The 57,671-nt window shown below is 64.5% G+C and carries 51 protein-coding genes and 2 pseudogenes (1 of these 53 running past the window's edge); 24 read left to right on the forward strand and 29 right to left on the reverse strand.

Translation table 11 applies throughout. The features are described from left to right. Window positions 1–92: 92 nt before the first annotated feature. The gene (locus AC4ELS_RS17255) at window positions 93–1,658 is read left to right on the forward strand and encodes an HNH endonuclease signature motif containing protein (RefSeq protein ID WP_499048337.1); all 1,566 of its coding nucleotides are present in this window, start codon (window positions 93–95) and stop codon (window positions 1,656–1,658) included. Here the strand turns inward: AC4ELS_RS17255 and AC4ELS_RS17260 are convergent. The 6 genes from AC4ELS_RS17260 to AC4ELS_RS17285 form a co-directional block, all read right to left on the reverse strand. Beyond that, window positions 1,655–2,053, reverse strand: a complete 399-nt coding sequence (locus tag AC4ELS_RS17260; protein ID WP_064887702.1) for a DUF6632 domain-containing protein — start codon at window positions 2,051–2,053, stop codon at window positions 1,655–1,657. The two genes, AC4ELS_RS17255 and AC4ELS_RS17260, sit on opposite strands and share 4 nt — an antisense overlap. A 37-nt stretch (window positions 2,054–2,090) precedes the next feature. Next, entirely contained in the window at window positions 2,091–3,350 is a 1,260-nt protein-coding gene (locus AC4ELS_RS17265; RefSeq protein WP_498886871.1) for a glucarate dehydratase family protein, read from the reverse strand. Continuing rightward, window positions 3,350–4,276: a 5-dehydro-4-deoxyglucarate dehydratase gene (locus tag AC4ELS_RS17270; RefSeq protein ID WP_499048340.1), complete on the reverse strand. Its 927-nt coding sequence runs from the start codon at window positions 4,274–4,276 to the stop codon at window positions 3,350–3,352. Before AC4ELS_RS17270 ends, AC4ELS_RS17265 begins: the two co-directional genes overlap by 1 nt. Before the next feature lie 25 nt (window positions 4,277–4,301). After that, the gene (locus AC4ELS_RS17275) at window positions 4,302–5,897 is read right to left on the reverse strand and encodes an aldehyde dehydrogenase (NADP(+)) (protein ID WP_499048343.1); all 1,596 of its coding nucleotides are present in this window, start codon (window positions 5,895–5,897) and stop codon (window positions 4,302–4,304) included. A gap of 363 nt (window positions 5,898–6,260) precedes the next feature. After that, entirely contained in the window at window positions 6,261–6,719 is a 459-nt protein-coding gene (locus tag AC4ELS_RS17280; protein WP_064958332.1) for a DUF3237 domain-containing protein, read from the reverse strand. Next, window positions 6,716–7,198, reverse strand: a complete 483-nt coding sequence (locus AC4ELS_RS17285; protein WP_499048346.1) for a nuclear transport factor 2 family protein — start codon at window positions 7,196–7,198, stop codon at window positions 6,716–6,718. The genes AC4ELS_RS17280 and AC4ELS_RS17285 overlap by 4 nt, the downstream gene beginning before the upstream one ends. A gap of 285 nt (window positions 7,199–7,483) precedes the next feature. On the opposite strand from AC4ELS_RS17285, the gene AC4ELS_RS17290 reads away from it, so the two are divergent. Next, the gene (locus AC4ELS_RS17290; protein ID WP_064879297.1) at window positions 7,484–8,521 is read left to right on the forward strand and encodes an NADP-dependent oxidoreductase; all 1,038 of its coding nucleotides are present in this window, start codon (window positions 7,484–7,486) and stop codon (window positions 8,519–8,521) included. A gap of 326 nt (window positions 8,522–8,847) precedes the next feature. On the opposite strand, the gene AC4ELS_RS17295 is transcribed toward AC4ELS_RS17290, so the two are convergent. Next, complete coding sequence (locus tag AC4ELS_RS17295; RefSeq protein WP_064879299.1) at window positions 8,848–10,353, reverse strand: long-chain-fatty-acid--CoA ligase; 1,506 nt, start codon at window positions 10,351–10,353, stop codon at window positions 8,848–8,850. Window positions 10,354–10,600: 247 nt separating this feature from the next. Here AC4ELS_RS17295 and AC4ELS_RS17300 point away from each other — a divergent pair, with 247 nt between their 5' ends. Continuing rightward, window positions 10,601–11,311, forward strand: a complete 711-nt coding sequence (locus AC4ELS_RS17300; RefSeq protein WP_498889573.1) for a TetR/AcrR family transcriptional regulator — start codon at window positions 10,601–10,603, stop codon at window positions 11,309–11,311. A 48-nt stretch (window positions 11,312–11,359) separates the two neighbouring features. Here the strand turns inward: AC4ELS_RS17300 and AC4ELS_RS17305 are convergent, their stop codons facing one another. The 4 genes from AC4ELS_RS17305 to AC4ELS_RS17320 form a co-directional block, all read right to left on the reverse strand. Continuing rightward, window positions 11,360–12,226, reverse strand: coding sequence for a mycofactocin-coupled SDR family oxidoreductase (locus AC4ELS_RS17305; protein ID WP_491837055.1), 867 nt, complete (start codon window positions 12,224–12,226; stop codon window positions 11,360–11,362). A gap of 79 nt (window positions 12,227–12,305) precedes the next feature. Next, window positions 12,306–12,731 carry a VOC family protein gene (locus AC4ELS_RS17310; protein ID WP_498889571.1) on the reverse strand — a complete coding sequence of 142 codons (426 nt, stop codon included), beginning with the start codon at window positions 12,729–12,731 and terminating at the stop codon, window positions 12,306–12,308. After that, complete coding sequence (locus tag AC4ELS_RS17315; RefSeq protein WP_499048350.1) at window positions 12,728–14,233, reverse strand: CoA-acylating methylmalonate-semialdehyde dehydrogenase; 1,506 nt, start codon at window positions 14,231–14,233, stop codon at window positions 12,728–12,730. The genes AC4ELS_RS17310 and AC4ELS_RS17315 overlap by 4 nt, the downstream gene beginning before the upstream one ends. Before the next feature lie 50 nt (window positions 14,234–14,283). Further along, on the reverse strand, window positions 14,284–14,844 hold the full coding sequence (locus tag AC4ELS_RS17320) for a cupin domain-containing protein (RefSeq protein ID WP_055110977.1): 561 nt from the start codon (window positions 14,842–14,844) through the stop codon (window positions 14,284–14,286). 238 nt (window positions 14,845–15,082) lie between these two features. Between AC4ELS_RS17320 and AC4ELS_RS17325 the strand changes: the two genes are divergently transcribed. The 4 genes from AC4ELS_RS17325 to AC4ELS_RS17340 all read left to right on the forward strand — a co-directional run bounded on the left by AC4ELS_RS17325 (window position 15,083) and on the right by AC4ELS_RS17340 (window position 18,905). After that, window positions 15,083–15,541: a DUF3237 domain-containing protein gene (locus tag AC4ELS_RS17325; protein ID WP_499048357.1), complete on the forward strand. Its 459-nt coding sequence runs from the start codon at window positions 15,083–15,085 to the stop codon at window positions 15,539–15,541. After that, window positions 15,538–16,470 carry an alpha/beta hydrolase gene (locus AC4ELS_RS17330; RefSeq protein ID WP_499048359.1) on the forward strand — a complete coding sequence of 311 codons (933 nt, stop codon included), beginning with the start codon at window positions 15,538–15,540 and terminating at the stop codon, window positions 16,468–16,470. The genes AC4ELS_RS17325 and AC4ELS_RS17330 overlap by 4 nt, the downstream gene beginning before the upstream one ends. Window positions 16,471–16,617: 147 nt before the next feature. Further along, window positions 16,618–17,976, forward strand: coding sequence for a lipase family protein (locus AC4ELS_RS17335; RefSeq protein WP_499048832.1), 1,359 nt, complete (start codon window positions 16,618–16,620; stop codon window positions 17,974–17,976). An 83-nt stretch (window positions 17,977–18,059) separates the two neighbouring features. Continuing rightward, window positions 18,060–18,905, forward strand: a complete 846-nt coding sequence (locus AC4ELS_RS17340) for an LLM class F420-dependent oxidoreductase (protein WP_499048362.1) — start codon at window positions 18,060–18,062, stop codon at window positions 18,903–18,905. Window positions 18,906–19,100: 195 nt separating this feature from the next. On the opposite strand, the gene AC4ELS_RS17345 is transcribed toward AC4ELS_RS17340, so the two are convergent. After that, window positions 19,101–19,832 carry a helix-turn-helix domain-containing protein gene (locus AC4ELS_RS17345; RefSeq protein ID WP_499048365.1) on the reverse strand — a complete coding sequence of 244 codons (732 nt, stop codon included), beginning with the start codon at window positions 19,830–19,832 and terminating at the stop codon, window positions 19,101–19,103. A 69-nt stretch (window positions 19,833–19,901) separates the two neighbouring features. Here AC4ELS_RS17345 and AC4ELS_RS17350 point away from each other — a divergent pair, with 69 nt between their 5' ends. From AC4ELS_RS17350 to AC4ELS_RS17360, 3 genes are all read left to right on the forward strand, one after another. Continuing rightward, window positions 19,902–21,788 carry a S9 family peptidase gene (locus tag AC4ELS_RS17350; RefSeq protein WP_499048368.1) on the forward strand — a complete coding sequence of 629 codons (1,887 nt, stop codon included), beginning with the start codon at window positions 19,902–19,904 and terminating at the stop codon, window positions 21,786–21,788. Next, window positions 21,785–22,471: a DUF3159 domain-containing protein gene (locus tag AC4ELS_RS17355; RefSeq protein ID WP_499048371.1), complete on the forward strand. Its 687-nt coding sequence runs from the start codon at window positions 21,785–21,787 to the stop codon at window positions 22,469–22,471. Before AC4ELS_RS17350 ends, AC4ELS_RS17355 begins: the two co-directional genes overlap by 4 nt. 268 nt (window positions 22,472–22,739) lie before the next feature. Then, entirely contained in the window at window positions 22,740–23,426 is a 687-nt protein-coding gene (locus AC4ELS_RS17360) for a class I SAM-dependent methyltransferase (RefSeq protein WP_499048375.1), read from the forward strand. Between the two features lie 853 nt (window positions 23,427–24,279). On the opposite strand, the pseudogene AC4ELS_RS17365 reads toward AC4ELS_RS17360, so the two are convergent. From AC4ELS_RS17365 to AC4ELS_RS17400, 8 genes and pseudogenes are all read right to left on the reverse strand, one after another. Continuing rightward, window positions 24,280–25,348 (reverse strand): annotated as a pseudogene (locus tag AC4ELS_RS17365) (IS110 family RNA-guided transposase). 116 nt (window positions 25,349–25,464) lie between these two features. Then, window positions 25,465–26,097, reverse strand: a complete 633-nt coding sequence (locus tag AC4ELS_RS17370) for a TetR/AcrR family transcriptional regulator (RefSeq protein WP_448444931.1) — start codon at window positions 26,095–26,097, stop codon at window positions 25,465–25,467. A 189-nt stretch (window positions 26,098–26,286) separates the two neighbouring features. After that, window positions 26,287–27,996 carry an MCE family protein gene (locus tag AC4ELS_RS17375; RefSeq protein ID WP_499048378.1) on the reverse strand — a complete coding sequence of 570 codons (1,710 nt, stop codon included), beginning with the start codon at window positions 27,994–27,996 and terminating at the stop codon, window positions 26,287–26,289. After that, complete coding sequence (locus tag AC4ELS_RS17380) at window positions 27,996–29,180, reverse strand: MCE family protein (RefSeq protein WP_448444927.1); 1,185 nt, start codon at window positions 29,178–29,180, stop codon at window positions 27,996–27,998. The genes AC4ELS_RS17375 and AC4ELS_RS17380 overlap by 1 nt, the downstream gene beginning before the upstream one ends. Then, the gene (locus AC4ELS_RS17385; protein WP_499048381.1) at window positions 29,177–30,583 is read right to left on the reverse strand and encodes an MCE family protein; all 1,407 of its coding nucleotides are present in this window, start codon (window positions 30,581–30,583) and stop codon (window positions 29,177–29,179) included. Before AC4ELS_RS17385 ends, AC4ELS_RS17380 begins: the two co-directional genes overlap by 4 nt. Next, complete coding sequence (locus tag AC4ELS_RS17390) at window positions 30,580–31,617, reverse strand: MCE family protein (RefSeq protein ID WP_409545167.1); 1,038 nt, start codon at window positions 31,615–31,617, stop codon at window positions 30,580–30,582. Before AC4ELS_RS17390 ends, AC4ELS_RS17385 begins: the two co-directional genes overlap by 4 nt. A gap of 19 nt (window positions 31,618–31,636) precedes the next feature. Continuing rightward, entirely contained in the window at window positions 31,637–32,668 is a 1,032-nt protein-coding gene (locus AC4ELS_RS17395; protein ID WP_499048384.1) for an MCE family protein, read from the reverse strand. Further along, entirely contained in the window at window positions 32,668–33,912 is a 1,245-nt protein-coding gene (locus AC4ELS_RS17400) for an MCE family protein (RefSeq protein WP_448444922.1), read from the reverse strand. Before AC4ELS_RS17400 ends, AC4ELS_RS17395 begins: the two co-directional genes overlap by 1 nt. A 172-nt stretch (window positions 33,913–34,084) precedes the next feature. Between AC4ELS_RS17400 and AC4ELS_RS17405 the strand changes: the two genes are divergently transcribed. The 3 genes and pseudogenes from AC4ELS_RS17405 to AC4ELS_RS17415 form a co-directional block, all read left to right on the forward strand. Further along, window positions 34,085–34,846, forward strand: a complete 762-nt coding sequence (locus AC4ELS_RS17405; protein ID WP_448444920.1) for a hypothetical protein — start codon at window positions 34,085–34,087, stop codon at window positions 34,844–34,846. Window positions 34,847–35,505: 659 nt separating this feature from the next. After that, a protein-coding gene (locus AC4ELS_RS17410) for an IS3 family transposase (protein WP_448444918.1) occupies window positions 35,506–36,665 on the forward strand; the annotation gives its coding sequence in 2 pieces (ribosomal slippage) (window positions 35,506–35,797 and window positions 35,797–36,665; 1,161 coding nt in all). A gap of 9 nt (window positions 36,666–36,674) precedes the next feature. After that, window positions 36,675–36,884, forward strand: a pseudogene (locus AC4ELS_RS17415) (ATP-binding protein); the annotation flags it as partial. A gap of 57 nt (window positions 36,885–36,941) precedes the next feature. Here AC4ELS_RS17415 and AC4ELS_RS17420 read toward each other — a convergent pair. From AC4ELS_RS17420 to AC4ELS_RS17435, 4 genes are all read right to left on the reverse strand, one after another. Then, on the reverse strand, window positions 36,942–37,499 hold the full coding sequence (locus tag AC4ELS_RS17420; RefSeq protein WP_448444916.1) for a Clp protease N-terminal domain-containing protein: 558 nt from the start codon (window positions 37,497–37,499) through the stop codon (window positions 36,942–36,944). 4 nt (window positions 37,500–37,503) lie between these two features. Next, a complete protein-coding gene (locus AC4ELS_RS17425) occupies window positions 37,504–37,716 on the reverse strand; it encodes a helix-turn-helix domain-containing protein (RefSeq protein WP_193489532.1) in 213 nt (70 codons plus the stop codon). A gap of 358 nt (window positions 37,717–38,074) precedes the next feature. Continuing rightward, entirely contained in the window at window positions 38,075–40,633 is a 2,559-nt protein-coding gene (locus AC4ELS_RS17430; protein WP_499048391.1) for an AAA family ATPase, read from the reverse strand. After that, window positions 40,630–40,797: a hypothetical protein gene (locus tag AC4ELS_RS17435; protein ID WP_448444914.1), complete on the reverse strand. Its 168-nt coding sequence runs from the start codon at window positions 40,795–40,797 to the stop codon at window positions 40,630–40,632. The genes AC4ELS_RS17430 and AC4ELS_RS17435 overlap by 4 nt, the downstream gene beginning before the upstream one ends. Before the next feature lie 304 nt (window positions 40,798–41,101). Here AC4ELS_RS17435 and lysE point away from each other — a divergent pair, with 304 nt between their 5' ends. Next, on the forward strand, window positions 41,102–41,701 hold the full coding sequence (gene lysE / locus AC4ELS_RS17440; RefSeq protein ID WP_498883100.1) for an L-lysine exporter: 600 nt from the start codon (window positions 41,102–41,104) through the stop codon (window positions 41,699–41,701). An 85-nt stretch (window positions 41,702–41,786) separates the two neighbouring features. Further along, window positions 41,787–42,707 (forward strand): alpha/beta fold hydrolase, encoded by a 921-nt coding sequence (locus tag AC4ELS_RS17445; protein WP_463794101.1) that lies wholly within the window; start codon window positions 41,787–41,789, stop codon window positions 42,705–42,707. On the opposite strand, the gene AC4ELS_RS17450 is transcribed toward AC4ELS_RS17445, so the two are convergent. Continuing rightward, window positions 42,700–43,128 carry a hypothetical protein gene (locus AC4ELS_RS17450; protein WP_498883102.1) on the reverse strand — a complete coding sequence of 143 codons (429 nt, stop codon included), beginning with the start codon at window positions 43,126–43,128 and terminating at the stop codon, window positions 42,700–42,702. The genes AC4ELS_RS17445 and AC4ELS_RS17450 overlap by 8 nt on opposite strands. Before the next feature lie 344 nt (window positions 43,129–43,472). Between AC4ELS_RS17450 and AC4ELS_RS17455 the strand changes: the two genes are divergently transcribed. From AC4ELS_RS17455 to AC4ELS_RS17465, 3 genes are all read left to right on the forward strand, one after another. Further along, window positions 43,473–45,506, forward strand: coding sequence for a toprim domain-containing protein (locus AC4ELS_RS17455; protein ID WP_499048395.1), 2,034 nt, complete (start codon window positions 43,473–43,475; stop codon window positions 45,504–45,506). Between the two features lie 11 nt (window positions 45,507–45,517). Then, on the forward strand, window positions 45,518–47,668 hold the full coding sequence (locus tag AC4ELS_RS17460) for a DNA gyrase subunit A (RefSeq protein WP_064958267.1): 2,151 nt from the start codon (window positions 45,518–45,520) through the stop codon (window positions 47,666–47,668). Window positions 47,669–47,748: 80 nt separating this feature from the next. Continuing rightward, a complete protein-coding gene (locus AC4ELS_RS17465; RefSeq protein ID WP_064958266.1) occupies window positions 47,749–48,558 on the forward strand; it encodes a DUF1906 domain-containing protein in 810 nt (269 codons plus the stop codon). Window positions 48,559–48,567: 9 nt separating this feature from the next. Here AC4ELS_RS17465 and AC4ELS_RS17470 read toward each other — a convergent pair whose 3' ends face one another. After that, window positions 48,568–50,037: an amidase gene (locus AC4ELS_RS17470; protein ID WP_064958265.1), complete on the reverse strand. Its 1,470-nt coding sequence runs from the start codon at window positions 50,035–50,037 to the stop codon at window positions 48,568–48,570. A gap of 98 nt (window positions 50,038–50,135) precedes the next feature. On the opposite strand from AC4ELS_RS17470, the gene AC4ELS_RS17475 reads away from it, so the two are divergent. Next, on the forward strand, window positions 50,136–50,384 hold the full coding sequence (locus AC4ELS_RS17475; protein ID WP_064885968.1) for a hypothetical protein: 249 nt from the start codon (window positions 50,136–50,138) through the stop codon (window positions 50,382–50,384). Between the two features lie 18 nt (window positions 50,385–50,402). Here AC4ELS_RS17475 and AC4ELS_RS17480 read toward each other — a convergent pair whose 3' ends face one another. The 3 genes from AC4ELS_RS17480 to AC4ELS_RS17490 are packed head-to-tail and all read right to left on the reverse strand — an operon-like array spanning window position 50,403 to window position 52,804. Beyond that, window positions 50,403–51,257 carry an SDR family NAD(P)-dependent oxidoreductase gene (locus AC4ELS_RS17480; RefSeq protein WP_064885967.1) on the reverse strand — a complete coding sequence of 285 codons (855 nt, stop codon included), beginning with the start codon at window positions 51,255–51,257 and terminating at the stop codon, window positions 50,403–50,405. Window positions 51,258–51,282: 25 nt separating this feature from the next. Beyond that, on the reverse strand, window positions 51,283–51,486 hold the full coding sequence (locus AC4ELS_RS17485) for a ferredoxin (RefSeq protein ID WP_499048835.1): 204 nt from the start codon (window positions 51,484–51,486) through the stop codon (window positions 51,283–51,285). Then, window positions 51,464–52,804 (reverse strand): cytochrome P450, encoded by a 1,341-nt coding sequence (locus AC4ELS_RS17490; protein WP_499048398.1) that lies wholly within the window; start codon window positions 52,802–52,804, stop codon window positions 51,464–51,466. Before AC4ELS_RS17490 ends, AC4ELS_RS17485 begins: the two co-directional genes overlap by 23 nt. A 156-nt stretch (window positions 52,805–52,960) precedes the next feature. On the opposite strand from AC4ELS_RS17490, the gene AC4ELS_RS17495 reads away from it, so the two are divergent. From AC4ELS_RS17495 to AC4ELS_RS17515, 5 genes are all read left to right on the forward strand, one after another. Beyond that, on the forward strand, window positions 52,961–53,557 hold the full coding sequence (locus AC4ELS_RS17495; RefSeq protein WP_499048401.1) for a TetR/AcrR family transcriptional regulator: 597 nt from the start codon (window positions 52,961–52,963) through the stop codon (window positions 53,555–53,557). 75 nt (window positions 53,558–53,632) lie between these two features. Next, entirely contained in the window at window positions 53,633–54,508 is an 876-nt protein-coding gene (locus AC4ELS_RS17500) for a crotonase/enoyl-CoA hydratase family protein (RefSeq protein WP_499048404.1), read from the forward strand. 121 nt (window positions 54,509–54,629) lie between these two features. Further along, window positions 54,630–54,956: an MmcQ/YjbR family DNA-binding protein gene (locus AC4ELS_RS17505; RefSeq protein ID WP_064885957.1), complete on the forward strand. Its 327-nt coding sequence runs from the start codon at window positions 54,630–54,632 to the stop codon at window positions 54,954–54,956. Between the two features lie 99 nt (window positions 54,957–55,055). Then, window positions 55,056–56,972, forward strand: a complete 1,917-nt coding sequence (locus AC4ELS_RS17510) for a flavin-containing monooxygenase (protein WP_499048407.1) — start codon at window positions 55,056–55,058, stop codon at window positions 56,970–56,972. A 2-nt stretch (window positions 56,973–56,974) separates the two neighbouring features. Next, window positions 56,975–57,671, forward strand: the 5' portion of a protein-coding gene (locus tag AC4ELS_RS17515) for an alcohol dehydrogenase catalytic domain-containing protein (RefSeq protein WP_498883129.1). The gene runs 329 nt beyond the window's last position; only the first 697 of its 1,026 coding nucleotides appear in the window; the start codon lies at window positions 56,975–56,977; its stop codon lies off the right edge, out of view.

Below are 57,671 nucleotides of genomic sequence, written 5' to 3' on the forward strand. Positions count from 1 at the left end.
GCAGCGCGGACACGCCGAGAACGCTTGAGCTTCAATCGAAAACACCGCTGAACAGCAGAAAAGCGCCCACTAGAACACTAGGAGCGCCACATGTGTTCGAACTACTCGAGCACCGCACCCGCGCCGAAGCCATCGAATCCGCCGGACGCCTGGCAACCATCGCCGAGATCGTGGCCCGCCACTGCGACGACGAAGACGACATCACCGCCTTCCGGGTGATCGACGGCTGGGAATCCGCTACCGCCGCGATCAGCGCCGCCTGCAACCTGACCCGTCGCGCTGCCTCCACCCAAATGCGCATCGCCCAAGCCCTGCGCGAACGGCTTCCCAAAGTCGCCGCCGTCTTCGCCCGCGGAGACATTTCAACCGCCGTCGTCTCCACTATCACCTGGCGCACCCAACTCATCAACGACGAAGACGCATTGCGACTGGTCGACACCGCCCTCGCCGGCGCCGCCACCACCTACGGCGCACTGACCGCCACCAAAACCGAACAGGCCATCGACGTCTGGGTGGAAAAATTCGACCCCGCCGCCGTGCGCAGAACCCGCACCGCCGCCCGCGAGCGCGACATCCACTTCGGCGACCCCGACGATCCCAACGGCACCGTCTCTATCTGGGGACGGCTGCTGGCCACCGACGCCGCCCTGCTCAGAAACCTACTCAACACCATGGCCCGCGGAGTCTGCGACAACGACCCGCGCACCACCGGGCAACGCCGCTCCGACGCACTGGGCGCCATCGGCGCCGGAGCCGACCACCTCACCTGTCAATGCAACAACCTCGACTGCCAAGCCACCGGCGTCGACCCCCGCTCCCGCGCCGTGATGATCCACCTACTCGCGCAAACCCTGCCGCAGTCAGCCGCCGACACTCACAACAACGAGGCCGGCGACTCAGGCAATGCCGCCGACAGCGAGGTGAGTCTCCGTGAAGACAACGAAGACAGTGCCGACAAGCCCGGCGAACAAACACCGGCACCCCCGGCACAACCACCCCGTGATCCACGCATCCATGGTGAACCCAACCGCAACGACTACAGCGCTGACCGCACACCAGCCGTAACGGGCGGTCCTGCAGTAATTCTCGGCGGCGGGATCGTGCCCGCACCCCTGCTCGCCGAACTCATCGCAACCGGCGCCACCGTCAAACACCTCACCAACGCGGACGACCTCACCACCCAAACCAACTACCGCCCTTCGGCGAAACTGGCCACATTCGTCCGGATGCGCGACCTCGTGTGCACGTTCCCCGGCTGCGCGGTATCAGCCCACAACTGCGACCTCGACCACGCCACCCCCTGGCCCGCCGGAGCCACCCATCCCGGCAACCTCGGCCCCAAATGCCGAACCCACCACCTGATCAAGACCTTTCAGACCTGTGAAAGCGGCTGGACCGACTTCCAACACCCCGACGGCAGCCACACCTGGACCTCCCCCACCGGCCACATCTACCAGACGACCCCATTCAGCCAGATCCTGTTCCCCGACTGGACCACCCACACCCCAGCCCCAAAGCCGGCCCCAGCCCCGGAAACCCCCACCGACCGGCACGCCAAAATGCCGCTCCGCCAACAAACCCGCCAACAAGCCCGCACCCAGCGCATCAACACCGAACGCCGACTCAACACCGAACTCGACAAACCCCCACCCTTTTAGGCGGGTTCGCGTCGAATTCCGGAAGTCCGGACCAGTACCGCCAACACGACGGCGGCGATGAGCAGCGCGGGAACGTCACCCCACAGGTGCCCCATGTGATGGCCGTCCCCGAAGGACTGCACCGCCATGATCGCCGCGTGCACGACGCTGGAGACCACGGTGAACCAGATCAGACTGATGTTGGCCTCGGGTCGTCGCGCCGCGTTGAGGAGAAACAGGCCCAGCGTCACGTATACGCCGACGATCATCATGAAGTAGTTGGACTCGTACGGAGCACCGTGATGCCAGGCCCACCCCGCAGGCCAAACCACCGCCAGCGGGTACAGCAGGATCATCACCGCACCGAAGACCACGAGTGCGGCCTGCAGAAGCCGGTAGCTGCGTGAAGGTTCCATGGCGCACTCCTAGAGACGTCGAGCCTCCAGGATCGCACTACCAACGCGGGCTGACGGCCTCAAATGACGGATCGACCGTACGCATGTAGCCGGTGTCGTCGCGGTCAGTGATCCCGCAGCGCACGTACTGCTCGTGCAACGCGGCCAAGGAGTCGTCGTCGATCTCAACCCCGAGTCCGGGGCCGGTCGGCACCGGCACCGCCCCCGCGTGGAACTCGAGGGCGCCGGGACGCACGACGTCTTCGGTCTTCCACGGCCAGTGGGTATCACAGGCATAGGTGAGATTCGGAGTGGCGGCGGCCAGATGCACCATGGCGGCCAGGCTGATGCCCAGATGCGAGTTGGAGTGCATGGACAGCCCCAGTCCGAAGGTGTCGCAGATTCCGGCGAGCAGGCGGGAACGCTGCAGCCCACCCCAGTAGTGGTGGTCGGAAAGCACGACGCGCACTGAATCTTTCGCGATGGCTGGGGCCAGTTGGTCGAACGCCACCACGCACATGTTGGTGGCCAACGGCATGGGTGCCTGTGCTGCCACGTCGGCCATGCCGTCCAGCCCCGGCGTCGGGTCCTCCAGGTACTCCAATACGCCGGACAGTCGCGCGGCCACCTTCATCGATGTCTCGGGGGTCCAGGCGGCGTTCGGGTCCAGCCGCAGCGGATGGTTGGGGAACGCGGCCCGCAACGCCTCGATCGCGGCCGCCTCTTCTTCGGGCGCGAACACGCCACCCTTGAGTTTGATTGCGGTGAAGCCATATTCGCCGATGATCCGGCGGGCCTGCGTCACGATGCCGTCGGGGTCGAGCGCCTCGCCCCAGCAGTCGGGCTCGGCACCGGGGTGGGCGGCCCACTTGTAGAACAGATAGGCGCTGAACGGCACGGCGTCGCGCACCGCGCCGCCGAGAAGGTCCGACACCGGCCGGCCGGTGGCCTTCCCCGCGACATCGAGGCACGCCACCTCGAACGGTGAGAAGACCTGGTCGACCGCACTGGCGGTGGTGATCATGCCGGAGGTACCGACCGCAGCCGTATCGCCTTGCAGCACCCGAGCGATGGCTGCACGAATGGCGTTGAGAGAAAACACATCAAGCCCGACAATCGCGTCGGCCGCGGCAGTCAGCCGCTCCAGATGCCGGGTGTCGGCGTAGGTTTCGCCGAGCCCGGTCAGGCCCGCATCGGTATCCAGCTGGATGATCGCCCGCAGCGCGAACGGTTGATGCACGCCGACGGTGTTGAGCAACGGCGGGTCGGCGAACGCAACCGGAGTGATGCGCGCACCGGTGATGCGGACCGGTGGCATCAGTGGACCAGGGCGTCAGCGAGCACGGCGCGGCCGGCTGCCAGGATGCGTTGCAGCTCAGCGACATCGTCGGGCCTGGCATCGATCAGAGGCGGGCGTACCGGTCCGGCTGGGATCCCCTCCATGGTGACCCCGGCCTTGATCAACGAGACCGCATAGCCGGGAACGGTGTCGCGCAGTCGCACCAGCGGATGGTAGAACTCGCGCGTCAGGGCCGCGATCATCGGCTCATTGCCAGTCTCCAGTGCCTGGTAGAAGGCGAGTGCGACATCGGGGGCGAACGCGAAGGTCGCCGAGGAGTACAACGTCACCCCGATGGCGCGGTACGCCTGCTGCGACACCTCGGCGGTTGGCAGCCCGTTGAAGAACTGGAACGGCTTGCCGAGCGGCTCCAACGCGTCGGTAACCGCACGGACGATGCGTGACACCCGATCGAGATCGCCTGTGCCGTCCTTGAATCCGACGACATTGGGAATCAGGGCCGCCTCGACCGCCGACTCCTCGGTGTAGCGGGCGTTGTTGCGGTTGTAAACGACGACGGGAAGGTCGGTGACGGCGGCGCTGGCCTCGCGGGTGTACTCCACGAGCCCGGTCTGCGGCATCTCCACCAGGTACGGCGGCAGCAGCAGCAGGCCGTCGGCACCGGCGTCGGCGGCTACCTTGGCAAAGGACTTGGCCGACGCGATCGATCCGCCTGCTCCTGCGTACACCGGAACCCGGCCGCCGACCACCTCGACGGCGGTACGCACCACGGTGCGCATCTCCTCGGGATCGAGGGCATGGAATTCTCCGGTGCCGCAACCGACGAACACACCACCGGGCCCGGCATCGACACCCTTGGAGACGTGCTGCGCGAGCAGGTCCACGTCGATGTCACCAGCGGTGGTGAGCGGGGTTACCGGGAAGAACAGGACGCCGTCCAGCATTTGTCTACTCCTTGTGTTTTTCAGGTCAGTCTTTGGTGAGTTGGCCATCGATACGCCGCCACAGGCCGTCTGGGTTTCCGTCGGCAATGGCACTGGGCAGCAGCGATTTCGGGGCGTCCTGATAGCAGACCGGGCGCAGGAACCGCTCGATGGCCCGAGCGCCCACCGACGTGGTGCGCGAATCGGAGGTCGACGGGAACGGCCCGCCGTGCACCATGGCGTGACCGACCTCGACGCCGGTCGGCCAGCCGTTGAACAGGATTCGGCCCGCCTTGAGCTCAAGGACGTCCAGCAGTTCACCCGCCTGACCGTGATCGGGCTCGTCGGCCTGGATCGTGGCGGTCAGCTGCCCCTCCAGGCTCTGGGCGAGCCGCAACATCTCAGCGGCATCCGAACACTTGACGAGGACGCCGGCGGCGCCGAACACCTCACCCTGCAACGCCTCCGAGGCCAGGAAGGTGGCCGCATCCGTGGCGAACAGTGCGGCGCGGCACGAGGCGGCGGGCGCGTCCATCTCGGAACCGCGGGCGACCAGGACGGCCTCGGCGTCCAATGCCTCAACGCCGTCGTGGAAGCCGGCGGCGATACCCGGCGTGAGCATCACGGTCGGCGCACTCGCTGCGATCGCTTCACCCGCGGCGGCGACGAAAGTGTCCAGTTCCGGGCTGTCGACCGCGATGACCAGCCCGGGGTTGGTGCAGAACTGTCCGGAGCCCAACGTCAGCGAACCGACGAAGGCACGGCCCAACTCAGCACCTCGGCCAGCCAGTGCACCGCCGAGCAGGAATACCGGGTTGACCGCACTCATCTCGGCATACACCGGTATCGGTTCAGGACGAGCCGCGGCGGCGGCGACCAATGCCATGCCGCCCGCACGGGAGCCGGTGAACCCGACCGCCTTGATCCGGGGATCGGTGACCAGTGCGATGCCGAGTTCCGGACCGAAGCCGTACAACAGGGAGAACGTGCCGGCCGGCAGCCCAGCGGCGGCGACAGCGTCGGTGATCGCACGCCCGACGAGTTCGGAGGTGCCAGGGTGAGCATCGTGTGCCTTGACCACGACGGGGCAACCGGCAGCCAGGGCGGACGCGGTATCGCCGCCGGCCACGGAGAAGGCCAACGGGAAGTTGCTGGCGCCGAACACCGCGACCGGGCCGAGCGGCACGCTGCGCTGACGAATATCAGGGCGCGGCAACGGGGTTCGGTCAGGTTGCGCTGGGTCGATACGGGCCTGGTTCCAGCTGCCCTCGCGCAGCACAGTGGCGAACAACCGCAATTGACCCGCGGTGCGCCCGACCTCGCCGGTCAGCCGTGGCCGGGGCAGGCCGGTCTCGGCGTTGGCGCGGTCCACGAGGGCGTCACGCATCGACTCGAGATTGGTTGCGATCGTTTCCAGGAACCGGGCCCGCGTCTCGATGGGGGCTGACCGGTACGCCGGGAACGCCTCCGCAGCTGCGATGCAGGCGTCCCCAACATGGGAGCGGTTGCCGTACGCATACGCAGGATCGATGGGGTTGCCGGTCTGCGGGTCGACGCCGCGGATCTCATCACCGGTCCCTCGCACAGGAGTCCCCGCGATCAGCATCTGTCCGGTCAGGTCCAGCGTCACCGTTGAGGTCATACTGGCACCGTACGACCGTCAATAAATACATGTCCAAGTCAAATTTGCGGCTCATTGATACATCTACTGCATCAGTTGAGGCCTGCGCACACGTGCGGGTTTGGAGTGCCTGCGACCAGGGTCGTTTCCAGAACTCCGCTGACAATGACGCCTCACCTGAGCTGCGGGTTAGGCGAGCATCGTTCCGAGAGTTTCAGAACGCTGGTGCCGAGCCGGCCAGCAAGTAGCGGCGCCGCGGCACTCGCACTCGCACCCCGGGGGTGCGGGCTCAACGCCGACATTCGCGCGCCTGGATGGAAACGCGAACGATTACCCCGTCCCAATGTCGGCGTTGACCTCACCTATTGGCCGGCGGCGTGCCGGTCAGACAACGACTCGGAAGACTTGGAATTCGACGATGGGGCCGGGTTGGATGCGTCCTTGTCCGACGAAGATGCTTTGGTTGACCCAGGCGTATTTGGGGTCTCCGGATTCCAGGCGTGGGGTGGTGACGAAGTAGTGGTCGCCGAAGTCGGTGCCCGTGTTTGCGCCGCCGAGGGCGCCTGCGGCTGCTTCGTTGACCTCGACGAGGCCTTGGTAGCTCATGTAGATGACCGCACCGTCGTCGGTGTAGAACTGGGCGCGCACGTCGAGTCGGCCGTAGCCGTCCTCGCCGGCCAGTAGCCAGTCCCCGCCACCGGGGGCGGCGGTGCCGCTGAACCGTTTTCCGGTGACCTTGCCTCCGGTGACGGCCAGGACCTGACGCAATCCGTACGGGCCCGGACCCACGATCTGGGGTTCGGCGAGCTCTGCGGTGTAGCTGAACTCCGGCTCCAACTTCACTGGCCAGCCCCCACTCCCGCGGCTGCCATCACAGCTGACATGCCCTCGGCGATCACGTCGCGCCCAAAGGCTTCGAGGACAACATTGGGATTGAAGTACTCGCGGATCAGCACAACCTTGCCGTCCCGGATCCGCATGTGCGTGCAATACGTATTGGCGTAGATCTTGCCGGTCTGCGTGACCGTCGCCTTCCCGTGCAGCTCCAGAATGATAAGTTCCGGGTCGGTCGTGTCGTGCACAGTGAGCGAATCGATCCGGAGGTCGGGCACCGAGGCGAAGAACCAGTCGATGAAATGACCGATCAGGTGTCGGCCAGGGACGGTGTCGGCGAGCGGCTCGGGTGCGAAGGGCATCTCCCAGACGCCGTCTTCGGCAAAGTTGTCCTTCCAAGCCTCCAGCGCCTCGCCCTGAGGCGGACCGTCATCGAGGGCCCCCCAGAATCGCTCAACCGTCGCGCGGTTGTCCGTTTGTACGCTCATGCGCCCGCCTCCATCTCTCGGTCGACTGCCGTCACAGTCGAATGACAAATCGAGAGTGCACTATACGTCGTTAATAGTCAACAGTGTGTCGAGGAAAGCCACACCCGTTGCCCCCGAACGTGACTCGAAACCCACAAACGAACGCCGCCAGCCTTAGACACACCGTTGATTAAACCCAACACCGAGTCTAGGATGAATCCAGGTCTTGGCGCGATCCCTCTGGATGCGGTGCTTGCGCGCCCTGATGACCACCATTCCAGTCACCGCCGACAACGAGGATTCGCCATGAAAACACTCACCAACCGGCTGTTTCGTCTACAGAGGCGGCCGCAAGGCCAAGTCACCGAACAAGATCTTGTGTGGGCCGAGGAGCTCGTCCCCGACATTGCGGAGGGGCAGGCGTTGATCCGCACGCTGTACCTGTCGCTCGACCCCACGAACCGTGTCTGGATGAGCCAGTTGCGTTCGTACATCCCGCCGGTTGAGTTGGGTGCGGTGATGCGTGGTCTCGGTGTCGGTCAGGTGATCGAAAGTCGGCGAGACGACCTTCCGGTGGGCGCCTTCGTCCTCGGCTTCACTGGCTGGCAAGAATATTGTGTCGCTGACGATTCCGTTCTGGAGTTTCCATTCACAGTGCTGCCCGACCCACTACCGGCGCCGCTTTCGGCATTCCTGGGAGTACTTGGCCACACTGGTATTTCAGCGTTCATCGGTATCGAGCTGGGCGATCCGCAGCCCGGCGAGACGGTTGTTGTTTCCGCCGCAGGGGGCGCCGTCGGTTCTATCGCTGGGCAGCTGGCCAAGCAGCGAGGCGCCCGCGTGGTCGGTATCGCCGGCGGCACCGAGAAGTGCCGGCATCTGGTGGAGGAACTGGGCTTCGACGCATGCGTAGACCGGCACTCGGACGACTGGCGCGAGCAACTCGACGAGGCGACCCCCGACGGCATCGACGTCGACTTCGAGAACGTGGGCGGCCCGATCATGGATCACGTGCTGGGCCGGTTGAACATCGGTGCTCGAGTGGCGCTATGTGGTCTGATCTCGGAGTACGACACCTACAACGCCGACGGCGATCAACCAGGTCTGCGCAACGCAAACCAGTTGCTCATGCAGCGCGCCACCCTGCGTGGTTTCATCGTCACCGACCACATAGAGCGGTACACCGAAATCATCGGCAAACTCGCCGCGGCGCTGGGCGAGGGCTCGGTCATGTACGACGAAACCGTCGTCGAAGGTCTGGAAAGTGCTCGAGAAACCCTCAATCAGGCACTTTCCGGCGGCGCGCGCGGAAAGACAGTCGTCCAGGTCGCACCGCTCCCCTAGCCCGTCCCTGAGCGCGCGCCACCCGGCCGGTGGTAAGTCACCGGCGGGGTGGGGCGACAACTGGCCATGAAAATGATTGCGACGGCACAGCTTCCGTGGAGGTTGCATCTTCTGCTGCGCTCAAGTCCTTGTGCGCGTCGTCGGCAGCCACGTCGGCCGGGTCGCCCGAATACGTCATGTCAGTTGTACTGGTGCACTACAGGTTCTGCGGCTTCTGCGTGATACAAACACCCGCGGCGGGGCCACGAACGTCTACCGATGACATCGGGACTCTTTGAGCACTACGACCTTGGTGATCGGCACCCGGTTGTGGGCCGACCGCGCGGTCAGCTACTCAGCCGATCCCGTGGGTTGGGCAGCTGCACTTCGCGTCGGAGGATCTTGCCGGTCGGACCCTTGGGCACGGAGTCGACGAACCAGATTTGGCGGGGGTATTTATACGCCGCGAGACGATCTCGTACGAACGCCTTCAATTCGCCAACTTCTGCGTGCGCCCCACGTTTGAGCGCAACGGCCGCGCCGATCTCCTCCCCGAGGTCTGCGTGTTTGATGCCGATCACCGCGGCTTCAGCGACAGCAGGATGTTCGTAGAGCACTTCCTCGACTTCACGGGGGTACACGTTGTACCCGCCCCGGATGATCAGATCCTTCTTCCGGTCGACGATGGTGTAGTACCCGTCGCTATCGCGAATGGCGATGTCGCCGGTACGAAACCAGCCATCGGGGATGGCTTCGGCCGTTGCCTCAGGTCGGTTCCAGTACCCCTTCATCAGATTCTCTCCCTGGATGGCGATCTCGCCAGGGACGCCATCAGCAATGTCCTCGCCATCGTCGCCGACGATGCGCAGCGCGCAACCCCGCACGGGTATCCCGATGGTGCCAGGCCTGCGCTGATGGCCTGGCTGGTTGAAGCAGGCGATAGGCGCCGTCTCTGAGAGCCCATACCCTTCGTAGACTTCGCAATCGAACTTGTGCTCAAACGCTTTGAGAATCTCGACAGGCATGGGCGCACCGCCGGTGATGCACGTGCGGAGCGAGGACATGTCGGTGTTGTCCGCATCAGGAGAGTGCAGCATCGCGGCGTACATGGTGGGCACGCCTTCGAGAACCGTCACTCGATCGCGGGCCAGGACCTCCAATGCCTTGGCAGCATCGAAGCGGGGAACGAGCGTCAGGAGGGCACCGGCTTTGACTGCTGCATTGAGTCCGCAGGTGAGGCCGAAGACGTGAAACAGTGGCAAGCACCCAAGGATCACGTCTTCAGGGCCCACGTTGATCAACGTGTCCACTGTCGTCGCGGCGTTGGAGGACATGTTCCGGTGGGTGAGTTCTGCCCCCTTGGGCTTGCCAGTGGTTCCCGAGGTGTACAGGATCACCGCAGTATCGTTGTCGGTTCGCTCGGCCGCTTCACGGATTGGGCTGCCGGACAGGTTGATTGGCCCCGTAGGGCGCACCAATGCCGAGCGAATTCCAACTTTCACCGCTGCGGCCGGCACGACGGAATCGCTGCCATCCAACCCGTACACCATCGTCATACCCGAGTCGGTGAGGTAGTACTCGACCTCACGTGCACTGAGCAGCGGATTCATGGGAACTGCGACAGCGCCCGCCAGGAGGACGCCGTAGAACAGCACTGGGTATGCCGGAACATTGGGGAGCACCAGACCCACCCGATCGCCGGGGAGCACGCCTCGGGCCCGCAGATCTCCGGCCACAGCCGAAGCCTGGTCATAGAGCTGCCGGTACGACAGCACGTATTCATCGAGCTTCACGGCCGGCCGGTCCCCGTATTCGTGCGCAGTCGCGACGAGATTGCCAGCGAGGTTGGACACGGTTGACTCCTACTTCGAAAGAGAGCTCGCATTTTCATTCCGCGGCCAGGCGTGCGAATCGCGTCTGAGCGCGGGCGGAACAGCGGCCGAATCTGAGTCGACGGCCGGCGCCGGCACGAACGTTGAAGGCGAGGCCGATGCAACGCTCATAGTATGCACTAATCGTTGGTGATACTCAACACAATGTCGATTATTACCCGGTACTTCGGTCTTTGGTACACCTGTTTCGCAGTTGGCCTGACCTATCATGTTTCGCATGGCGTCCACTTCATCTTTCAACCTGAGCACCACAGAAACACGGGTGGGCCGACGAAACATCAAAGGTGACAGACGCGAACAAGCCATCCTCGAAGGTGCTTACGACATGTTGCGCACAGTGCCGCTGCGCAACATTTCCATCGACGATCTCACCAAGCGCGCGGGGCTGTCTCGGTCATCGTTCTACTTCTACTTCGAGTCCAAGTGGCAGCTGTTGTCGGCGCTCCTCTCGCGGGTCACCGCCGACGTGTTCCAAGCATCGCAACTGATCTTTGAACGTCCGGCCGGTATGCCGCCGGAGGCGGCCATCGAGCACGCGGTCAACGAGGTTATTCAGGTGTGGGAACAGCACGGTCACGTTCTTCGGGAAGTCGGCGACGCCGCTGCGGCCGAGCCGGACCTGCAGAAGCAGTGGGACACGATCCTCGGTCGGTTCATCGACGCTTCGGCGGCCAGCATCGAGCGAGACAGGGCTGCCGGCGTGGCCATCGACGGGCCACCTGCCAGGTCATTGGCTGCCGCGTTGATGTGGATGGGTGAACGCAACCTCTCGTTGATGAGTCTGCGCAGCGAGAACGCAATCCCGTTGAAGGACATGGCCGAAACGGTGACCACCATATGGCTGCGAACGGTCTACGGCCTTGAGTGGAAGCCGCGCGAGAAGCCCAGTAGACGCCGCAAGTCCTCCCCGAAGACGTGATCGACGTCTTCCGGGAGGGCCCTGCTTGACCTTTGGGGTTGCCGGACGTTACTGGTTGTCCAAGGCCATTTTCGTCATATTCAGCCCCGGCATCAGCATGTGACCACCCTCGACCAACATCTCGAGACCGGTCGTCCATCGTGATTCGTCGGAGGCCAGCCACAGCACGGCCTCGCTCATGGCCTGCGGCGGCAGCAGGCCTACATCCCGCAGAACTGCCCAGTACCTCGCGCCCTGCAGGTCCTCTTTGACCCCCTGGCCAGGCCCCTTGCCTGCGCAGAGGTCGTAGCCCCCTTGCCAGTCCAGGGCGGGCGTATCGGTAGGCCCGGGAAGAAGTGAGTTGACTCGGATGCCGTACTGACCGAACTCGAGTGCTGCACTCTTCGCCAGGCCGAGTACGCCATGCTTCGAAGCCACGTAGTGGACGTAGTGGGGAGATCCCTCGACGCCGTTGCCGGACGAGGTGATGATCACCGACCCCCCTCCGCGCGTCTTCATGGCGGGGGTTACGGCCTTCAGCGTGCGCCAGGGCCCCATGATGTTGACGTTGAGCACATCCAGGAACTCGTCCTCGGGAATGTCTGCGAACGGGTGCACAGTCCAGATGCCGGCGTTGGCCACTGCGACATCGAGTCCGCCGAAGGCCTGCACACCTTCGGCGACCAACGTGTCCAGCGGGGCCTGCTCACGAACGTCGCCTTGGTGCGCGATGATTCGCCGGCCCAGCGCCTCGACTTCCTTGACCGTGATCTCGAGGTCAGCTGCCGTGCCGACGGGATAGGGAACCCCTCCATTAGCCGGGCAGTCGAAGGCGAGGATGTCCGCGCCTTCCTGTGCGAGGCGGATGGCGTGTGCTCGCCCCTGGCCTCGGGCCGCTCCGGTGACCAGGGCGACCTTTCCTTCCATGCGTCCCATGTTTACTCCTCGTGGTGATTGGTTTACGGTCGGCCGATCGGCGAGACCGCCTGTGGTGCAACGGATATAAACCGAGACCTCACTCGCTCGGTCTGATCAGTTGGAGAAGAACATCGATTCCGGGAGGTTCGGTCCAGACATGTGTGGCCTCCCCCATCAGAATCGGTGCCTCGATCGGCTCCGGGCGGCCAGGTCCTCGGATGGCACAGCCCGCGAGTTCAGGGCCGTCGGCGTGGTGCAGCCGCAGTGCCAGGTGGTCGAGTTTTGCCGGTGCTCCGTCGAGGGCCGTCTCGAGCGCGTCCAGGTCGTGCAGGGTGTACAGCTCGACCTCGGCGCCGGAAACGTTGAGGAACGCCGCGCGGACGCTCATGGCCGGAACGTCGACCGAACGAGCAACCTCCACCCCAAACCGATTGGACCAGTGCGCGAGTGCCGAGTCGAGGTCGCGTACCAGGATGCCGACGTGGTCGAGCCGAGGGAGGCCGGCAGCGGGTGGCGAGGTCATTGACTACCCGCCGCGACGAAGTGCGGAGCAAGACCGGGCCTAGGCTCGGTCCAACGCTGCGTGACGACCTTGGACCTCGTGTAGAAGCGATAGCCGTCGTAGTTGAGCCCGTCGTCTCCGAAGCGTGAGTCCCCCCATCCGCCGAAGCCGAACCAGGAGATCGGCACGGGGATAGGCACGTTGATCCCAACGCTGCCCGCCGATACGCCGCGGCTGAACCGGCGCGCAGCGGTGCCGCTGCCGGTGAAGATGATGGCGCCGTTCCCGTAGGGATTGTCGTTGACGATCTGCAGGGCCTGCTCGAGATCTTCGACGCGCAGCACGCTCAGGACCGGTCCGAACACTTCGTCGCGGTAGAGGTCGCTCTCGACGCCGACGTGGTCGACGAGACTGGGACCGATGAAGTAACCGGCTCCGGGGGCTTCCCGCTCACGGCCATCGACGACCAGTCGGCCACCCTGCTTGACGGAGCGTTCCAGCGCCCCTCGGACCCGATCGAGTGCCCGCTCCGAGATCAACGGTCCCATGTCAGAACCCGGCACCTCGCCCGGGCCCACCTTGAACGCGATGGCGCGCTCGGCAATCTTGCCCACCAGTGCATCTGCCGCCGAGCCGACCGCTACCGCGACCGTCACTGCCATGCATCGCTGACCCGCAGCGCCGTAGGCCGCCGAAACCAGCGCATCGGCCGCGGCATCGAGATCGGCGTCGGGCATCACCACCAGGTGGTTCTTGGCGCCCCCAAGTGCCTGCACTTTCTTGCCTGCCTCTGCCGAGCGCCGGTAGATCGCACGTGCGACAGGAGTGGACCCGACGAACGAGACCGCCGCGACATCGGGGTGGTCGATAAGTGCCTCGGCTGCCTCCACACCGCCGTGCACAACGTTCAGCACGCCGTCGGGCAATCCTGCTTCGCTCGCGATCTGCGCCAACCGCACCGATGCCGACGGCACCTGTTCACTTGGCTTGAGCACGAACGCGTTCCCGCACGCAATCGCGGCTGCGAACATCGATACCGGCACCATGACCGGAAAGTTGAACGGTGTGATGCCGGCGCACACACCGAGCGGTTGCCGGAAGGAGTACGTGTCGACCCCATTGGCAACCTGCTCGGCGTACTCCCCCTTGAGTTGCTGCACCACCGAAAGCGACACGTCGACGGCTTCGATCGAGCGCGCCAGTTCTCCCCGGGCGTCTGCGAGCGTCTTGCCCTGTTCGGCCGTGATGATCGACGCCAGGTCGTCCACCTGCTCGTGCAGCAAAGCCCGGAAACGATGCAGTATCGCCGCCCGCGCTGGGCCGGGGGTGTCGGCCCAGGCGACCGTCGCAGTGCGGGCATTGGCGACAGCTTCGTCGACGGCATCGGCGCCGCCCAGTACGACGGTCCCGATCACGCTCCCTGTAGCGGGATCATGGATCTCGGCTCGCGGCCCCTCGGTCGAGGAGACTGCCGCGCCGCCGATCCAATGCGGCACGGTGTCAAGAGATACATCGATGGTCACAGCAACTCCAATGGGTCAGTAATGCCAAATATCCGAACCGACAACCACGCTCACGCGTTCTGGCGGGGATGCGGAATTTCGGGGAACATCTCCAGGCCGTAGTTGACCTTCAGGTTCTCGACCTCGGCCTGCAGCTGCTCGGGTGTGCGGAGCTCGCGATCGCGCGCTTCGTAGAAGTACTTGTCGATACCGCCGTTGGGCTCGAAACCCTCGCTGTCGGGGCCGGGCACGAACACCACGAGGATCCGGGCTTCGTCACCGACCACCTCGTAGGTGTGCCGCTGATCCTTGCGCCCCCAGACGAACTGGCCTTTCTTGGCGTTGTAGGAACCGGCCTCGGTGTGGATCTTGATTTCACCGTCCATCACGAAGAAGCCCTCTTCTTCGCGGTGGTGGATGTGCCAGACCGGTTCGGTACCACGCACCCAGTTGGTCTCGATGACGATCAGCTGACCGTTGGTGGTCTCACCAGTCGCGTGAATCCAGAAATCTACCCCGGTCATGAAGTCACCGGTCATGTTGAAGTGGATGTCTTCACGGTGGGAGACGTAGCTCTCGCCGTCGCGTGAAGTTGACGGTTGGATCTGGTCGACGTCCGATCTCGTGGCCATGTCAATCCTCTTGTGTCGTTGTAGCGCCGTACGCCGGTGTGCGGTGTCACGGCCTTGGCAGATTTGAGACTAGACTCACAGTCGGTGTTAGTCAACACAGTGTCCATTCCTAAAAACCTGCCACACTCAGCAACGTCAAGTTGAAACTCGACGATGTGTTGACTATCACCAACTCATAGTGCACTCTCGGGTCCACCGCGGCGCTGAAAGCAGCCCGCTCGAAAATGGAGGTCCAACAGTGAAATTGGAGCCGGAGTTCAGCTACACCGCAGAGCTCGCCGAACCCCAGATCGTCGGCCCGGGCCCGTACGGATTGCGTCAGGTCCTGGCCGTGACCGGAGGCAAGGTCACCGGAAAACGGTTCAGCGGCACCGCCGCCCCCGGTGGCGGGGACTGGCTACTGGCCGGCGAGGACGGCTACGGCCGACTCGACGTGCGCGCCCAGTTCTACACCGACGACGGTGCGGTCATCTACATGAGCTACCAAGGCCTCGTCGAGGTCAACGAAGCAGCCGCAGGCGCCCTCGGCGGCGCCGACACTGGCACCGACTTCGGCGACCACTACTTCGTCACCACCCCACGCCTGGAATCCGGAGACCCCAAATACGCCTGGGTCAACCAAAGCATCTTCGTCGGACAAGGACGCATCCAACCCGGCCCCATCGTCGAATTCCAAGTCTTCCGAGTCGTGGCATGAGTGCACTGCACGCGCAGGTCCAGCAGCTGTTGCAGTCCCTGTCCGGACGTCCCGCCCCGCAGCCGTGGGAGATGCCGATCGCGGCCTACCGGGAGGCCGGAGAGAAGTTGATCACGTTGGCGGGTGACGTTGACAATCGTTGCACAGTAGATGATTTCACGATTCCGGTCCGCGAGGGTGTGGTCACAGCGCGGTGTTACCGCCCGCCCGTAGCCGCACCGGCACTGCCGGCTGTTGTCTATCTTCATGGCGGTGCATTCGTACGCGGAAGCCTCGACACCCACGAGCGCCTATGCCGGAAACTCTGCGTGCGGGGCGAACTCATCGTGATATCCGTGGCCTACCGCCTGGCACCTGAAGACCAGTTTCCCCGTGCTCATGATGACGCCGCCGATGCCTATGCCTGGGTGAGTGAGCATGCCGAAGAACTAGGCATCGACCCCGAAGCCCTTGCGGTCGCCGGCGATTCCTCCGGGGGTGCACTAGCGGCCAGCATTGCACTTGCCTCGCGAGAACAAGGTCCTCCGGTCAAGGCCCAAGGTCTGCTGTGCCCTGCGCTCGATGCCACCATGGGCAGTGGCTCGGTCGAACGGTACAAGGACGGACCCTTCCTCACCCGGGCCGCGCTTGAATGGGCATACGACATGTACATGCCCGAGATCGACGACCGTCATTCGAGCCTCGCCTCACCGCTGCTGACGCGGCATCTCGACGGCGCCCCACCTGCAGTGATCGTCAGTGCTCAGATCGATCCCGTTGCCGACGACGCACACCGCTACGGTGCCAGGCTCGCCGCGGCGGGAGTCAAGGTGCAGACCCATGAGTACAAGGGTATGCCGCACAGCTTCCCCTTACTGGCAGGCGTACTCGACGACGGCGATCACGCCATCACCGTGTTCGCGAGGGAACTCGCAGCGTTCCTCAGCTAGCTTTCTACCCCGGCCCATCGGGCCGTTCACCCCTGGTTAAAACACGCACCAGCACAAGTCATTACCGCGTTGTGCTGTGCCGACCTGCGCTCGCTCCAGGCGGCGCCACTTCCGCCGTCAACCAGTCCAAACCAAAGGAAACCAACGATGATTCCCTTTTCGGGTGACCAATCTGCACATGTCCCGAAATGCCGCGCGCGAAGCTGGGTCAGATCGTTGATCATCGCCCTGTGTGTCGCTGCGTCAGTGCCATTTTCGGTGAATACGCCGGTTGCCCGAGCTGACGAATCACAGTACTGGGCCTTCTACACGCCGCCGGATCCCCTGCCCGCGGGCACACCGGGTGATCTCATCCGAACCGAGCCTTCCAGGCTGGTTCTGGAGCCTTCCGGACAACTGGGCTCCTTCGTGGGGACCGGGACCCGAATCATGTATCGCAGCACCGATGCTCAGGGGCATCCCGTGGCAGTCACGGGCACCTATATCGAGCCTGATGTCGCATGGCCCGGCAGCGGGCCCCGCCCGTTGCTTGCCTACGCCACGGCCCCGTACGGAATGGGAGAGCAGTGCGCTCCGTCGCGCCTGTTCAACCAAGGCATCCATGCCTCGTTGGACACAGGCTTCGACCTGATGTTCAACCTCGAGGAGGGATTCATCGCGACCCTGCTGGCGCGTGGCTTCGCGATAGTGGTCACCGATGGTGTCGGATTGGGGGTGCACGGTCAGATGGCGCCCCAGTTCCTGAACCGCGTCGCAGGCGGGACCGCACTGAACGATGCTGCGCGGGCGGCGATGAAGCTGCCCGGTACCACGTTGGATCCGCGCGGGCCCGTTGCCTTCTGGGGCTGGCTGGCGGGCGGCGGCCATGCCGCTTTGGCGGCGGCCGAACTGGCCGGTGTGTACGCACCCGAACTCAACGTGGTTGGCACCTATGCCAACGGCGCCACAACCGATCTGCCCAGCATGTTGCCGCCTCTTGACGGAAACCAGCTCGCCGGATCCCTTGGGTGGGTGCTACGAGGGATTCAAGAAGCGTATCCCGATATGACCCAACCGATTGCGGATTCCCTCACCCCGCGCGGTGTGGAGATGCTGGCCAACACCAGCAGACAGTGCATGATCCAAACCGGCATCAACTATGCGTTCCGCCATCTGCAGCCATGGTTCAAGAAAGACCTCTATCAATCGGTACGCGAGGAACCACTGAGCTCCATCCTGGCGATGCAGCGAATTGGAAACGTGAAACCAACTGGACCGGTGTATCTTTCGCATAACCGGTGGGATTCTTTCGCGCCATACGAGTCGGTGGTGGCAACCGCGAGAGATTGGTGTGCGCTCGGAGCCGACGTCACATTGTGGACCAACGAGCAACCACCTTTCCTCAACAAGACGGATACCAACTCACTCCTGACCGCCTTCGTCGACGGCGAGCGGAGCATCGCCTGGATCGCCGACCGCTTCAACGGCGTGCCAACCTCACCCACCTGCAGTCAGCTGTCGGAGTGAACACCGATGCCAGTCGATCTCAAAGTTGCAGTCCTGCAGTACATATCGGAATATTCATGGGTTCACGACTGGTTGACTGACTCATGACTAGCTTAAATCTGGACACCTTCGGCGTATTCGGCCTTTTCCAGCAGTGGAAACAAATGACCGCCGCGCAACTGAGGGATATCGAGGCGCTCGGCTACGGCGCGATCTGGGCAGGCGGCTCGCCGCCGGCCGAACTCGACTGGGTTGAGTCAATCCTTGAGCCGACCAAGACGCTGAAGGTGGCAACGGGCATCGTCAACATCTGGTCGGCGGCCGCCGGCAAGGTCGCCGAGTCGTTTCACCGTATCGATACGGCACACCCCGGACGATTCCTGCTCGGGATCGGGGCCGGACATCCCGAGCTGATCGCCGAGTACAAGAAACCCTACGACGCGCTCGCCGAGTACCTCACCAAACTCGATGAATACGGCGTGCCCAAGGACCAGCGCGTCGTCGCCGCGCTCGGCCCCCAGGTCCTGAAGCTGGCCGCGCGCCGCAGCGCGGGAGCCCATCCCTACCTGACCACCCCGCAACACACCGCTCAGGCGCGCGCCTTGGTCGGGCCGGATGCTTTCATCGCCCCGGAACACAAGGTGGTGCTGAACACAGACGCGGCTGAGGCAAGGGCCGTCGGACGCGAAGCTCTCGCCATCTACCTCAAAGGCACCAACTATGTGAACAACTGGAAGCGATTGGGGTTCAACGACTCCGACGTTTCCTCCCCCGGCAGCGATGCCCTGATCGACGCCCTCGTCGCGTATGGCAGTACCGATGCCATCGCAGCCAGACTGAAAGAGCATCTCGTTGCCGGCGCGACCCACGTGTCCGTGCAAGTCCTGACCGGACCCGACAACCTGATTCCCTCTCTTACCGCATTGGCCGGACCGCTCGGCCTCATCTGATCCACAGTGCGCGGATCACCGATTGATCGAGCTGACCCTTCGCCGGGCTCGGCGATCAGCGAAACGCGTCGAGCCGCTCGCCGGCCCACTGCCGGAACGTGCGTCCGGGCCTTCCGGTGATGCGCTCGACGATTACTTCGCGCGGCACCCCCACAACAATGAGCCGCCGAGTACCGGCTCGCGCCGCTGCCAAACCTAGGTGGCGAGCCGCCGCACGATCTGACCGGCCCGGCGCAGCACGTCCATCTGCGCCGGGTTGTAGAGATCGGCCATCGCGTCATCGATGGTCTTTTCGGCGAAGTTCGCACCGCGCGGCGCGTCGGCGCGGGCCTCGGCGAGCCCGGGATGAGCCTGCCGGACGGACCAGATGTAGGGCGCCAGCCGCTCGGCGAGATCCTGGCGGGTCGCCTCATCGGCGTCGGCGGACAGCGTGTCCAGCTCCGATGCGGCCGGATCCTCGCGGGTGTCCCTGATCAGGTCGGCATAAACCTGTCGGCCGCGCGGGCCCAGCACCCGGCTCAGGACCACCACCAGTTTGCGATCCGCGTCGGTCATCTTGGCGACGGCGTCCACGGGCGCGAACTCGGGCGGCAAATCCGTCGGCGCGGAGCTCTCCAGCAGCTCGCCGAGCTCGTCGCGGGCCCGTTGCAACCGGTCGATGGTCGCCGCCAGCTCGGCGTCCAGTTCCCGCAACGCCTGTTCGGGATGCTCGTCGGTGTCACCCATCGCCGCGATCTGCGGGAGAGAGAACCCCAAGTCGACGAGCCGTTTGATGCGGACCAACCGGACCAGGTGCGCCACGCCGTACCGCTTGTACCCGTTTGACCGGCGTTCGGGCTCCGGGAGCAGACCGACCTGGTGGTAATGGCGGACGGCGCGCAAGCTGGTGCCGGCCAGTTCGGCGATCTCCCGAGTACTCCACGCCACCTGTCCATCATGCCCAGGCCCATGCCCGGGACTTGACTGTGCCGTTACGTCCGAGTGTGCGATGGAGGGATGCCAACACCTGAGTTGCTCTCCGTCGACGATCTGTTCGCGCCGCCCGCCCGCGCGCAGGCATCGATCTCACCCGACGGCACCCGTATCGCCTACCTCGCGCCATGGCGGGACCGCCTCAACATCTGGATCCAGGACGTGGACAACCTCGACGGCGAGCCGCAGCGCATTACCGCCGACTGCACCCGCAGCATCATTCATTACGAGTGGACCAGGGACTCCCGCTGGCTGCTCTACCTGCAGGACACCGGCGGCGACGAGAACTGGCATGTCTTCCGGGCCGACCCGCGGGACCCCGAGGCCGGTGCGGTCGATCTGACCCCGTTCCCGGGAGCGATGGCCGGCCACGAACTGCTCGGCGATCCGGCCAAGGCGATGGTGTACTCCAACAAGCGCACACCGACCCTGATGGACGCCTACGAGCTGAACATCGCCACCAGTGAACTCACCATGGTGGCGGAGAACCCCGGCACGGGAGCAGGCTGGCTGGCCAGCAGCAACGGCGACTTGTTTTCCACCGCACTGACCGCCGACGGTGACGTGGAGCTATTGCAGTGGGAGCCGCGGACCGAGACGCTGCGCTCCATCGTCACCTTCGACGGCCGTGACTACACGATGGGGCTGTACCCGATCACCGTCACCCCGGACGGTACCGGCATCTGGATAGGCTCCAACGACGGCACCGACCGGACCCGTATCGTGCGCGTCGACGTCATCACCGGCGAGCAGACCCACGTCGACAGCCATCCGGTCTACGACGTGGACACCCGGGCCAGCGTGTTCACCACGCTGGCCGAGCCACTGATTCTGGACCGGCGCACCGGCGATCTGCTCGGGGTGCGGTATATGTTGGAGCGCCAGGTGATTCAGCCGCTGGATCCGCACTTCGCGGCCGTGCTGGCGAACCTGGAGAAACTGTCCGATGGCGACGTGAACGCCCTGAGCTCCGACCTGACCGGCCGACGCTGGGTGGTCAGCTTCACCCATGACCGCGAAGCCGGGATGACGTACCTCTACGACCACGACACCGGGGACAGCCGGCTGCTGTTCGGGTCTCATCCGCAGCTGGATCCCGAGGCCCTGGCGGCGATGGAGCCGGTCACCATCCGCTCGCGCGACGGGCTTGATCTGCACGGGTATCTGACCCTGCCGGTCGGGGTGCCGCCGAAGGATCTGCCGATGGTGCTACTGGTGCACGGCGGGCCCTGGACGCGGGACGGCTGGATGTTCACCCCGCCGGTGCAGCTGCTGGCCAACCGCGGATATGCGGTGCTGCAGGTCAACTTCCGCGGATCGGCGGGCTTCGGCAAGGCCTTCACCAAGGCCGCCGTCGGTGAGTTCGCCGGCAAGATGCACGACGATCTGATCGACAGTGTGGACTGGGCCGTCGAGCAGGGGTATGCGGATCCGAAGCGGATCGCCATCTTCGGCGGCTCTTACGGTGGATACGCGACGCTGGTGGGCGTCACCTTCACACCCGATGTGTTCTCCGCCGCAGTCGATTACGTCGGCATCTCCGATCTGAGCAACTTCATGCGGACGCTACCCGAGATCGCGCGTCCGCATCTGGCCAACAACTGGCACCTGTTCGTCGGCAACCCCGACGACCCGGACCAGTTGGCCGACATGCTGTCGCGTTCACCGATCACGAAGGTCGACCAGATCCGCACACCGCTGCTGGTTATCCAGGGCGCCAACGATGTTCGCGTGGTCCAGGCCGAATCCGACAACCTGGTCGAGGCGTTGCGCGCCCGCGGAGTCAAGGTGGAGTACATGATCAAACACGACGAGGGGCACGGATTCGTCAACCCGGACAACGTGATTGACATGTACAAGACCGTCGATCGCTTCCTCGCCGAGCACATCGGTGAGGGAAGGAAATCGTGACCAACGGACCGGGGCAAGGACATTCACCAACGTTGCTCGAGCGGGTGGGCGGGGTGTCCGGGCTGGTGTACGCCAGCCTGCCCACGTTTGCCTACGTCATCGCGAACGCGATAGGGGGCCTGAGCGCAGCGGTCGTGATATCGGTCGGCGTCGGCGTCGGTCTGATCGCGTTCCGGCTGTTGCGCAAGCAGCCTCTTCAGCCGGCGGTATCCGGACTGCTCGGGGTCGTCGTCGCCGCGCTGATCGCCTACTACACCGGGTCCGCCGAAGACTACTTCCTGCCGGGAATCTGGCTCAGTCTGGCGATGGCGGCCGTGTTCGCCGTATCCCTCGTGGTGCGGCGCCCCTTGGTCGGAGTGATATGGAACCTGCTGCGCAGCGCCGGGCCCGATCGGTCATGGCGCGCCGACACCGTCGCATTGCACGCGTTCGACATCGCCACGCTGGCATTCGTGGCCTTGTTCTCGGCGCGATTCGTTGTGCAGCAATGGCTTTACGACGGTGGATTCACCGGCTGGCTGGCGCTTGCCCGGATCGCCATGGGCTACCCACTGCTCGGCGCAGTGTCCGTGGTGGTGTACTGGGCGGTCCGCCGCGCGAACCGGCAGATCGGCTCAGACATCGACCGGCACAGCACCGGGACCGGTGCGAGCGACTCGCCGGAACCCGCCGCGTGCCCCTGATGCGGTGATGGGGCGGTTCCTGGTCAGTCGTGAGTCGTTGATTCTGGCGCAGTAGATTCCGATGCCGCCCAGGATTTGAACGGTGGTTTGGTCCAGACGTTCGGGCGAGGTTGTCGTTGCATGATCGGACCAAGACGTGCATGTCGACGTTGCGTTAACGCATCGAGGTGTGGTGCCGCGGCGCAGTAAGTTCGGCGTGCCGACGTACATATTGCCCAGATGGCAAGTTCACTTGCCACCCCAGACCGCAGGCGGCCACCATCGTGGCGTGACCACACCACCGAACCCATTTGACGATCCCGCCCACGTCGCCATGTACGCCAAGCGCGCCGGGCAGATGGTGCCCGCCCTGGCCGACATTCACCGCCTGGTCGGCGTCCTCATCGAGGAACGCGCTCCGTCTGACGCGAGGCTGCTGGTGCTGGGGGCCGGCGGAGGACTGGAGACGAAGGCGCTCGCGGAGACTCACCCAGGGTGGACCTTCGATGCGGTCGATCCGTCGGCTGCGATGCTGGATCTCGCGGTACAGACCCTCGGATCAGACGCGTCGCGGGTGACGATGCACAACGGATACATCGACGACGCACCGCTTGGCCTCTTCGACGCCGCAACCAGTCTGCTGACACTGCACTTCCTTGCACCCGACGAACGACTGCGTACAGCGACCGAGGTACGACGCCGGCTGACGCCCGGGGCCCCGTTCGTCGTGATGCATCTCAGCATTGCGCACCGCGATGAGGCTGAACGACAGACCTGGATAGACCGGCATGTGGCATACCTCGTCGCAACGGGCATCGCTCCCGCGGATGCGCAGAAGGCTCGTGTTGCAATCGAATCCGGCGTCCCCGTCGTGCCACCAGAGGAAGACCGCACCATCCTCGAGGAGGCCGGCTTCACCAACGTCGCAGACTTCTTCCTGGCGTTCAACTTCCGGGGATGGGTCGGCTACGCGTAAGTCCACCCGGAGATCTAGCTAGCTTCGTCTAGCTTTCCGGCCGGCTGCCAGTGTGATCGACCGGGGTGCAAACCCGGCTTTCCGCGATGCGCATGGTTTCGCGAAGGTTGGCTGGGTCTCGCTCCACCAGCATCAACAACTCCTCAGCTAGACGCTGTTGCATTCGCCCACAGAACCCAAGATGGAATTGCCAGCAGAGAACTGACAACGACAACCGAGCTGTCGGGTGCCATTCTCGATGGCGGACGACGCCTCACCCACCTGCACCATTCCGGTCATTGCCACGGATTTGGCGGACAGGTTTTGCCATCCCGTTGGCGGATCCGAGAACGAGACGATGATGCAGACCCTCGACCGTTATTTCATGTCCCACGGGCTTTCGTCTGACAGTCCCGACGTATGACCTTCAGCTACTCGGCGGAGCCGGTGGTCGCGATGTAGCTGGCTTGGTCGAGGCTCACAGCGCGGAGGTCGATGGGGTCGGGCCGCCAACGTGAGGCGCCGCACCTGGGTCCGAGTACAGGGAAATGCTCGGCAGCTACAGCTGATATGTAGGCACTGTTTGTCAATAGGCAGGTGAGAGCCGCCCCGGTTTGGCGCCGGGGCGGCTCTCGTTTGATCGGGGTCAGTCGGTGTCGCGGCGGTCGTTGGTCAACGACGGTTGGTGTCAGACTGATATACGCGGGTTGGGTACCGCAAGACGATGGTTCGGCGCGAACGGTGGCTGCTCTCTAGGGACGGGCGTCGCAACAACATCCGGTGAATGTTGTTGTTGCTCATAGCTGTAACGCAGATCCAGTTCGCCTACCTCGCCGTCGGCCGGCTGGCCTCGATCAAGCTTGGTTGGCTGCGCTCAAGCCAGTGTGGCCAGTGACCAGCACCAGCCGGCCAGTTCACGGGCGATCGCCACGTTGGCCCCCACGTGGGGTTTCTTGCGTTCGTTGAACCGGCACCACTGCTGGTGCAGACGTCGGTTTCCGGCATGGCCACGGTCCTTGAGGGCGGGGGCGACCCGCATCACGGGTCCGGGATTGCGGTAGGCCGTCCGATGATGCCAGGCAGACTCGATCAATAGTCGCCGTACGTGAGCGTTTCCGGCCTTGGTGATCGAACCTTGCACCCGAGAGGCGCCCGAGGAGTACTCGGTAGGGACCAGGCCGACATAAGCACTGATCGAGGCGCCAGTGAAGCGCGTCCAATCACCGATCTCCACAGTCAGCGCTGATCCGGTGAGCGCCGAGATGCCACGTAGACACCCGAGCCGGTCGACCGGATCAGCCCAGCGTGGTGACGCCGCGATGGCGATGATCTGCTCATCGAGACGATCGCGGGCCGCCGTGGTGGTGAGCACCGCGTCGAAGTGGTGATCGAAGGCTGCGCGGGTGTGGGAATCGTCGAACCGTTGCCGACGCAGCCAGGTTTCGTGGACTCCGGTCCAGGCTTGGCCACCCGAGTACGTGCGGCCTTGGCGCAGCAGCAGTTTGGACAACCGATGCCGAACTCGCATCAGATCGGCGCGGGCGTCTTCGCGGGCTCGCACCAGATCGCGTACCGCCTCGACTTCTGCTTCGGGAACCGTGACCGCAGTGATTTCGCCCAGCCGCAGCAGTCGGGTCAGATGTGCAGCGTCACGGGCGTCGGTCTTGACCCGATCCCCAGTTGGGCGGATCAATTTCGACGGTGCCGCGACCACACAGTCGATCTCGGCGGCGGCCAACGCCCGCGCGAGTCCGAACCCCGTGGGCCCGGGCCCCATATGCCACCCGCACCGGGTCACGCAGCCGATGCAACCAATCGAGAATCTGGCCATGATCGGGACACAACCGTGCCCGTTCGACTCGACCTGTTTCCTCATCGACGGCATGCGCAACCACCGAAAGCGCGTGCACGTCCAACCCGACACTCGTACCGTTGAAACTCACCGGAGGCCTCCTGATCTGCAACTGTGGCTCTACCAGTGCGAGTGTTCACTCGACACCGGCAACCCACGTCCGATTGCAGCCCGAGGCCTTCGGCCTCGAGTCAGCCTCCATACCGTCTAGGGGAGGTTGCGGTAGAGGTGGTCGGTCATGAGTTGTGCCATGGCATGGCGTTGCGGTTGGGTCGGTAGTGGGACGTCGGTCACCATTTGCCCGACCATCAGTCCGACGGGTGCGGCCCAGAGCAGGTCGGCGATGGCGGCGGCATGGGGTGAGCGTGCGCCGATGAGTTGCGCGATCCGTTCGAGGCCTGGTTGGAGATTGGCGAGTTGTTCGATCGCCAGTGTGGATCGCAACGATCGGGTGGCGATAAGTATCTCCATGGCGGTCATGCTGGCCGGGTTGAGGAAGGTTTCCCACGCGGCGTCGGCGAGTGCTGCCATCCGTTTGTCGGTCTCGGTGATTCCTTCGACTTTGTCGGCGAGATCGTTGATGGAAGTGACGAGTGTGGCGATGGCATGTTCGATGACCGCGGTGAGTAGGCCGTCTCGGTCTCCGAAGTGATACTGGACGACCCCGGTGCTGACGCCGGCGCGTTCGATGATGTGTCGGGTGCTGGCTGCGGCGAATCCTTCTTCGCGGATGCAGCGAATGGTCTCCTCGATGACCAGTTCTCGGGTGCGGTCGGCACGTTCTTGGCTGCGGTGGCGCGACTGTCGTGGTGTTGTGCGGCTCGTGGGATCAGTGGTCATCTGCGTGATCCCCGTGTGCCCACCCCTTGGACGTAACAGGTCCGGTGCGCGGGGGTGCGCTTTCCGGGTGGGGCAGGTTGCTGCGCTGTGGTCGTGGCCGAACCGCAGTAGGTGTGATGTCCAGAAACCGCACGTAACGATCCTATGCGGGTACTGCGAACAGATACGAATGCATGCATTCGGGGCGTCTCAGTGTTGTCGTGGGTCGAGCATGAGGTCGATCCAGGTTTCTGCTGGTCGAAGTGTGGTGTCGGCCGAGGCGAACACACCGATGTTGCCGTTGGGGTCTTGGAATAGTCCGTTGGTCGAGTCGTAGCTGGCGATCTGGGGCCCAGCAGATTGGCTGTTCGTGTGTCCGGCGGGTGCGAATGCTTGGGTGGGGGCCGTCCTGTCCGGCATAACCGGTGCGGTTGCTTGAGGCTCGGGAGGCTTCTGCCCGTAGGGCGGTACCTGCTGATCCGGTGGGGCGTTGTAGGGCAGCGGTGGTGGCGGCGGTCCGGGGGTGACCGGGGGCACCGGCAGCGGGTAGGGAGCGTATTCGGCGGGTCCCGGCCCGGGCGGCACGCCGGGCGGCAGTTGTGTGGCTGGGGGGCCGGGGTCGTAGTCAGCACCGGGCGGAATGTAGGGATACTTGTTGTACGGGAGGATGTTTCGAGGGTCAGTGAGGGGTGTGGCTTCGGGTACGGCGGGTCCGCGCCAGGCTTGGTTGCCAATCGGTCTGTAGCCTGCGGGGTCGCGGCATAGCGCGACGGTGGGCGCCCGTTTTCCGGGGACTTCTTGGCAGGGATAGTTGCGGGCGCCGCGCACGACTGATGATGAATTCTGCGGGACTTTGCAGTACATGTCGGTCGGCAGGTCGCGCAGGGTCTGATCGCCTGGGGATCGGATCTGTGGGGGTCGGATGAAGCCGACGTTGCACGGGGGCGGGTCGCCGAGTCCGAGCTTGAAGTCGACTTTCACGCCCTCGTCGGCGGGCAATTGTTGGGCGACGCTGATGAGAACAGCGGTCACCGCCGGTAGAACGACCAGGGTTTGTTCAATCGATTTGTGATAGATCACGCCGATACGGCCGAAGTTGGCGAGGTTGGCCGCCAACATCGGGAACGAGGGTCGGATTCCGTTGAAGGCCTGGGTCGCCGCATCAGCGGCAGCGGGTGCAGTGCGCAGCAGGGTCCGTAGTTGAGGGTCGGCGTTGCGCAGTTCGGTGGTGAAGCGGGAAAGTCCGTCGGCCAGTGAGGTGATGCTGTCACCGCTGCGGATCTGGGTGTCCAGGAAGGGGCCGAGTCGATCGATGAGCGCGGTGGTGTCCTCGCCGTGGGTGTTGAGTTGGTCGAGCAGGGCCTTGGTCGAGTTGATCAGCCGCGCCACTTCCGGACCAGAGCCGTCGAACGCGGTGGCGGTCTCGCGCAGCACGTCTTTGAGCTTGCTTTGGTCCAGGGAGTTGACGAGTCCTTGTGCTTCTCGTAGCAGGCCGGCGATGTCACCGCTGAGCGCGGTGTGGGACCGGTCGATCACTGACCCGTTGCCCAGTACAGGACTGTGGTTGCCGTGGAGTGCGGGTACGAGGTCGACGTATTGTTCGCCGATCGCCGAGACGCTTTTGGCGGTGGCCGTGACGTCGGCGGGGATGGCGATGCCGGAGTCCAGACGCATGTGCACGTCGACACTGAGATTGTCGGTGAGTGTCACCGCGGTGACCCGACCGACCGTCGAACCACGGTAGGTGACGTTGGCGTTGGGATAGAGTCCGCCGCTGGCGGCGAAGTTGGCGGTGACGGTGTAGCGCCCGATGCCCAACGCCTCCGGGATGCGCAGGTAGAAGATGGCCACGGCACCCATCGCTACGACGGTGACGACGGCGAAGACGGTCAGTTGCCATCGGATGAGGCGGGTGAGCATCAGCGCGGCCTGGTCGGCGTGGGGGCCGGTGCTGGAGGGATGGCGAAGGGGTCGGCCGCCTGCCCGGACAGGTTGGCTTGTTCGCCGATCAGGAAGTCGGGGGCGGTGACGATTTCGCTGAGATGGTTCATGTTCGGGTCCAGGGGCGAGGTGGTGAACACGTTCTCGCCGAAGCGCCGCTGAGTCAGATCCAAGGTGGCGATCGCGTTGAGGTAGTCCCCCCGAACGGCGTGTTTGATGCCGGATTGCGGGAATGGGTAGGTCGCAATGATGGGTAGGCCGTCGATGAGTTCTTGGGCGTGATCAGACAGCGGTTTGAGTACGGCGTAGGCGGCCGTGACATCGGCGGCAATGGCGGTCTTGGTTTGGGCCAGGATCTGTGCGGCGATCTCGCTGAACCGGTGCAGCGCGGCGAAGGTGTCGACGATTCGGCCGGCGTTGGCGTTGAGGGTCCGGGTCGCCGCGGGTAGCGCCGCCAGAGCTGTAGTGACGGTGGTGTCGTTGCGAGCGAACTTTGACGCGACTTGGTTGATGGACTCCATGGCAGTAACGATGTCGCTGCTTTGCCGGTCCACGGCGTTGGTGAGGTCGGCCAGTTGGGGAAGCAGGTTGGCGAATTGCCCGGTGTGTCCCGCCACGGCAGCGTAGATCTCATCGGTGATGTCTTGGAGGGCACCAAGGTTGCCCTTGTTGACGACTACACCCAGCGTGGAGAGCACCTCTTCGGTGCTTGGATAGCGGCCGGCCCGTTCCAGGGGGATTGATGCGCCGTCGCTGAGCTTCCCGTCGGGTGGTTCGGTCGATGGGGCGGCGAGTTGGACGTGTTGGGAGCCCAGTAGCGAGGTCTGTCCGAGGGTCACGGTCGCGTTGGCCGGAAGGTGTACGTCCGAGTTCAGCGATAGTTGCAGGGCGGCGTAGAACGTGCCGTCGGGGCGTTGCTTGACTTGCTGGCCCGAGACGCTGCCGACGGTGACGTCATCGACAAGGACCGGGGAGTTTTGCGGCAGCGTGGACACATCGGGCAGTTCGACGGTGACGGTGAATGATCCGGGCCCATGGCCCATGGTGCCTGGCATGTCCAGTGAGTTGAGCCCGCCGAACTGGCACCCGCTGACCACGGCGAGGGTCGACCCGAGCGCGGCGAGTCGGCGCAGCGGCCGGCACAGTGGGGTGCCGGTGTTCATTGGCCCGGACCCGACGCCGGGACAGGACCGGTGGGTGGCACGTTGGGCGGCGGTGGCGGCTCGCTGGACCCGGGGGCAGTCGCAGCGCCGTCGCCGGTAGGTGGTGGGGCGGCCGGCGGTTCGGGCGGCGAGGCTGGAGGCAGCAGCAGGCCTGCGAGATCAGTTGTCGGCGGGGTCGTTCCGGGCAGGGGCTGCCATTGCAGTTGTGATATCGGGGTTTGGGCCTTGGCCTCGGTGGCCGGCGTGTCGTAGACCATCTGGCCCTTGTAGGCGGTGATGGTGTTGATCGGATGAAACAACACGGGCGGGAAGTTCATCATCATCCTTCTGATGACCGGCGCCATGCGTTGGCGGCAGATCTCGGTGCGCTTGTAGTAGTCGGGGGTGGCTGCCGTGTCAAAGACCCCGGCGCAGAGGAATTGCACGGGGTTGGCGAAATTGGGCAGGGACAGGATTGCGCCGATCGAGCCCTGGGCGGGGTTGTAGATGTTGTAGAAGTTCGCCAAGCCGTTGGGTGCCACGTGTAGTACCTGTTCGATGTCTTCGCTGTGTTCGGTCAGTAGTGAGGTGAAGTCGTTCAGTTTGGTGACTTGGGCGCTGATAGTGGTGGTGTTGTCGTGCAGGAAAGTCTTGACTTGTGCGAGTGCGGAATTGAGGGCGTCCAGTGAGTTGGCGAGGTCGGTGGAGCTGTCGGCGAACACCTGCGACAGGGCGGCGACGTGGCCGGTGAATTGGACGATCTGCTCGTTGCTGCCGGACAGGGCGTCGACCAAGATGCGCAGGTTCTTGACTGTGCCGACGATGTCGAAGCGGGAGTCGCCGAGGCGCCCGGCGGTTTGGGACAGTTCGCGGATGGCGGCGCGGAATGATGGACCGTTGCCGTTGAATGTGTCGGCGGCCTGGTTGATCGCTTGGCTAAGAGGTCCTTGCAGGGTGCCGTCTTGTGGGCCCAGTTGGGCGGCCAGTTGGGTGAGTTGGTCTTTGACGTCGTCCCATTCGACCGGGACGGCGGTGTGTTCGGCGGGGATGGTGGTGTGGTCGGTGAGTTTTGGGCCGTCGGTGTAGACCGGTCCGAGCTCGATGGTGCGCGCCGAGAGCAAGTTCGGCGCCACAATGATCGCCGACGCGTCGGCGGGCACTGGCGCATCTCGGCGAACGGTGAAGGTGATCTTGGTGTGGTCGGGTCCTGGTTCGATGCGGGTGACTGATCCTACTGGGACGCCGAGGATTTCGACGTTGTCACCCGGGTAGAGGCCGACGGCCGAGGCAAAGTAGCCGGTGACTGTGAGTGGCGAGGGGCTCGGCCATCCGATCACTAATCCTCCGACTAGCACTCCGAGCAGGGCGACGATCAGGACGATGCGCGGGTAGCGGCGGCGTAGCGTTGCATTGAGGTGGATCATGGTGATTTCGGCCTGACGGTGGCGCGGTCGGTGATGAAGCCGCGCAGGAAGTCGGCCAGACTGTCGGGGAGTTTGCCGGGCTGAAAGTAGGAGTCGAGCAGGACCCCGCCCAGTGTGGGTGGTGGCACACCGAAGACGTTGGCTTGGAAACCGGGTCCGGATCCGACGACCTCGCCCAGTGCGGTGGAGTAGGCCGGCAGCCGCGTCAGGGCTGCCGAGATGTGTTCGCGGCGTTCGTTGAGGTTGTCCAGGACCAGGTTCAGCTTGCTCAAGGTCGGTCCGAGCTGCTTTTTGTTGTCATTGACGAATCCGGCTAGTTGGTTGGCGAGGTCTTTGATGCCTGAGATGAGTTGGTCGATGGCGTGGCGGCGATCAGCCAGTTCGGCGAACAGGATGTTGCCGTCGGTGATCAGCTGGTTGATCTGTCCCGAGCGGGCGGCCACGACCTCGGACAGTGATTTGGCGTGGCGGAGCAGTTGTTGCACCTTTTCGTCCCGGTTGTTGACGCTTCGTGAGAGGGCGGTGATGCCGTCGAGGGCTGCGCGCACCTGTGGGGTGGCGTCGCGCATGGCATCGGTCAACGTTTCTAGGGCTTCGACGAACCGGGGTTGGTCGAGTTCACCGACGTTGTGCCCTAGATCCTGCAGGGCGTTGTTAAGGGTGTAGGGGGTGGTGGTGCGGGCCAGCGGGATGGAGGTGACCGATCCGGCGCCGCGGGGGGTGACCTCGATGGAGCGTTGGCCGAGCACCGTGTCGGTCTTGATGGCGACCAGGGATTGATCACCCACGCGGATCTTGCGGTCGATGGTGAACCCGACTTTTGCGGCCTGGTTGGGGATGTCGAGTTCGACGGAGTCGACTTGGCCGACGGTGTAGCCGTAGATCTGCACCGAATTGCCCGAGGCGATGCCGCCGGCGTGGGCGAAGTAGGCGGTGTAGTGCTGGCCTCGGGGCCAGAACGGCAGCTTGGTGTAGCCGAACGACACCAGCACCAGACAGGTGATGACAGCGATGCCAAAAATTCCGGTGCGCAAGGGATCTCGACCGTCAGTTCTACTTGGCAAAGTCGCACCTCCCGTTGTTGGACGCTGGCGGTTTCACTGCGGGCAACAGAATGTCGCTGCCGGCCGGACCGTTGATCTTGATCTTGACCGAGCAGAAGTAGATGTTGAAGAACGAGCCATAGGCACCCAAGGCGCTCAGGCGCAGATAGTCCTCGGCGAGGGGCTCCACGGTGGCGTTGACATCGTGTTTGCGGTCATCGAGCGCTGTTGCTAGCGGGCCGGCGGCCTCGATGGCGGCCTGTAACGGACGCCGAGTCGTGGTGAGCACCTCGGCGAGGTCGTCTTGAGCGGCCGCCAGCGGCGGCAATGCGTTGGCGATCGGGTCGCGTCCGTGGCTCAGCGTGGTAATCAGCTGCTGGAGTTGGTCGACGCTGGTGTTCAGGTCGGCGCTCTTCTGGTCGGCTGCCGCGAGCACGGTGGTTAGGTTGTCGATGGTCTGGTCGATGAGTTGATTGCGACTGGCGATGGTCTGGGTGAAGTCAGCGGTGTCGGTCAGCACGGTGGATAACGCAGCGCCTTTGCCTTGAAGCAGTTCAATCACCGCGTTGCTGACCTCGTTGAGTTTGGCTCCGTCGAGGCCCTTGAGCACCGGTCGCAAACCACCGAGTAGGGCGTCGAGGTCGAGCGCAGGTGCGGTGTTGCCGCGCGCGATGGTGGCTCCGGGCGACAACTTCTGCAGATCCCCTGGGCCTGCGAGGATTTCCAGGTATCGGTCACCGGTCAGATTCTGGTAGCGGATCGCCGCCCGGGTGGAGGTGTAGAGCTGTTGTCGCTTGTCGACGGTGAAGGTGACGTTGGCGTGGTCGCCCTCAATAGCAATCTTTTTCACCGTCCCCACCGCGATACCGGCGATGCGTACGTCCTGCCCGGCCTTCAGCCGTGACACAGATGTGAACTCGGCGTGGAAGGTGTTGGTGGATCCGAACCGGAACTGGCCGAACGTGATCACCAGCGCAGCCAGCACCAGCAGCATCACGACGGTGAACACTCCGACCTTTACCGCCGTTGCGCGTGGGGCCATCAGTAATGGTCCTGTTCGGCGTAGGCGCCGTTGAACAGGAACTGCAACGTGGAGGGTGCATCGAACTGCAGCTCGGTATTGGGCTGATAGGGGACGTAGGCGTTGTCAGTGACCAAAAATGGTGGCCGATACCAGGATCCGGCGCCTTGCTTGGTGGGCAGGTCAGGTAATCCGCGGCAATTGGGGCCACCGGAAGCATTGACCAGCGGCAGACTCTCCGGGTAGGTGTAGGCCGGTGAACCCGCAATGAAGCCGGCATTGACGAACAAAGCAGGCTGTATTCCACCGATGTAGGGGCCGAACTTCTTATAGGCGCTCGCCAACGATGTGATAAGACAACCATATTCGGGTGAGTAGTCGCGGGCTACGCCCAGCGGGGCACGCAGTCGTTGGATCGCTGCGATCAAATCGCCTTCGGCCGGTCCAACGGTGTCCGCGCCGGTGGTCGCGAGGCCTGTGGTCGCGAGCATGGTGGCACTCAGGTCATCACTTTCATCGGCGATGGTGTGGCTGATGGTCGGAATGTTGCCGAGAGTGGAGACCAAATCATCGGCCGCGGCGTTGTAGATGTCGGCCGTAGCGCTGAGTTTCTGCAGGTCGGTTTGCAGTGTTGGAAGATGTGGATTGATCGTGCCCAGGTAGCTGCCGAGCGTGGCTAGAGCGTCGCCCAGGTCCTTTCCGTTACCGCGCAACCCATCTGCCAGTGCTGTCATCGTGGCGTTCAGTTGAACCGGGTCAATCTTGTCCAGGGTGTCGACGAGCGACTGGAACAGCGTGTTGACCTCGACACTGACTTCGGAGGCCTGCAAGTGGGCATTCGGTGCGAGTCGATTCGCGGCCGGTTGGGCGGGTGCCAGCAGCTCCACCGACTTCGCGCCAAAGATGGTGCTGCTCGCGATCCGCGCGGTGACATTGGCCGGGATCTTGGCCAGCTCGCCGGTGCGGATAGCAAGGGTCAGCTGCGCCGACGCGCCGCTATAGGAAATCTCGGACACCCTGCCGACCTGCACTCCGAGGAACTTCACCTTGGCGTCGCGATCCATCACCAGACCGGCCCGTTGCGATGTCAAGGTCACAGCGGCAGTGGGCGTGAATGCCCCCTGATATCCCAGGTAGCTGACACACGCCGCGCCCATCATGCCGAACACCAAAATGGCCGCAGCAGCAAGAACTTTCGCACGTCGGCGCACCCGAACGGTCACTGTCCCCCTCTCATCAAACGATGCCCCGCCGGTCGGCTGCACATCGGCATCTCAATCCGTAGCGGCGACCCCCAAAGGTTTCCCACTGCACCCGAAATCTACTACCTGTTATAACATAACGCATGATATAACTTCACAGCGCGGGACGTTCCGGGTGGTCCCGAGACGGCACGCTCGCCAAACGACGTCCACCTCAAAGAGGAGGTTCCTGCTGATGGCAGAGAGACTCAGACAAGACCGCCCAGGACAGGCGCCATCACGGCCCGGTTTCTCCGCACTACAGAAAGCGCTCTTCGGAGTCCTCGCCTTCTTCTTCGCGATACATCCGGTGTTCTGGTACCTCGAATCCCACGTCGGCGTCTCGCATGCCGTCGCATCCACCGCAATGGTGCTCGTAGTCATCGGCTGCTTCGCAGCCGCACTGATCCTGCCTTGGATCCCGTTCGCCGATCAGCGCACTCGAACCCGCGCCGAACGACTGGGCGCCACGGTGATCGTGTGGGTGTTCATCGCGCTCATCCCGCGCTTCATCTGGGAACTGCCTTGGCTGTTGTTCTTCGACCAGATCAGGCAAGGCGTCGAGAGCGGATCTCTATGGACCTACATGTGGTCACCCATCCTGCTCGGGGGTGACGCCCGCTACCTCAACGGCGACCCGCTCATCGTCTGCATGGAGTGGATCGCCCTATTCGTCGGATTCTTCGAGGCCTATGCGCTTTTCCAATTCTTCCGAAACGGCAAGAAATTCACCAGCATTCAATTGTCACTCATCATGGCGGGCATGATCGTCGAGGTAACGCTGCCAGCTGTCTACTTCGGTGTTGAGATTGCAAACAACCTCGCGAGCATGTCGTCCCCGATGGAGATGTGGGTAAAGTTCGTCCTCATCAACGTGCTCTGGTGCACCATGCCACTGGTTACCTACTTCTGGGGCGTGAACAGATTAACCCGCGGCAACCTACGCGTGCGGTTCTGATGCCAGTGCCGATGCCCCTCACGGTGAACAACGCACATGGCGTCGACAGAATTACCGAGGCACCCATACGTAGCGACCACCCACGCAGAGTCGCGGCGAGGGGCAGAATTCGCCAAACAGAATGGCATTTCGCCATCGAGAGTGACAGCCGACAGAGGCTGCGGCGGCGGCGCGGCCGTGGCGGCGGCCGTAGGTGGTCTGCTGGTGGTTGTTGGTTAACAACAGTCGCCGCGTGTGGTGCGCTGGTCATGATAGCGACGGCGGCCGCGCTGTCTCGCTGTAGGTCGCCATTCCAGATGGCGGACGCCACCTCCCCCACCTGCGCCTTCCCTGACATTGCTACGGATTTCGCGGACACCTTTGCCATCCAAACGGCGGATCCGAAAACGAGGCGGGCGTACAACAAACTGTGCGGAGTGAGTTGCGTGGGCCCTGGTCTGGCCCGGCATTTTTGGCGTCACTAGTCACTGGGCTGGCTGAACCGGGCCGAATCCGCGACCATCCTGATTTGGTGCTGGACCAACCTCGATTCGGACATCCACAACGATCTGAGAGCGCCGGTTGACCAACTGCGCATCCAGTTGCGGCGAAAGGGACTGCCCCCGGTTTGGTTGACTCCTGACCTGTAAGGATTCGTCCTTGCTGGAAGGATCAATCTCGTGCCGAAACCGTTTCCTGCCGAGTTCCGTGCTGACGTCATCGCCGTGGCCCGCAAGGGTGAGGCGCCGCTGCGCCAGATCGCGAAGGACTTCGGGATCTCGGAGGCCTGCCTGCATCGCTGGCTCAAGATCGCTGACCGCCAAGACGGCGTCGACCGACCCGGGCCGACAGCGGCGTCCGACGACGTATCGGCGCAGCTGCGCGAAGCGCACAAGCGGATCAAGCTCCTCGAGCAGGAGGCTGAGGTGATGCGCCGCGCGGTCGGCTACCTGTCCCGGGACGCCAACCCAAAATGATGTACCCGCTGGTCCTCGACCTTGCCGATGACGGGATACCCGTCACGGTGACCTGCCGGGTCCTGGGATTCTCCACCCAGGCGTTCTACACATGGCGTAAAGCACCCGTGTCACAGCGAGATTGGGACGATGCACACCTGATCAACGCCGCCCGCGACATTCACGCCGATGATCCCGCTTTCGGATACCGGTTCATCGCCGACGAACTACCCGGGCGTGGGATCACCGCCGGCGAGAACCGCGTCGCGCGGCTGTGCTCGCAGGAGCGCATCTGGTCAGTCTTCGCCAAGAAACGAGGACTGAGCCGTCGATCCGGCCCACCGGTCCATGACGACCTCGTCGAGCGTCTGTTCAGCGCCCAGGCCGCCAACCAGGTCTGGCTGACCGACATCACCGAGCACCCCACCGATGAAGGCAAGCTCTACCTATGCGCGATCAAGGACGTGTTCTCCAACCGGATCGTGGGCTACTCGATCGACTCACGAATGAAGTCCGCACTGGCGGTGGCCGCCCTGGATCATGCCGTGGCGCTGCGTTCACCCATCGCGACGATCGTTCACTCCGACAGGGGAAGTCAATTCAGGTCGCGAAAATTTGTCCACGCACTGTCGCACAATGGATTACACGGATCGATGGGCCGTGTCGGTGCGTGCGGCGACAACGCCGCGATGGAGTCGTTCTTCGCCCTTCTGCAGCGCCACGTTCTCGATCGGCGACGCTGGTCCACTCGTGCTGAACTACGCCTGGCGATCGTGACCTGGATCGAGCGGACCTACCACCGGCGGCGCCGGCAACGCGCACTCGGCAGGCTCACCCCGATAGAGTTCGAACTGCTCCACACACCTGTCGCAACCGCGGCCTGAAATTCACACCTCGCGAGTCAACTGAAGTCGGGGCAGTCCCTGGTGACCTCAAACTTGCCGTTCGGGCGCTGGGGCGAGACCTTCTCCGATGACGTCGTGGCCGCAGCCATGATCGACCGCCTGGTCCACCACGCCGAAGTCTTGACCCTCACCGGGGACTCTTACCGGACCCGCACCCGCCGCGAACTCCTCGGCAAGAACCGAACGAACAACAGCTAGGACCTTGCTCGTGGTTGGCTGACGGCCTGGCCAGATTGGCCTACCAGATTGGCCTGCCTAGGCGGCACGGTCGAGCAAGGAAATGATGTTGCTGCGCAACACATCTTCACTGACATGGGAGGTGATCAGTGCAGACGCCAACGGATCGCCCCCCCGCAGAACCCCTAACAACAGGTGTTCGGAATCAATGGTGGAGTCATGATGGGCGACCGCTTCCCGGAGTGCGAGTTTGAGCGCTTCTTTGGCGGGCTTGCTGAAAGCAAGATTCCCGCGCCGAGATCTGCTACCTGAGTCGCTCACCGCGTCGTCGAACGTTCCCTCACCGAACGCATGATTAATGCGCTCTCGCACACGGTGCAAATCGATTCCGATCGACTTCAATGCGTCGGCGTCTGACTCGAATGATGCTCCGCTTGCGTTGGCGCCCAGTTGCTCGCGCACCGAATCGACGGTCATCCCCACCCCAGCAAGCTCATCCAAAAGCTCTCTGCTGGCGCTCTGCACAATCCCGGCCACTAAGTATTCAGGCCCAATCAGTTTGGCACCGAGGTCTTTTGCTTCTTCCTGGGCCAAAACCACAGCCACACGGGCATGCCGGCCAAAACGTTCAAACATCGTGTCATCTCCTCCGGTTGTACTTCTGATGGACTGCCTGGCGACTAACCCCAAGAGCGTCGGCGATCGCCTGCCAACTCCAACCCTGCGCACGCGCACTGCGAACGTGGATCGCTTCCAGCCGCTCCTGCAGCCGTTGCAGCGCAAGCACCGTACGCAAACCCACCTCCGGGTCCTCACTGGACGCCGCGTCATCGAACGCATCGAGATCAGTCACACTGTCAAGGTAGATTGACAGTATCCGTTTGTCAATCGAGATTGACAGAGGCAATGCTCATCCCGAAGGTGGGTCAATTTCACGAGACCCGATGGGGGTCAATTTTGAGAAATCGTTGACAGGTACTCCAAGACCGCGGAACCAACATCCACATCGACGCTGGCAGCCATCGTGTACTCCACGCAGTGCAGAGACTGCAGATCACCAGTATCTGCCGAAGTTGGCGAAAGATACAGTCCTGTACCCGTCGAGGGCATCGCGTTCCTGTACGACGAGTGCGGTGAGCCGACCTCTGCGAGGAAATCTGACGTGGCGGCAACGATCGGCTCAACCGCTACCGCTCAAGACCCCCAGGCCGTCATTGCAAAAGGCCTCCTGGCCAGTGCTTCTGGTGAGCTTTGTTGATAACGCGAAGGTTTCCACGTACTTGCTTGAGGTCACCAGTGGATGGAACTTCGTCGTCGTGGTTACCCGGATTGAGAACCTTGGCGAAGGTTTTCCATTGGCCTTTTTCTGCGTTGTCGTCGACGACGAACGGCATTACCAGGGGTACAAGTTCCCCAAGCGTGAGTCCCTTTGCCTCGAAGTCAGCGACCGTTGTCGGAGTTCCCGCTGCAGTTTGGCCGGTGGCGATGATCTGCTTGGCTAATCGTTCCGCTGCCGACCGGTAGTTCCCGCAGGCCGCTCGCCGGCCCTTCGCGGTAGGCGAATTCAGGTGGTCTTCGCCTTCGAGCATGAACTGAGCGAAAGCATCTGTGGCCTGGGTGGCGTCTGTTCCGGCGACGACGTTGAGCAAGTCGAGTTTGTACGCGATGTAGTTGCCACCACCGTAATTGGCTTGCGTCAGCTCGGCGAGCTTGTTGTCGAAGGTGGTGATAATGACCTGGATACCGGCATCCAGAAGCCGGCCCAGCGTATTTTGAACGAAGGTGAGGCGATGATCGGAATCGCTGCCGGGGATAGGGTCGTCAAGGACGACGATCGGCGAGCCAAGTAATTCAGACCGGGCCAAGAAAAGTGCCAGCCCTAGGGCGTTGAGCTGCGAGTCGCTGTAGACACCGAGTGCGTCACGCTCAATGGGCGGGCTGGTTTGATCGGCGTGCAGGGCTGCCACAAGGTTGACGAACAGCGATCCTCCGGCTCGTCGTTTGACACCACCAAAGCCGACGAGTTCCTCGGGCCGGATGGTGCTCCACCACTTGGCGATGGTGTCACTCATCTGATCGAAGCGCGTGTCCAACACTGTCCCTGCGGCATCACGCAGCTGTTTCTCAGCACCATTGAGTCGCTTGATGATTCGCTGCCGTTTCGACTCTGCCACCACGTCGGCGACCACATCGGCGCGACGTGCAAGCAGGTCGGCGATCTCGGTCAGGCCGCTGACTGTAACTCGGCTCCTAGTGGCGGCCTCGACTGCGGTGCGCAATGCACCAGAACGATCATTGTACTCGTCGAGCATTGTGACGAGATTTGCTGTGGCGGTCGATATTTCGAGGTAGCTAGCGGACAACTCGTGCGGCATCTGCCGCCGGCTTGAGACAGCGTCACCGACCTGCTCAACGGCGCCACGGGTCGACGCAACGGCCGTTTGCAAGGCCGTCGCCGCACTGTCGACATGCCTTGCGTGGGTGTGCGCATCGGTTAACAGGGCGGGCTCTACGCCTAGATCGCGGAGCGCATCTGCGGCTCTTTCAAGCTGGTCGGAGGTCCATTTGACGATTTGGGGTACGGTCGCGACGATGCTGGCCCCAAATTGGTCGAGGCTGTGACGCGCTCGGCCAAGCGCTGCAGTGGCGGCACTGGCGGCAGTCTCGAGTGCTTGGGTGCGCTGCAGGTGGTCCCGCAGCAGCTGAACTCGCTCAGGTGTCAGTGCGTCGTCGGTGCCGCAGACTGGGCACTGCGCTGGATGCTTGAGTTCGGCGTACGCGTCGAGGCCGAGCACCGCCGTGAACACCGGGGTGAGGCGGGCGGAATGCTGGTCAACCGCGGACAGCGCGGTGACGTAGCCGTCGAGTTCGGGATTCGTTGGAATGCCCGGCGTTAACACGCCAGCACCCAATGCCGAGAGTGGGAACGCGCGCTCGCGTTGGTCTTCCAGCGCGGCGCTGACGGCGGCACCGAGGTCATCGAGGGTGTCGAAGGTCGGCGGTCCGTTTCCAGAGCTCGGGTTTGTTAGCACCGCTGTTCCGGCGCGAAGCAGTTCCGCGTCCACCCCACTGCGTACCGCATCCAGGGTTAGCGACTTCTTCACCAGCGCGGTGATCGCGGTGCCAGCCGCCGCGGCGGGAGTGCCTGCCAATGTCCCCACCCGCTTCAACGCATCACCGATCGGCTCGGCCTCAACGCGGGTACGTGCAGCCCTGACCCGTGTTCGGAAATCGTCCAGGTCGGTCAGTGACAGCAAGGCTTTGAAATAGTTGACGCGTTGCTTGGGCTCTGTGGATAGGACGTGCCGCAATGTGTGCTGGAGGAGCACCGGCGCGCGTACCGGTGGATCTGCGAGAGTCAGGCCAATCTGGCTGAGGTCGGCAACTTCGGTGCCGTTCAGTAGTAGACGGCTATCACATTCAGTGCCTTGTCCGAAGTCGCACAACAGTTCTCGGCGGACGCTGTGAGTGACCCCATCGGAGCAGCGGAACACCGCCTCGACATAGACGTCGGTGCTGGCAGTCGGCAAATGCGCGTTGCGGAGGCTGTCGTTGTACTCAGCTTTGGCACCGCCGAGCAACTCTCGCCGGCTGCTCTGACCACTGAAAAGAAATTCGATTCCCTCAGCCAGGCTGGTCTTGCCTTGACTGTTTCCGGCGTGTACCACCACTAACGGCGCGTCGAGCTGCAACGTCCGAGCTTCAGTCCCGAACGCCCGGAATCCCCGAATCTCCAATGACACCAACCGCGGTTGGGTTGCGATATTCACTCCTGCCGCCAATCCGAGATGACCGCGTCCAGCGCGGAATCCAAATCCTCTTCGGTCTCGCTATGTACGACCGCTTCGGCCAAGGCACGGGCGTCACATGCGGCGGTGCCATCACCAGCCAACTTCTCCAGCAGCGCGTTCAGGTTCGGGAGGAGATCGCTCACGTGCAAAGACTACTGATCACCCCCGACAGACTGGGGGCTCGGGGACCGAGTCTGGCAGGCATGCTGGGTCGGAGTGCCACCACCGTCGCAGCCCGCTAGATGATGCAGTTTGCTTGTGAATTTGCAATCCAGTTGGCGGATCCGCAAACTTCCGCCATCTCGAATTGCAATCCGCCATCCAGAATTGCAACCGAGCGGCGGGGGGCACTCGAGCCGCCCGATCACCTGGCGACATTAGTAAGACTAATTCATCTGAAGAATCATTAGCTGTACTTGATCAGCGCACGTCCATAGCCTCGGACGCATGGCTTCACCTGTGCTCATCGGATTCCTCACCACCATGGCGCTGATCGCCGCGATCGGCGCGCAGAACGCCTTCGTGTTGCGTCAGGGCATCCTTGGCGAGCACATCGTCGCCGTCATCGCGTTGTGCACGGTCTCCGACCTGATCCTCATCGCCGCCGGCATCGCCGGGGTCGGCGCGCTGATCACCGCACATCCCGACGCGATGACGGTCGCGAAGTTCGGCGGGGCGGCCTTCCTGATCGGCTATGGCGCACTGGCCGCGCGGCGCGCCTTCCGGCCCTCGACCCTCAACCCGTCCGAGCGCACCCCAGCTCGCCTGGCCGAGGTGTTGGTCACCTGCCTGGCGCTGACCTGGCTGAACCCGCACGTCTACCTGGACACCGTGGTGCTGCTCGGCTCGCTGGCCAACGAGCACCACGAGCAGCGGTGGCCGTTCGGCGCCGGCGCGGTGGCCGCGAGTGCGGTGTGGTTCACCGGCCTGGGCCTGGGTGCCCGCCGAATGGCCGGACTGTTCGCCACCCCGATGACCTGGCGCATCCTCGACGGGCTGATCGCCGTGATGATGATCGCGCTCGGCACGAGCCTCGCGCTGTCCTGAGCCTCGGAGGACGCTCAGCCCGACATACGCCGGGGCGGGTCTCGATCGATTTCCGGCGATGAGACAGAATCAGCAGGTGAACCGCATGTTCCGGCGTGGAGTGCCGACGGAGGCCCCGCATCCCTTTGCGAATGCCCCGGCCTGGTTCACCTCCGCTTTGGAACAGACCCCCGAACACTCGACCATCGACGTCGACGGCTGCGCCATCCACGTGCGGAGCTGGGGTGATCCGGACAATCCGCCCCTGGTGTTCGTCCATGGCGGCGGCGCTCACTCCGGCTGGTGGGATCACATCGCCCCGTTCTTCGCCCGCACCCATCGCGTCGTCGCACCCGACCTGAGCGGGCACGGCGAGAGCGACACCCGCAAGGAATACGCCCTGTCGATCTGGGCCCGCGAAGTGCTGGCCGCCTCGGACGCCTCCGGGTCCACGGCGCGGCCCACGATCGTCGGCCACAGCATGGGCGGCTGGGTGGGGGCCTCGGCCGCCACCCGCTACGGCGCGCAGATCGACAGCATCCTGGTCATCGACTCCCCGCTGCGTGATCGCGCCCCGGAGGAGGTCCGGTTGCGCAACCGCCGTCGCGACACCGCCGGATACGCGACCGAGGACGAGATCCTGGCCCGGTTCCGGGCGGTGCCGAAGCAGGACGTGACGCTGCCCTACATCGGTCACCACATCGCCGTGCAGTCGGTGCGCAAGACCGACAACGGGTGGGTATGGAAGTTCGACCCGGACATCTTCGGCGGCCATCTGATGGACGAGACAGCCACCGATCAGGAACTCCTGGAGCACACCTTTGCCCGAATCCCTTGCCGGGTCGGGTATTTGCGATGCGAGAACGGCGTGGTCCCACCGCCCATGGCGGCCCAGATCCGGTCGATGCTGCAACTGCGCGGCCCGTTCGTCGAACTCGCCGAGGCGGGCCATCACCCGATGCTGGATCAGCCCCTACCGCTGGTGGCGACGATCCGGACGCTGCTGGAGTTCTGGTCGATCACCTAGCGGCCAACGGCCCGGCGAATGACTTCTTCAGCGCGCTCGGGGCGACGGCAGGCAACAAGGCGGCCAGCAGTTTGCGCTTGAGCCCGGTGGGAGTGCGGACGAGTTCGATGTCGATGCGCGTGCCGGTCTCCTGCGGCGTGAGTTGAAATGTCCAGCCGCCGCCCGGGCCGAAGACCTTCGAGTCATGGGTGGTCACGGTGACGCGCCGCCGCTTGATGTCCCAGTCGTAGCGGGCGCGCTCCCACGCCGACGCTGTGCCTTCGGTCACTTCTGCCCAGGTATCGCCCAACGCATGCACCCGAAAATGCTCCTCGTCGATGGTTGGCCACCGATCTGGCCGGGACGGCCCAAAGTCGGTGAGCACGTCTATGAGGGCGACGGGGTCGAGCGTCGACGACATCTGGAACCGAACCACGGGCATGCTTGCTCCTTCGGGATTGAACTGGGACATACCGACATTCAGCTGGTATCCGCGCGGGCTGCGCAGCCGACGCGAACGCCGCATGCTTCATCTGACCCGAGGAAAATGATCTAGTCCAACGATGGTTTTTGATGGGAACCATCTCAGTTGGAGATGACCTTGTCAGCGCGCGGATCGGCCCGGCAGAATCCCCGAGGCATCTGATCTTGATTCGATACCCATTCTTTCGGCCGTGGCTGTCGGAGGCTGTCTGCCTTCCAAGAGAGAATGCTTACGCCGCCCGCCGAAAGCGAGCGGCTGGAACCGATCGCTCCGGCATCGGCCCTGGTGGGAAAGGACCAGCAGTGAGTTACAACGCCGCAGACATCACCGAGCTCGACGATGTCCAGCACACCCGCCTGCGGCCGGCGGTCAACCTTGGGCTCGACGTGCTCAACACGGCGCTGCGCGAGCTGGTGGACAACGCGATCGAAGAGGTCGCCGATCCCAGCCACGGCGGGTCCACCGTCACCATCACCCTGCACGCCGACGGCTCGGTCAGCGTCGCCGACGACGGTCGCGGCCTTCCGGTCGACTCCGACCCCACCACCGGGAAGAACGGCATCGTCAAGACCCTGGGCACCGCGCGGGCCGGCGGCAAGTTCTCCGCGCACACCGACGCCACCAGCACCGGCGCCGGCCTGAACGGAATCGGCGCCGCGGCAGCGGTGTTCATCTCCGCCCGTACCGACGTGACCGTGCGCCGGGCCGGCAAGACCTACCTGCAGAGTTTCGGCGGCGGCTACCCCGGCACCTTCGACGGCAAGGATTTCGACCCCGACGCCGAGTTCACCCGCTCAGACACCCAGAAACTGCGTGGCACCGGCAACCGCAAGCCCGACGCGCACGGCACCACGGTGCGCATCCTGTTCGACGCGACGGTGGTGCCGGACTCGACCGTGGACATCGGCGAGGTCCTGCTGCGGGCGCATGCCGCGGCGCGAATGTCGCCCGGGGTGCACCTGGTCGTCATCGACGAGGGTTGGCCCGGTGAGGAAGTCCCGCCCGCCCTGCTCGAACAGTTCAGCGGCCCGTGGGGCACCGACACCCTGCTGGACCTGATGTGCACCACCTCGGGCAATCCCCTGCCCGGCGTGCGTGCCGTCGTGGAAGGCCGCGGCGAGTACACCACCGGCCGCGGCCCGACCCCGTTCCGCTGGTCGTTGACCGCGGGCCCGGCCGAGCCGGCCACCGTCGCCGCGTTCTGCAACACCGTGCGGACCCCCAACGGCGGATCTCACCTGACAGCCGCCATGAAGGGACTCTCCGAGGCCCTGGCCGACCGGGCGTCCCGCATCCGCGACCTCGGTCTGGCCAAGGGCGAGGACGGCCCGGAACCACAAGACTTCGTCGCCGTCACCGCCTTGGCCGTGGACACCCGAGCACCGGACGTGGCCTGGGACTCGCAGGCCAAGACGGCGGTGTCGTCGCGGTCGCTGAACGTGGCGATGGCCCCGGATGTCGCACGCAGCGTCACCATCTGGGCGGCGAACCCCGCCAACAACGACGCGGTGTCGCTGTGGACCAAGCTGGCGCTGGAATCCGCCCGCGCGCGGCGCAGCGCCGAGGGCGCGAAGGCCCGCTCCCGCGCGGCATCGAAAGCCAAGGGGCTGGGGACGAACCTGTCGCTACCACCGAAGCTGCTGCCCAGCCGGGAGACCGGCCGGGGTTCGGGCGCCGAATTGTTCCTGTGCGAGGGCGATTCCGCGCTCGGCACCATCAAGGCCGCACGCGACGCCACGTTCCAGGCAGCCTTCCCGCTGAAAGGCAAGCCGCCCAACGTCTATGGGTTTGCGCTGAGCAAGGCGCGGGCCAAAGATGAGTTCGACTCGATCGAACGCATCCTGGGCTGCGGCGTGCGCGATCACTGCGATCCGGAGCTGTGCCGCTACGACCGGATCCTGTTCGCCTCCGACGCCGACCCCGACGGCGGCAACATCAACTCCAGCCTGATCTCGATGTTCCTGGACTTCTACCGGCCCCTCGTCGAGGCCGGGATGGTCTACGTGACGCTGCCGCCGCTGTTCGTGGTCAAGGACAGCCAGGACCGGATCTACTGCCAGGACGAGTCCGAACGCGACGCGGCCGTGGCGCAATTGAAGGCCACCTCCAAGCGCAAGGTAGAAGTGCAGCGCAACAAAGGCCTGGGCGAGATGGACGCCGACGATTTCTGGAACACCGTGCTGGATCCGCAGCGGCGCACCGTGATTCGAGTGAATCTCGACGACGGCGACGCCAAGCTGCACCACACCCTGTTCGGCGGGCCGCCGGAAGGCCGGCGCACGTGGATGGCCGAAGTCGCCGCCCGTGTCGACACCGCAGCGCTCGACTTGACCTAGGAAGAAGTACTGTGACCGCCACCCTGGACGTTCCTGAGCAGAACCCTGACCTGGTGCTCGACCAGAGCGCCGATGACTACTGGAATCACTACCAGCTCACGTTCGCGCTCTACAGCGTCAGCGACCGCGCCATCCCCTCTGCATTCGACGGGCTCAAGCCGGGTCAGCGCCGCCTGCTCTACCAGATGCACGAGTCGAAACTGTTGCCCGGCAACAAACCGCAGAAGTCCTCGAAGATCTGCTCGGCGGTCACCGGTAACCTGCACCCGCACGGCGGCGCATCGATGTACGGGGCCGCGGCGCTCATGGCCGCCGAGTTCCAGCGCGTGAAAGTCATTGACGGACAAGGCGCGTTCCCCCGCATCCAGGGCGACATTCCCGCCGCGGACCGCTACACCGAGATGCGGCTGTCGGCTCCCGGTGCCGCGCTGACCGCCGAACTCGACGATCACGCCGTACCCATGGTGCAGACCTTCGACGGCGAGTGGACCGAGCCGACGATGCTGCCGGCCCAGTGGCCGGTGCTGCTCTGCAACGGCGCGGTCGGCATCGCCGAAGGGTGGGCCACCAAGGTGCCCGCGCACAATCCGCGTGAGGTGATGGCCGCCTGCCGGGCTCTGCTGGCCAGACCGAACACGACCGATGACACGTTGATGAAGCTCATCCCCGGACCCGACTGGGGCTGCGGGTCCACCGTGGTCGGCTCGAACGGCCTGCGGGAGTACATCACCACCGGCCGCGGCATGTTCACCGTCCGCGGCACCCTGACGGTCGACGGCAAGAACGTCATCGTCACCGAGCTCCCTCCCGGCGTCGCCAGTAACACTGTGCAGGACAGGATCCGAGCCCTGGTCGAGTCCGGCGAGTTGTCCGGCGTGGCCGACATGTCGGACCTGACCGACCGTCGCAACGGGCTGCGCATCGTCGTCACCGCCAAACGCGGCCACAGCGCCGAGACCATCCGCGAGCAGCTGCTGGCGCTGACACCGCTGGAGTCGACGTTCGCCGCCAGCCTGGTCGCCCTCGACGAGGACCGGGTGCCGCGCTGGTGGTCGGTGCGGGAGCTGATCTCCGCGTTCCTGCATCTGCGTGACTCCGTGGTGTTGCACCGCAGCGAGTACCGGTTGGAGAAGGTCACCGCGCGTCGCCACCTGGTGGCAGGCTTGATGAAGATCCACCTCGACATCGATGCTGCCGTCGCGGTCATCCGAGGCTCCGATACCGTCGACGACGCCCGGCAGGGACTGCAGCAGCGATTCGAAATCGACGAAGAGCAGGCCAATTACGTTCTGGCCCTGCAGCTTCGACGGTTGACCAAGCTCGATGTGATCGAGCTGCAGGCCGAAGCCGACAAGCTGGACGCCGAGTTCGCCGAGCTGACCGAACTGGTCTCCAACCCCGATGCGCGCCGAAAGGTGATCGACAAGGAGCTGGTGGAGACCGCGAAACTGTTCAAGGGCCCCGAATTCGACCGCCGCACCGTGCTGGACCTCGAGGCCACCCCGACCGCGTCCTCTGCCGACGAGGACGGCCCCAGGGAGCGGAAGGTCAACACCTCCTGGCGCCTCGACGACCGCGGCGTGTTCTCCGACAGCCACGGCGAACTGCTCACCTCGGGTCTGGGATGGGCGGTGTGGACCGACGGCCGGGTCAAGTTCACCAATGGCAACGGCCTGCCGTTCAAGATCCGCGACATCCCGGTGGCGCCGGACATCACCGGGTTGCTGCGCTCCGGGGTGATGCCGACCGGTTATCACCTGGCGCTGGTGACGCGGCGTGGCAAGGTCCTGCGCATCGACCCGGCCGCGGTGAACCCGCAGGGTGTGGCCGGCAACGGCGTGGCCGGGGTGAAGCTGGTCGCCGATGACGCCGGCGACGAGGTGATCGCCGCGCTGCCGATCAGTTGCGAAAACGGCGAGGCCATCCTTTCCACGTCCGAGAAGAGCTGGAAGGTCACCGAAGTCGCCGACATCCCGGTCAAGGGCCGCGGCGGCGCCGGTGTCGGGTTCCACCCGTTCGTCAAGGGCGAGGACGCTCTGCTGTCGGCGGCGATCTCGGCAACCGGTTTCGTGCGCGGACGCCGGGCCGTGCGAGCCGAAAACCGCGCGAAGGCCTCGGTCAAGGGCTCGGGCAGCGATGTGACGCCAGCCCCGTCAGAGTGAGGTTGCCCTTCAAGATCACGAATGGAGTACAGACCGCGAGGCAACACTGTTAACAGCAGTCACTTTGTTAACATCGGGGCATGCAGGACTCGCCTGGGAGCAGCGACCTGCGCCGAACAGGTCCGGTTTCCCGGCGTGACGCGCTGCGCTACGCCGCCGCCGTGTCGGCGCTGGCCGGGCTGGGTGCGGTAGCGGCAAGCGTCGGTGCGCCTGCGGCGTCGGCCGCCGCCCCCACGCTGATCGACTTCGCCATGCGTCAGATTCCGGCGCAGCACATCCGGGCCGCCGGCCACTCCGGGGTGATCAACTACGTCTCGACGTCACGTCCGGGCTCATCCATGGGCGCCAAACCGATCACCCTGCCCTACGCCAAGCAGCTGACCGCCGCCGGATTGGTGATCGTCAGCAACTACCAGTACGGCAAGCCCGGCGGGACCGCCCCATCGGACTTCACCCGGGGATACGCCGGCGGCGTGGCCGACGCCCGCACCGCCTGGCAACTACACACCGCGGCCGGTGGCGGCCAGAGTGCACCGATCTTCTTCAGCGTCGACGACGATATCGACCGCAACACCTGGAACAACGTCGCCCTGCAGTGGTTCCGCGGGATCAACTCGGTGCTCGGTGTGCAGCGCACCGGCATCTACGGGGGAATCCGACCGTGCCAGTGGGCAATTGGCGATGGTGTCGTCGGCAGATCGACCACCCCCGGCCGTGCCTGGGCGTGGCAGACCCGGTCCTGGTCTGGCGGGCAGGTCCACCCTGCCGCGGTTCTGTACCAACGGGTGGTGAGTACCGCGTCGAATCCGGGACCGGTGGTCGGCGGGCTCGAAGTCGACGTCAACGATGCGCTGGCCCAAGATGTCGGCCAGTGGAACCTACATCCGTAGCGTCGCAGCTCAGATCGGCGCGAGGCGACCGGCCCAGGGCATTGCCTGCTCGAGCTGAGCCGCCAACTTGAGCAGCAGCGATTCACCGGCAAGCGGTGCGACGAACTGGACACCGAGCGGCAGACCTTCCGCGGTCCAGTGCAGCGGCAACGAGATCGCCGGGCGGCCGGTGATGTTCGCCAGTTGCGTATAGGGCACCCAGCCGAGGTTCTTGTCCACCATGTCATCGACGATCTTGGTGTAGCGCAACAGGCTTGCGGTACGCGTCTTGATCAGTGCGTCGGCAGCATGCTGCAGCACGACCGGCAGATCGAACTCACCGATCCGCGGCGGCAGGGTTGCCAGGGAGGGCGTCAACAGCAGGTCGTACGACTCGAAGAACGTGCTCAGCCGCAGAGTGTGTTCCTGGCGACGCTGCACCGCATCCAGATAGTCGACGCTGCTCGTGGCGCGGCCGATCGCCGCCATGATGAGCGTGTCACGTTCAAACGCGTCGTCACCCGCGCCGGTCAGCCGTTTGGCCTCGGCGAGCTCCCACGCGCTGTAGACGAACCAGGTCAGCAGGAAATCGCGGGCAAGCGCGGCGTCGTCGAAGGGCGCTTGAGGAAGTTCCTCGACATGGTGGCCGAGCTCGGTGAGCGCGGCAGCAGTTGCCTCGACGGCTGCGAACGCCTCGCGGTGTGGCGCGGGATTGATCGCCGTGGGCACCCGCAGCCCGATACGCAGTTTCCCGGGATCCGCCCCCACGCAGGATGTGAACGACTCGGCCGGCAGACTCGGCACGTACGGCCCGAAAGCTTCCCCGCCGCTGAGGACATCGAGCATCGTCGCGGTGTCGCGCACCGTCCGGGAGACGACGCCTTGAACTGCCGCGCCGTGCATGGATTCTCCGACTACCGGACCCGACGGTGTGAGCCCGCGGCCCGGTTTCAGCCCGACGAGACCACAGCTGGCCGCCGGAATGCGGATCGATCCGCCGCCGTCGTTGGCACCGGCGCAGGGCACGATGCCGGCGGCAACGGCCGCTGCCGACCCTCCCGAACTACCGCCCGGCGACCTTGTCAGATCCCACGGATTGCGGGCCGGCCCCCACGCGTCGGGCTCGGTGATTCCCTTCGCGCCGAACTCCGGTGTGTTGGTCTTGCCGAAGATGACCAGGCCCGCGTCGATCCAGCGCTGGACGACAGTGGCGTGCTCGGGGACGTTCAGCGACATCAGCGCACGTGAACCGGCCGAGGTGGGCAAGCCCGCGTAGTCCTGCGCAAGATCCTTGATCAGAAAGGGCACCCCGGCGAAAGGCCCGGTCAGATCGTCCGTCGGCGCTGCCGGAACGTCGCGCACGATCGCGTTGATCTTCGGGTTGACCGCCGCCGCGCGCTGCTGAGCGGTCGCGAGCAGCTCAGCCGCCGAAACCTGCTTTTCAGCAACCAATTTCGCCAGAGATGTGGCGTCGTGTGCCCGGTACTCGTCAAAGTCCACCCCATGAACCTAGACTGCGCCGGCGTCGTGCGGTGAGTTACCGCCGGCGACGACGGGGGCACCGTTTGACGACAGCTCAAAATGGCTACCGACAAAGCATGTCTGAACCCAACACCGGCAACCGCATCGACGACGTCGCCCCCGGTGACATCATCACTCTCGGTGGCGGTGAACCGGCCTGCAAGGTGGTCCACAAGGAACCGACCGAATCGGGCTTCCTGGTCACCTTCGAGGTGGACGACGGCGAGATGTTCCAGCGGGAGGTGGCCGCCGGAACACCGGTCACGCGGTCCTTGGAGTCCAAGTGGGAGTCGACTCAGACCCCGACCGCGCACCCAAAGTCCTGAAACCGGCGGCATCAAGTCTCAGCGCACGAGAGTGGCACCGCCGTCCAACCGGATCTGCTGTCCGGTCATGAACCGGGACTCGTCGGCCAGCAGATACAGCGCCGTATAACCGGTCTCCCAGGCACTGGCCCGGCCCATCTTCAGCTTCACCACTTCGGCGTAGGCTTCGTCGACCTCATCGGGCTCGAACCCGAACAGCGACTGGGAATCGGTGTTGCCCAGCGTCGAGTCGATCGGGCCGAGCATCAGCGTGTTGGCGCGGATGCCTGCGGCGGCGAACTGTGCGGCGGTCAGTTCCGTGATGTAGTTCAACCCGCACTTGCCCAGCGCGTAGGGCATGATCCCGATGTTGAGTCCGACTTCGTTCTTGATGCTGGCGATGGACGAGATATTGATGATGCTGCCGGTTGAACCGCCCTCGTTCTTCTCCATGCATTGTGCGGCAAAGAGATTGCAGTAGTAGCAGCCCAGCATGTTCACGTTGATGCCATGGTTGAAGTCGTCGGCGCTCATCGAGTTGTTCACCCGGTCGAAGGGCGGATTGATCGCCACGCTGTAGACCATCCCGTCCACGCGGCCGCTGTTCTGCATCGCGGTGTCGAAGATGCGCTGGCAGTCGTCCTTTTCGGCGACGTCGGCCTGGACCGCGTACGCCTTGCCCTTCTCTGCGGTGATCATGTTCACCGTCTCCTGTGCGGCAGCGAGATTGCGGTCGACGACCACCACCTCGGCGCCGTGGCGCGCGGCCACGATGGCGGTGGCGCGGCCGTTGCCGATCTTGGGACCGGGCATCTGCCCGCCGCCCACGACGACAACCACCTTGCCGGTCAGATCGAACACGGTGCGGCCGGGACGCTCGAAATCTGTTGACATGATTACTCTTTCCTTGACTAATGAGCTAGATACGGATGGCCCGCTCCGGGCAGCCGTCGACCGCTTCGGCGACGGCGCCTTCGAGCTCGGGAGGGATGTCAGTGGCGATGGCCTCTGCGTAGCCACCGTCGGTCAGCGTGAACACCTGCGGACACAGCGCCGCGCACACGCCGTGTCCGCGGCACAGATCGTCATCGACGACGACTTCATCGGGACACCTTTGTCTGATCCGCGGCCGGGGTCAGGTTGAGGTGCAGATCGGTGAGACCTCGCAGGATGTAGGTCGGCACATAGTCGTAACGTCGCGCGTGGGCGGCGCCGTGCCGGGCCTCGTCGATCTCGATCGCACCGGTGCTTTCCAGCAGCCGCTGGATCACCACTTTTGCCTCGGCCCGGGCCAGTGGTGCGCCGACGCAGCTGTGGACACCGCGGCCGAAGGCGATGTGCCGGCGGGCGTTGTGCCGGTCGAGGTCGAAGACGTCAGGGTTGTCGAACTGGCGCGGATCTCGGTTGGCTGCACCGTAGTGCACCATCACCACAGTGCCTGCGGGGATCTCTACACCGCCGACGGTCGTGGTGGCACGGGCGAGCCGGAAATCCCCGCGGATCGGGCTCTCGAAGCGCAGCGCCTCTTCGACGAAGTTCGGGACCTGGTCGGGGGTACGGCGCAGCTGCTCTTGGAGTTCGGGATTCTCGGCCAGGATCTTCAATGCCGAGGACAGCAGTCGGACAGTGGTCTCCTGACCGGCCGAGAAGAGATTGGCCGCCACCCGCACCACATCCATGACCTCCGGGGTCGACCCATCCGGGAACGTCGCGTGCGCCATCTCGGTCATGACGTCACCGCGAGGTTCGCGGCGCCGCTCCGAGATGTAGTCGGCGAAACGGTGGTAGAGGAATTCCAGCGGCGCGTGCGTCATCACCGTGTCGTCCGTACTGCCCAGCGAGTTGTCCCCGGTCAGCCGTTCGGTGAGCTCGGGACGGTCCGCCTCGGGAACACCGAGGAGATCCGCAATGACCAACAGCGCGAAGGGATTGGCGACAGCGCCGAGGAACTCGCCTCCACCGCCGGCGACGTACGGCTGCAGCACCTGATCGGCAAGGCGCCACATGAACGCCTCGTTTTCCTTCAGGCGTTTGGGGGTGATCAGGCGGCTCAGCAGCGAGCGGTGCGCGGTGTGTTTTGGCGGGTCGAACGACGGGAGTTGGTCACTGAACGGCAGTTCGTCACGGTGAGCCTCGATCAGCGCCCGGACTTCCGCCTCATCGCGCCCCTCCAGCGTCACCGGGAACCCAGGGGTCGGGCCGGTGACGGTATTGCACGACGAGAACGAGTCGTGGTCGCTCACGACCGCCAACGCTTCGTCGTAGCCGGTGACGATCACCACGTTCTGCGACGGCTCGCGGAGCACGGGACTGGCCGTCCGCATGCGCTCAAGGATCGGGTAGGGATCCGCGACCAACGCGGCGTCGTGGAAGAAATCGACGCCCTGGAGCGGGGACGTATCGGTGGACGAAGTCTGCTGCGGTGCGGTGTTCAACGGCATGGTGTTCTCCTCGACTGGGCTGAGGCAAGCTGACCAGCTGGGCGCAGAAATACTGACCAAACGTACAGCTGGTTCCTGACCAATCGTACAGGCATATACTGTACGAATGGTCAGGCAGGGCGATTTTGTTAGGAAAGCTACATTTAGGTCGGTGCGGTGAGCGGTTCCGCGTCGGGCGCCGGCGGCACGACCCGGCAGAAGTTGATCGAGGCCGCCATCGAACTGTTCCGGCGGCACAGCGTCGCCGGCACCTCGCTGCAGATGATCTCCGACGAGCTAGGTCTGACGAAATCGGCGATCTACCACCATTTCCGCACTCGCGATGAGCTGCTGACCGCCATCATGGAGCCCGTCGTCAACGAGCTTGCCGCCCTCGTCGAGATCGCCGAAACCCAGCGCGGGAGCCGTGCCCAAGCCGAATCGATGCTCACCGGCTACATTTCCCTCGCGGTGTCGCACCGCGACCTGTTTCCCATCCTCACCGGCGACCCCGGTGTCACCGAACTCCTCCGAGGGCAGCCGCAATGGCGCGCGATCGTGAAACGACAAGCCGATCTGCTCGCCGGTGCGGAACCTGGCGTGGCCGGCCAGGTCCGCGCGGCCATCGTCATGGCCGGCATCTCGGCGGCCGTCGGGGTGGAATTCGCCGGTCTCGACGACGATGAGCTCTCCGGCCAACTGGTCACGGCGAGCCGACGCACACTCGATCTGCGACCGCCACGACACGCACCGGGACCGCTCGCCCACGGGTGACTGCCGTTTCCTCCGTTGCCGCCAGAATCCCACCTTGGGCAAGCTGAGTACCAACTCACCCGCGAAGGAGCACCTGTGGAGTACACAACGATTCGGCACGAGCTCGACGACGGCATCCTCACCGTCGTCCTCGACCGCCCCGACAACCTCAATGCCTTCACCGTCGAGATGGCCGAAGAGTTGGAACGCACCTTTGTGATGGTCAACGACGATGACACCGTGCGTGCCGTCATCGTGACGGGCGAAGGCCGGGCATTCTGTGCCGGCATGGACCTGTCGAGCGAAGGCAACGTGTTCGGCCTCGACGAGTCGAAGTCACCAACACTGGCCGACATGGCCGACCTCGACGATCCCGAACTGCGCCGGGTCCGCGACACCGGCGGTCGGGTCACCCTGGCGATCTACGCCTGCCGCAAGCCCGTCATCGCTGCCATCAACGGGGCCGCGGTCGGAATCGGCGCGACGATGACGCTGGCCATGGATGCCCGGCTCATGTCGACGAAGGCCCGCTTCGGGCTGGTCTTCGGAAAGCTCGGCATCACACCGGAAGCCTGTTCCACCTGGTTCCTCCCCCGAATCGTCGGCATGCCAACGGCTTTGGATCTGGTCTACCGCTCGGACATCCTCACGGCAGAGGCTGCCCGCGAGATCGGGCTGGCCCAGGCCATCCACGAGCCGGACGCCTTGATCACCGAAGCTAGGGCGCTCGCCGACGCCTGGACCCGCGACCGCTCACCGGTCTCGGTTGCCCTCATGCGGCAGATGCTCTACCGCAACTCCGCCGAGCCGCACCCCATCGACGCACACCGGATCGACTCACTGGCCATGTTCTACACGAGCATCGGCGACGGCCACGACGGCGTGCGGGCCTTCCTCGACAAGCGCACTCCAGAGTTCACCGGGCGGGCCTCCGAGATGCCGCCGTTCTATGAGGAGTGGGTCGACGGCTAGGGACAGCAGCCGCACTGCGGGTTTCAAATCACCGACCAGCAACAGAGCGCAGTTGCGCGATGGAGCACCTCGGTAGGCTGCCTGAGCGGCATACCCCCCGCTCGATCGGAGGCCGATACCCGTGCTCGACGCTGACGATGTGCGCAGCATCGCGCTCTCTTTCCCAGAGACCGCCGAGAAAGAGCGCTGGGGCCATCCGACCTTCGACGTGGCGGGCAAGATGTTCGTTACGGTGCCCGACGACGAAACCTCATTTGCCGTGCGCTGCCCCCGATTTGACCGCGAGGAATTGATTGCCGCCGAACCGCAGAAGTTCTGGGTGCCCCAACACGAGGCCGCATCAGCGTGGGTACGGGTCCGGTTGGCTGAACTGGAGGATTCGCAGGAACTCCGCGACATTCTGCTCGACTCATGGCGGCAAGCCGCGCCCAGCCGCCTGACCGAGTAGCTACGCGCTGCTGCCGGCCTGCACCGCCGGTCGTCGCAACGGGTGCGCACCTCAACCACCCCTTGTCACATAACGCTACGGGCAGTAGCGTAACGCCGCGTGACCCGGAGTTTCCATGTCGGCCAGCCGTTCACCACCCCCGATGCCGACATCGCGGCGGCATTGGAGCAGGTCAGCATCCCGACGCTGCTGCTCTCGCTCGTGCACATCACCGGCGACCCGCGGTACATCCGCGAGTTCAAACAGGCCGGCCTGTTCCTCAACGAGGTCCAGGGCTTCATGAGCGAAGAGGACAAAGCGCGGACCCGTGAGGTGGCGCTACCGGTGATCGCCGACTACCGCGATCGAGGCTGCCCAGTGCCCGACCCGCTGCCCGCCGAACTGGTGCGGGAGATGCTGGACTGGGCGGCCTGTGAACCGGTCGACGAGGACAACCTGCCGCTGATGCTCGAGGAGCTCGACCTCGAAGGGGTCGACCCACGGCGGCCCACACCACTGCAGGGCACGCAAGACTTCAGCGTCATCGTGATCGGCTGCGGCGAGTCCGGGGTGCTGGCCGGGGTACGCCTCAAGCAGGCCGGTATCGATTTCACCATCGTGGAGAAGAACGCCGGACCGGGCGGAACCTGGTGGGAGAACAGCTATCCCGGCGCCCGGGTAGACGTGGCCAACCACTTCTACTGTTACAGCTTCGAACCCAGCAACCACTGGGATCACTTCTTCGCCGAACAGCACGAACTGCGCCAGTACTTCCGCGACGTGGTGGACCGCCACGACCTCGAGCCGAACATCCGATGGAACACCGAAGTGGTGTCCGCGGAATGGGACGGCGGGATGTGGAACGTCACGGTGCGCTCGGCCGCCGGCACCGAGACACTAAGGGCCAACGCCGTCATCACCGCCGTCGGTCAGCTCAACCGGCCGCAGATCCCCGAGTTCCCCGGCGCGGAAACCTTTGCGGGACCGGCCTTTCACTCGGCGGCGTGGAACCACGATGTCGACGTCACCGGCAAGCGGGTCGCGCTGATCGGCGCCGGCGCCAGCGGGTTCCAGATCGCCCCCGCCATCGCCGACAAGGTCGCCCACCTCACGGTCTTCCAGCGCACCGCGCAGTGGATGTTCCCCAACCCGATGTACCACGAGTCCGTCGCCGACGGCGTGCGCTGGGCGATGGAACACCTGCCGTACTACGGCCGCTGGTATCGCTTCCTGCTGTTGTGGCCCGGAGCCGACAAGGGCCTGGACGCCGCCCGGGTGGATCCCGACTACGACGACCACGGCAATGCGGTCAGCGAGATCAACGCCATCGCCCGCATCATGTTCACCGACTGGATCACCACCCAGGTCGGTGACGACGCAGGGTTGCTGGCCAAGGTGCTGCCCGACTACCCGGCCACCGGTAAGCGCACGCTGCAGGACAATGGCAGCTGGCTGGGCGCCCTCAAACGCGACAACGTGGACCTGATCCGCACCCCGATCGAACGCATCACCCCGAGCGGGGTCGTCACGACCGACGGCGAGACGTACGACGTCGATATCATCGTGTACGCCACCGGTTTTCGGGCCACCGACGTGCTGTTCCCGATGAAGATCACCGGGCGTGACGGCATCGACCTGCATGATGCCTGGGGACAGCGCCCGTACGCCTACCGGGGCATCACGGTGCCGGGATTCCCGAACTTCTTCATGACCTACGGCCCGGGAACCCACCTGGCCCACGGCGGCAGCCTCATCCTGAACTCCGAACTCCAGATGCGCTACATCAATCAGTGCCTGGAGCACCTGATCACCGAGGGCCTGCGGACCATGGAGCCGCTGCCCGAGCCGACCAAGGAATGGCACCGGCGTTCGCAGGAAGCGATCCGGCAGACCGTGTGGGCGCAGCCCTCCATCAAGCACTCGTATTTCAAGAATGCCGACGGCGAGATCCACACCGTCAGTCCGTGGCGGTTGAGCGAATACCGGTCCGCCATCAACGAACCCGTCTGGTCAGACTTCACAGTGCAGGAGGCGTGAGCATGCGCGCAGTCGTCGTCGACAGTTCCGGAAAGGTCAGCGTCGAGACCCGGCCTGACCCGGTCCTGCCCGGTCCCGACGGGGCCGTCGTCAAGGTCGAGGCCGCGTCAATCTGCGGATCGGACCTACACTTCTTGGAGGGCCACTACCCGATCGCCGATCCGGTGTCGGTCGGACATGAGGCCGTCGGCACGATCGTCGAAATCGGTCCGGAGGTCACCGGATTCGCCGTCGGCGACCAGGTGCTGGTGTCCTCGGTGGCCGGCTGCGGGCACTGCAGTGGCTGCGCGACCCACGACCCGATCCGCTGCCTGCAGGGTCCCCAGATCTTCGGCACCGGATTCCTCGGTGGCGCTCAGGCCGAACTGCTCGCGGTACCGGCGGCGAACTTCCAGCTCCTGAAGATGCCGGAGGGCATCAGCACCGAGCAGGCCCTGCTGCTCACCGACAACCTGGCCACCGGCTGGGCAGCGGCCAAACGCGCCGACATTCCGGTCGGCGGTTCCGTCGCGATCATCGGCCTGGGCGCGGTCGGCATGTGCGCCCTGCGCAGCGCCATCACCCTCGGTGCGGCAAAGGTTTTCGCCGTCGACCCGGTGGAGGCCCGGCGCGAACGCGCGGAAGCCTCGGGAGCCATCACCTTCGCCCCGCCCTCGGCGCAGGCGATCCGGGAAGCCACCGGTGGCCTCGGCGTGGACT

The organism is Mycobacterium shunyiense (genome assembly GCF_058270035.1).

What these genes read in the sequence shown, in the direction of transcription:
- lysE (WP_498883100.1), top strand. Translation starts at nt 41,102, where the DNA reads ATGGCTTCACCTGTGCTCATCGGATTCCTCACCACCATGGCGCTGATC.
- AC4ELS_RS17300 (WP_498889573.1), top strand. Translation starts at nt 10,601, where the DNA reads ATGTTTCGCATGGCGTCCACTTCATCTTTCAACCTGAGCACCACAGAA.
- AC4ELS_RS17275 (WP_499048343.1), bottom strand. Translation starts at nt 5,897, where the DNA reads ATGACCTCAACGGTGACGCTGGACCTGACCGGACAGATGCTGATCGCG.
- AC4ELS_RS17305 (WP_491837055.1), bottom strand. Translation starts at nt 12,226, where the DNA reads ATGGGACGCATGGAAGGAAAGGTCGCCCTGGTCACCGGAGCGGCCCGA.
- AC4ELS_RS17405 (WP_448444920.1), top strand. Translation starts at nt 34,085, where the DNA reads ATGGCAGAGAGACTCAGACAAGACCGCCCAGGACAGGCGCCATCACGG.
- AC4ELS_RS17445 (WP_463794101.1), top strand. Translation starts at nt 41,787, where the DNA reads ATGTTCCGGCGTGGAGTGCCGACGGAGGCCCCGCATCCCTTTGCGAAT.
- AC4ELS_RS17350 (WP_499048368.1), top strand. Translation starts at nt 19,902, where the DNA reads ATGCCAACACCTGAGTTGCTCTCCGTCGACGATCTGTTCGCGCCGCCC.
- AC4ELS_RS17465 (WP_064958266.1), top strand. Translation starts at nt 47,749, where the DNA reads ATGCAGGACTCGCCTGGGAGCAGCGACCTGCGCCGAACAGGTCCGGTT.
- AC4ELS_RS17490 (WP_499048398.1), bottom strand. Translation starts at nt 52,804, where the DNA reads ATGCCGTTGAACACCGCACCGCAGCAGACTTCGTCCACCGATACGTCC.
- AC4ELS_RS17385 (WP_499048381.1), bottom strand. Translation starts at nt 30,583, where the DNA reads ATGATCCACCTCAATGCAACGCTACGCCGCCGCTACCCGCGCATCGTC.
- AC4ELS_RS17265 (WP_498886871.1), bottom strand. Translation starts at nt 3,350, where the DNA reads ATGCCACCGGTCCGCATCACCGGTGCGCGCATCACTCCGGTTGCGTTC.
- AC4ELS_RS17475 (WP_064885968.1), top strand. Translation starts at nt 50,136, where the DNA reads ATGTCTGAACCCAACACCGGCAACCGCATCGACGACGTCGCCCCCGGT.
- AC4ELS_RS17380 (WP_448444927.1), bottom strand. Translation starts at nt 29,180, where the DNA reads ATGAACACCGGCACCCCACTGTGCCGGCCGCTGCGCCGACTCGCCGCG.
- AC4ELS_RS17340 (WP_499048362.1), top strand. Translation starts at nt 18,060, where the DNA reads ATGACTAGCTTAAATCTGGACACCTTCGGCGTATTCGGCCTTTTCCAG.
- AC4ELS_RS17260 (WP_064887702.1), bottom strand. Translation starts at nt 2,053, where the DNA reads ATGGAACCTTCACGCAGCTACCGGCTTCTGCAGGCCGCACTCGTGGTC.
- AC4ELS_RS17285 (WP_499048346.1), bottom strand. Translation starts at nt 7,198, where the DNA reads ATGAGCGTACAAACGGACAACCGCGCGACGGTTGAGCGATTCTGGGGG.
- AC4ELS_RS17270 (WP_499048340.1), bottom strand. Translation starts at nt 4,276, where the DNA reads ATGCTGGACGGCGTCCTGTTCTTCCCGGTAACCCCGCTCACCACCGCT.
- AC4ELS_RS17310 (WP_498889571.1), bottom strand. Translation starts at nt 12,731, where the DNA reads ATGACCTCGCCACCCGCTGCCGGCCTCCCTCGGCTCGACCACGTCGGC.
- AC4ELS_RS17480 (WP_064885967.1), bottom strand. Translation starts at nt 51,257, where the DNA reads ATGTCAACAGATTTCGAGCGTCCCGGCCGCACCGTGTTCGATCTGACC.
- AC4ELS_RS17450 (WP_498883102.1), bottom strand. Translation starts at nt 43,128, where the DNA reads ATGCCCGTGGTTCGGTTCCAGATGTCGTCGACGCTCGACCCCGTCGCC.
- AC4ELS_RS17420 (WP_448444916.1), bottom strand. Translation starts at nt 37,499, where the DNA reads ATGTTTGAACGTTTTGGCCGGCATGCCCGTGTGGCTGTGGTTTTGGCC.
- AC4ELS_RS17370 (WP_448444931.1), bottom strand. Translation starts at nt 26,097, where the DNA reads ATGACCACTGATCCCACGAGCCGCACAACACCACGACAGTCGCGCCAC.
- AC4ELS_RS17335 (WP_499048832.1), top strand. Translation starts at nt 16,618, where the DNA reads ATGATTCCCTTTTCGGGTGACCAATCTGCACATGTCCCGAAATGCCGC.
- AC4ELS_RS17375 (WP_499048378.1), bottom strand. Translation starts at nt 27,996, where the DNA reads ATGCTCACCCGCCTCATCCGATGGCAACTGACCGTCTTCGCCGTCGTC.
- AC4ELS_RS17330 (WP_499048359.1), top strand. Translation starts at nt 15,538, where the DNA reads ATGAGTGCACTGCACGCGCAGGTCCAGCAGCTGTTGCAGTCCCTGTCC.
- AC4ELS_RS17290 (WP_064879297.1), top strand. Translation starts at nt 7,484, where the DNA reads ATGAAAACACTCACCAACCGGCTGTTTCGTCTACAGAGGCGGCCGCAA.
- AC4ELS_RS17395 (WP_499048384.1), bottom strand. Translation starts at nt 32,668, where the DNA reads ATGGCCCCACGCGCAACGGCGGTAAAGGTCGGAGTGTTCACCGTCGTG.
- AC4ELS_RS17320 (WP_055110977.1), bottom strand. Translation starts at nt 14,844, where the DNA reads ATGGCCACGAGATCGGACGTCGACCAGATCCAACCGTCAACTTCACGC.